Below are 48,612 nucleotides of genomic sequence, written 5' to 3' on the forward strand. Positions count from 1 at the left end.
TTCCACTTTTTAACGGTTTCGGAGATTTCTTCTGCCTTTTCTTTAGAAAAAGGAGTATCACGCGCCATGTATAATGTTTGTGACGGATAAGCTAAAGAAGTACCGCTTTTTTCTATAATATCCATCATTCGCAATAAAAGATCTTCCTGAACCTCTTGTGATGTCTCCACATTTATAGCTTCAATATAAGCCGTAATTTCAACCTTTAAAGCATCGGCTGTAATTCCGGTAAAACGAACTATTGGCGGCGTATTTAAAACCGCTGGATGTGCGTAAAGCAAAGATCTTAATTCAACCAGCAGATATCGCATCTGGTCTGGAGTAGTTTCCATCCTAAAGCCAAAAATCGGATTAAATATAAAACGGTCGCGATGTGCATAATTTTCGATTTTACTAGCCGATAGCTGCCCATTTGGGATTGTTACAATAGTACGAGCTGCAGTACGAAGTGTAGTAGAACGCATTCCGATTGCTTCTACAGTTCCTTTTATATCATCAACTCGGCAATAATCACCAACTCGCAATGGCTGATCGGCAATAAGACTCACGCTTCCCACAAAATTTTCTATTGTTTTTTGTGCTCCTAGCGCCAATGCAATCCCCCCAATACCCAGTGCAGCAAGTCCGGCTGTAACATCGACTCCAATAATTCCTAAGATTGCAATAATTCCGATTACCACAATTGCAGCTTTCATGGTACGGCTTAAAAACAATACCGCAGATACCGCAGAAGCTCTACCACTGCTGTTCATTCTGCTTCTGGTATACATACTCACAAAGTCGGTCATTCTCCAAAGCAGGATTAGAAAAGCTAAAATCCCGATTGTGATTATGATAATGCTAAACCGCTGGCGGACTATGATCGAAATTCCCATTCGTTGTGTTGATGCAATGAATAAAATCACCGTAAGATACATTTGAACTGGAAGCGTAAAGGCATCTATAATCGCAGTTCCTTTTTCAGTATCAGCCTTTTTCCATACTTTCTGAATCAGAAAAATAAGTATGTAAATAAGCAGTCTGGATAATAAATAAGTAATTACCGCCATCACGACTACTACTCCCCAATGACCAATCGGAACATTTCCTAATTTTCTATCTTTCAAGAATCTAGGTAAAACTCTATCTAAAAAAGATTTTTCACCACTTAAATTGGCTGCTTGAATTGCTTCTACCGTTTCTGCAGAAAAAAGCCATAAGGCAGGCTCGCTATCATCAGACTGATTTTCTAAGTAAAGCGGTATATTTATTTTATCTGTAGAAATATTTCCAACCAAATCTATGCCCGTTGTCAAATTATCGTCTAGACGTCCTAATTCTTTATTGCTTAGAATTGATGATGGCGAGAAATTACCTCCCTGATCCAGCAGCTGCTGAAAAGTTTTTGCTATTCGTACTCTTTCGGCTGTTTTACGATAAGAACGTTTACTTAACACAAGATACTGGCTCGCACGCAGATAATTCTGATCGCCGATTGCTTTTATGAATCCGTTGACAGTTCCTTGAGGAGTTCTTCTTCCTAAAGAATCGTCAGGAGTTTTTACAGGTTCTTCAGCCGTAGTTTTTGCTCCGCCTAAAAGCTGTGCTTTTAGTTTACAAGGAGTTATAGTTAATACTGAAACCAACAGTAAAAAATGAAATAAACGTTTAGCACCTAAAATCATACTTTTTTAGCTTTAGTAACTTAGACTATTAAAAGTAAGAAATATAGCAGAATAACAACTTGTTTATGTTGCTTTTTTTAAATTTCCACACAAAAACCTTCACTAGATTTCAAAAGGGCTATTCTAGAACTCATTACAAATTCAATTAATCCAAATCCTTTTAATTTTTCAGTCAATTGCTTCATTTCTTCATCTCTTCCCACAGTTTGAAGTATAACATACTCTCTTTCAATTTCAGAAACTTTGAGATCGTTTTCACGAAGCAAACTTTCCATATTCGCATTCGTCATCAATACTTCTGTTGCCATTTTAAACAATACCATCTGCTTAGAAACAATTTCATCATTTGAAGAATAATAACATTTAAAAACTTCTATAATCTTCTCTATCTGTGCCGCTAAATTTATAACTGTATCTAAACTTTCATTTACTACAAGGGTATGTCTGTACATATTCTCTATTTCGCAAATAGAGATATTAAGACTCAAAATAGCTATTTGCTTTCTTAAAAATAGGCTAGATAATTTAGTGATTAATCGTATCTGATCTTCAGAGTAGATCGTTAGAGTAAATTCGTTTTTCATTTTAAATTTTTATTTGTACTTCTTTTTTGAATGGGTTACTGAGAAATAAAAAAGCCTTTCACATTTGACTGAGAAAGGCTTTATGAATAGACAATAGAATCCTAACTCGTCATGGAATACGAATAATGATAATTGAAATAATAATGCTATTCTGAATTGAATTTTTCATAATTGCTGTAAACAAAAAAACCTCCCGTTGCGGGGAGGTTTTCTAAATTGTATCTTTTACTTATTTATATAACATCCCTGCACCACTATCTAATGATAATCGCGATAATTGCAGTAATGTTAATTGTGTTTTTCATTTGTTTGATTTGATGAGCAAATATATCGATATTTTTTAATCTGCAAACATTATTATCACAAACAAAAAAATCCGTCTCTATGTAACGGATTTTTTGCTTTGAATTTTAAGGTATTAAAACGGCTCTACCTTTTATTTTTCCTTGTCGCATTCTTTCGTATACCTCGTTTGCATCGTCTAGTTTATGCTTTTCAATTTCTATATGAATTTTCTTTTGCCTTGCCAAACCTACAACTTCCATCAGTTCTGTTCTTGATCCCCAGTACGGATTGGTCATACTCACACCAAATGGCAATCCGTTCATACTGTACTGATAATGTCCTCCACCAAGCCCCACAATGGTAAGATCTCCATCAAGACTCACTATTTTTGTTCCTAAATCTATTGTAGAAGTTGCTCCAACAAAATCAAGTACTACTTTTGCTTTCTTGATTCCTGTAATTTTCTGAATCTGCTCTGCGGCATCAGCATCTTTAGAATTAATTGTAAAAGCTGCACCTAATTCTTTTGCGAAAGCCAATTTATCTTCGGTAACATCGCAAGCAATAATTTCTGCTCCGCTTATTTCTCTTAATATCTGTAACGCAACGTGGCCTAGTCCCCCAACTCCGATTACCACAACATATTCGTCGGCCATTAATTTAGGAAGCGAACGTTTTATAGCAGAATAAGGTGTAAGTGCCGCATCTGTCAATGGAGCAGCAATAACAGGATCTAAGTCAAATATTGGTACTAAAAGTCTAGAAGAAGGCACCAGCATGTATTCTGACATTCCGCCGTCTAATCCCAATCCGCCGCCATATGCTTGCTCAGATTGATGATCACAATAATTTTCTTTTGATTGCTGACAAGGTTTGCAATGACCACAACCCCACGGACCATAAACTAAAACGGCATCACCTTTTTTATATCCTTCTACATTTTCGCCAATTTCTTCGATCCATCCAGCATTTTCGTGTCCTAGAGTAAAAACTGTTCCCACAACAGTTCCCTCGTCTATAATATGCAGGTCTGAGTGACAAACACCAGCACCGCCAATTTTTAATAAAACTTCATCACCTTTAGGAACCGGTTTTTCAAGATCATTAACAACGCGGACATCTTTGTGCCCAAAAAAACGTACTGCTTTCATAAAATAAACTTTTGATTACTATTCTACTAATTTACGACTTGTATTTCCTATCTACTTTACTAAACGAGTTAAGTTTATCCTAATTTATTGCTAATAATGGGGTTTGAGAGGAAATGTCCCAGTTTTGGAACAAGGGAAGAATTGATTAAATTTTAGATTAATGGCATAAAAAAAGAGAGCCAACGCTCTCTTTTTTATTTATATTATAATGTCTTTTATTTAGTAATAAACAGACAATAAGATTTTAGAATTTGTACTTTCTATATATTTTGAAAGTCTAGTTAAGAATTCTTGACTAACCATTGGACAACCGTGGCTATTGATGATATAGTATTCTTTTTCATCAGATGGAACTTCTTTGTAAGAATGCAATACAATAGCACGTTTCATGGCATTATTATTGGTTTCGTCTAATCCAGCAAGTCTGAAAGCTTTTCCGAATATTCCTTTATATGGTTTTTCTACTGAGTATCTTCCTAGCGAAGTGCAGTTAGATTCTGGAGAATTACTAAATTGTAAAATATCTCCTTTTATTCCAGTTTCAGAACCTTTTCCATGGGCTACTAAACCTTGATCCAAAATTTGATTGTTTTCTAGATCGTAAACAAAGAAACGATTTCTTCCTGATTTGATTTTCATATCAACAAGAAAAGCAATTTTATTGCTATACTTATGATTTGACGCTGCAAAAGATTTAATCTCATTTACATGCTCATTGAGCCTTGCAAATTCGACTTCGTTTAAAATTTCATCTTCGTCCCACATACTTAATGAGGTAAACGAGCTTAAGGAAAATAGCAGTGCCAATAAAAATACTCTCATATCCGGCAAATGTTAAGTTAATAGTTATGACTTGGGGTCAATTGTTAATTTTCAGTTGCAAAATTATACACAAATCTTATACAATTCCCATATCATAAGTTAAAGATATTATAAATATCTGAAAACAACAACATTAAATGTTAATTTTCGATTAAAATACCTGATTTAATGTTGAAACGCCACATCTAGTGTTAATATTATTTCTTTTCTGACTTTTATTTTTTTCTTTATTAATAATAGTCCAATAAAATAATTACTTCCAAGTAAAAAAACTCACTTGATAAAAATTATCAGAACCCTAAAAGCAATAATAACTTAAACTTATTTGCCCGCTTTATAATAGCTTTAGGATATAATTCAGTCAGCCTTTGTTACAAATTTGATGATGTTTCTTAAAGTTCAGGTAGCTGCAGCAAAATAATTCAAACAAAAAAAGAGAAACGCAGTAATAAAGGTTTTTGGATTCATTTTAATCTTGTTATTTTGAGTTTTTAAAAGTAAGTGTACGAAGTATAAACTGATACTATATTACCTCGAAAATATAATATTTTAACTAGTTTGCATCAACATAGGACTAAATCAAAATAATACTTTTAATTTTATTGAAAAAAATGAACTCTTCCAGAGTTTAACCCATTTAAATAATAACTAAAAAATAAAAAAAATGACAATTGGAGTTGGCGGATCAACTATAGATATCGAATTAGGGAAAATACAAAATATGACACTAGATGTCGTGCCAATCGCTTTATCGGAGTACCAACAGCGTGTAAAAAAAGCAGCTGTTTTAATGAAAGAGCATAATTGTAAAGCATTATATGTGAATGCTGGAACTAATCTGTATTATTTTACAGGAACAAAATGGAATGCTTCTGAACGTATGGTTGGCGCAATCATTTTTGAAGACGAAAGTATTGAATATATTGTTCCGAAATTTGAAGAAGGCACTTTCAAGACTTTTATGAAAGTTGAAGGAAACTTAAATTTCTGGGAAGAACACGAAAGTCCATATGAGTTATTTGGAAATATCCTGAAAAGTAAAAACATCATTGATGGTATTATTTCGCTAGACGAATCGGCTTCTTTTTTTCTTATTGATGGAGTTTCAAAAGCAAATTCGAACTTTAGTTTTGTAAATGCACAACCTATAACGGCAGGTTGCAGAATGCATAAATCGGCTAATGAAATTGCTATTATTCAAAAAGCAAAAAACATTACAATGACGGTTCAAAAAGCAGCAGCGAGTATTTTATATCCCGGAATTGAAGTAAGCACCGTTGTCGATTTTATACACAAAGCGCACATTAAAGCTGGTATTGCATCTGGCTCTTATTTTTGTATTGTTCTATTTGGAGAAGATTCGCAATATCCGCATGGTGTTACGGCTCCTCAGAATTTAGTGGACAATGATGTTGTGTTGATTGATACTGGATGCCGTTTAGAAGGTTATTTGTCTGACATTACTAGAACCTATGTTTACGGAACTCCAAATGAAGAACACAGAAAAATCTGGAACCTTGAAAAAGCAACTCAAAAAGCAGCCTTTGATGCCGCGCAAATTGGAGCTACATGTGGTTCAGTTGATGATGCCGCGCGAAAAGTTTTAGCGCAAGCGGGATTAAGCGGTGATTATGAAATTCCAGGCTTGCCACATCGCGTTGGACACGGCACAGGATTGGACATTCATGAATATCCTTATTTGGTTAGAGGCAATCAAACCGTTTTAAAAGAAGGAATGGTAGTGAGTAACGAACCTATGATTTGTGTGCCTGGACAATTTGGTATTCGTCATGAAGATCATTTTTATATGACTGCGGATGGCCCGAAATGGTTTACTGAACCAATGCAAAGTATTGATAATCCTTTTGGATTATAGGTTTAAAATATTATCATACTTTAACTAAAAAAAAATCAAATTTTAAGATTCCAAATTCCTATATTTTCTACTGCATAAAAAAGGAGAATTTCAAATGAATGAAATTCTCCTTTTTTTATATGCCTATTATTTTCTATTTTGCTCCTGGCGGACAATTTTTTTCTATGTATCGAATAAAAGTATCGGTTAAATGTTTCACTGTTCCTTCTCCTTCAGAAATATCATGAGAACGATTTGGATAAATCATTAAATCGAACATTTTATCATACTTAACCAATTCATTTATTAAAACCTCAGCATTTTTGTAATGCACATTATCATCGCCTGTTCCATGAATATACAATAAATTTCCTTTTAGATTTTTTGCATGAGTAACCGGCGAAGCTTTACTGTAAGTGGCTTCATTTCCTTCTGGCAATCCCATGTAACGTTCTGTATAGATGTTATCATAAAAATGCTGGTCTGTTACCGCTGCAATCGCGATTCCGGTTTTGTATATATCTGGATATTGAAACATTAAATTTAAAGTTACAGCACCACCGCCACTCCAGCCGTGAATGGCTACACGATTAGAATCAATAAAATTCCATTTTAAAACTTCTTTAGCAGCCATTGCCTGATCGCGAGTATTGATAATTCCAATATTTTTATAAATAGATTTTCTCCATTCTGTTCCTTTCATTGCAGGAGTTCCTCTATTATCCATCGCAATTCCGATGTATCCTTTTGGAATTAATTTCGCAATAAAATAATTAAAATAAGGCTCATCGTTTGCTACTGAAGCCATCGGCTCTCCATATACATAAAAGAACACAGGATATTTTTTTGAAGGATCAAAATCTAATGGTTTTGCCATAATTCCATCAATATCAATACCGTCGCTAGTTTTTACTTTAAATTTTTCTAACGAATAATTAAGTTTCGGATTAGCAAAAACATCTGCTTCTTTCGGCAATATTTTTTTATGCCCTGAAAGCGCCACTAATCTTGTGTTGAAGTCTCTCTTAATGTTTGAGTTTGTGTGTTTAGCATATGATGCATCTGTCGAAAAAACGTAAGCATTTGTACCTTCAAAAACATCTGGAGTTACTCTTTTTGTTTTCTTTGAACTTAAATTTGTTTCATACAAATAACGCTGCGTAGCATCTGTTGGACTTGCAATAAAATATATTGTTTTTGTCTTTTCATTGTAAGCTTTAAAATAAGCGTCAAAGTTAGTTTTGGTTATCAATTCTTTTGATTTTCCGTCAAGGCTTATTTTATAAATATGCATCCAACCGTCGGCATCAGAACTCCATAAAAAGGATTTTCCGTTATCTACAAACTGGCAAGGAAAAGTATCATATTCGCCCGCAGAAATATCAAAAACATCAATCCACGAATTCGATTCTTCTTTGTAAATAACTCTAGCAGATCCCGATTTTGCATTGCAATCATACATGGTAACTTGGTTCTGATTTCGGTTTAACTGAATCACCATAACAGACTCGTTGCTAAGCCATTTCATACGAACTAAATAATTATTATCAGGTTCTCCTGGAATGTTTAACCAATTGGTTTGCAACGAATCAATATTTACAATTCCGATTTTTACCGAAGACGGTTTTTCTCCTGCCTTTGGATATTCAACTGGAACAATAACTGGATAAAGCGAATCGGTATTATTGATCATGAAATGAAATTTGGTAGAAGTAGCATCTACTCTCCAAAAAGCAATACTTTTTCCGTCTGGGCTCCATCTGAATCCGTCACGCGCAGCCAATTCTTCTTCATAAACCCAATCAAAAGTTCCGTTGATAGTTTTATCTGTACCGTCTGTTGTTAAAGGAGTTATTTTCCCTGTATTTAGATTTTCCACATAAATATTATGTTTGGAAACATAGGCAACATTTTCATTATCGCTCGAAAATTTAGCAAACATTAAGGAAGATGCATCAAGGTTTTTACCTAATTGTTTTCCTTTTCCTGTAGTCAAATCAAAAAACCAATAATCGCCTTTGGTATTTTCTCTCCATACTTTTTTTGAATTGGTATAGACCAAAACTTTTGTTTTTGAGTCATTCCAAACCAACTTCTCGATCTCTCCCGTAAATCCTGCCGCAGCCAATTGCGATTTAGACAAAATTGTGATTTGCTTATCTAATTTATCAACATCATAAACCACCACGCTATTATCTTTGTTTACCCAAAACGAATGAGAATTTGGTAGCCAATTTAGATCGTTAATATCAATATCCTGCTGTGCAAAAACAGATGTACATACAAACAGAAAAAACAACAAACACTTTTTCATCTTACTTTTTATTTTTAATTAAATTTTCAATTTCTGCAATTTCAATCGGCATGGCTTCACTCAAATTAATGTTTCCGTTTTCTGTTATCAGATAATCATTTTCTAAACGACAGCCTATTCCTTCTTCTCTAATGTAAATTCCTGGTTCGCAAGTCAGCACCATTCCTTTTTCAAAAGCTCTAGAATACAATCCAACATCGTGAACATCCAAACCTAAATGATGTGCCGTTCCATGCATAAAATATTTCTTGTACGCAGGTTTTTCTGGATCTTGATTTTTTATTTCGTCTTCTGTAATCAAACCTAATTTAACCAATTCTGTTTCAATTAATTTTGCCATTTGAAGTTCGTAGTCTTTCGATAAAACTCCAGGTTTCAATAATTTTGAACCTTCTTTCAAGCAATGTAAAACCGATTCGTAAATCTCTTTTTGTCTCGCGCTAAAAGTTCCGTTAACCGGAATGCATCTTGTTGTATCTGAATTATAGTTGGCATAACAGCTTCCAAAATCAAGTAGTACCATGTGGTTTTCTTTACATACCTCATCATTGGAATTATAATGAAGTGAGCACGCATTTGCGCCAGATGCTATAATTGATTTGAATGCTTGTCTTGTTCCGCCATTTTTAATGGTAGCGTACAGCAATTCGGCTTCCAATTCGTATTCTTTTATATTGGGGCGGATCGCACCTAAAACTCTATGAAAACCTTCAACGCTAAGTGCTGTTGCTTTTTTGATTAAATCGATTTCTTCGTCTGATTTAACTGGACGTAATTCGCGAGTTATTTTTGCCACACGCTCGTATTGATGCAATGGATATTTTTCCTTGCACCATTTAATCATTCTGTCTTGTCTGGTTTCCATTTCAGCAGTGACCCTTTTGATATGCTCGTTATGCCCTAAATAAAAAGTATCGGCCTCAAAAGCAAAAAGCTGTAGAGTCTTTTCAAACTCATGAATCCATTTGATATTCTGTATTCCAGAAATTGCCGTAGCTTGTTCTTTGGTTAAAAAATTACCATCCCAAATCAGCGTATGTTCATTTGCTTCTTTTACAAAAAGTATGGCTTTGTTTTCTTCTTTAAAAGCATCTGGATAAAGTACTAGAATGGTTTCGTCTTGATCAATTCCAGACAGATAAAACAAATCATTGTTTTGTGAAAAGCCCATAACATCATCTGCGTTATTTGGCATTACGTCGTTTGAAGTTAAAATAGTCAAACTATTCGGCTTCATTTTTTCGGTAAATCTTTTTCGGTTTTCTACAAACAAAGAAACCGGAATCGCATTGTATCTCATATTTTATATTTGGAATCTGTAAATAGCTACAGAAGCAGGTTTACCAGAAATAATCTCTATCACGATTTTTCCTGTCGCCGGTGCCAGACTTAATCCCATCATGGCATGTCCTGTTGCTAAGGTCAAATTTACGATTTTTTTATCTCTGGCAATAATTGGCATACCTGTTGGCGTACACTTTTGCCCAGCCTTGTATACTTGGAACAAAAGTTTAAAGAACTAAAACAGATTTGTCCTTTGCAATACAGAAAGCTTAATCTGTAAAATTTATTCTCGTGGTTCGTACTGCTGTTATTAGACCTTTTTTAATAATATATCGACGATATATTTAGTTTTTTGGTAAAGAATTAAGCACCGCGATTCTAAATACGTTTAACTTGTTATTACAAACCGGACTACTCAAAATATAAAAAGTGGTACATTTTGATGATACAGTAAAACAATACTTTTGGCTAAAAATCATAAAGCATCAAAAGAAAAAATGAACGGACAAATAAGAAACGACTGGAGCAGAGAAGAAATTCAAGCTATATACGATAAACCTTTATTAGAATTAGTTTACGAGGCTGCAACTGTACACCGCAATTGGCATAAACCTTCAGAAATACAGGTTTGCACTTTACTTTCTGTAAAAACAGGCGGCTGTCCTGAAGATTGTTCTTACTGTGGACAAGCTGCACGTTACCATACCGATATTAAAGTTCAAGCTTTATTGCCAACCGAAAAAGTATTGGAGCACGCACAAAAAGCAAAAGATGGTGGTTCATCTCGTTTTTGTATGGCTGCCGCTTGGCGTGAAGTTCGTGATAACAAAGATTTTGATCGTGTTATTGAAATGGTAAAAGGCGTTAACGATCTCGGACTCGAAGTTTGCTGTACGCTAGGAATGCTTACCGAAGAACAAGCTATACGTCTGCAAGAAGCGGGTTTGTATGCTTATAATCATAATTTGGACACTTCTGAAAGTTATTATGACGAAATCATCAGTACACGTAAGTTTGATCAGCGTCTTGATACTATTAATAATGTCAGAAAAGCAGGAATCACAGTTTGTTCTGGTGGAATAATCGGTTTAGGAGAAACTCCTGCAGATCGCGTTTCTATGCTGGCAACTTTGGCTACTATGCCCGTTCATCCAGAATCTGTTCCTGTAAATGCTTTGGCAAGAGTAAAAGGAACACCTTTAGAAAACAACCCAAAAGTGCCTCTTTGGGATATGGTTCGAATGATCGCCACTGCTCGTATCATTATGCCTGCCGCTGTTGTACGCTTAAGTGCCGGACGCATCGAAATGACCGAAGAAGAACAAGCTTGGTGTTTTATGGCTGGCGCCAATTCTATTTTTACAGGAGAACGCGAAACGCTATTGGTAACACCAAACCCAGGACTTTCTGAAGACATGCAGATGTTTCAAAATCTTGGACTTAAACCTTTGGTGAAAGAGAATAAAAGTGCTTGTTCTGTAGTTTAAAAAGCTGATATATTTCTAATATAAAAAAATGCGCAAAAGTCTTAAAAGAGACATTTGCGTATCTTTTTCAATTCAGTTTTGGAACTCTTCGAGGGGCAAGAATATTTTCAAATCTCCTCTAGTTCTAGAAAATTTACTATTCAACTATATCTATTCGCATTATTTAATTCTTTCTGCGATAAATTCTTCTGCAATTATATAGGGCTGACAAAGATTAAAATCGTTTGGGCTAACATCTTCATTACCAAATATTAGAATTTTAACATTTGATTTATCTTTATAACCTTTCTTTTCACCAATAACTTCATTTTTTATTTGAAAATCCATATCATGCTTTTTACAAACTTGCATTATAGAGTTACCTAGAGACTTAGGTATCGCAATTTTTCGCTTTGAATATTTTTGGTAGAATTCTTCATTATTCCATAAGTATTCATTTACAGTAATCCAATTTCCAGTCTCTTTTTCCAGAATATTACTTATTTCACCTATAAATTCATTTACGTTCAAAGGTTTACCTTGGATTTCACATTCGATTATGTTTTCATGAAAAATTAGCAATAATGGATGATGCTCCAAGATTTTCATCTTTACATAAGGCAAAGTTAAACTCCAAAAGAATCCGTCGAATTTTTCTGTTTTTAAACAAGTAATTTTCCATTCTTCATATTCAATAGGAATGTCATAGCTGTTCTGATTAATTGAAAATATCATTTCTAAAGTGTGATCTGAAGTTTGAAACCTGTAAGATTCAAGTTTTAAATCGCAATCATTATAAAACTTTTTATCGTTGGTTTTTTTTAGAAGTTGTTCTATCATAAAATTATTTTTTTAGTAATTAATACTTTTCCATAAAGTATTCTTCATTAGTGCTACGCAATGCCGAAAGCATTTGGGACTCACTTTTCGCCACTTCTTTTTAAAAATGGATACATGACATCTAAGTATTTTGTACTCATCATCTCATGTGAAGCATTCGTATTTTTCTTTCACTAGTGGGACGTTTGTGCTAGCTTTCCATTGTCGCCATCCTTTTTTAATCTATCAATTTGATAATTAATATCTCCAATTATTGTGATTGATTTTTCATAAGATGAAAATTTTTGAAAAAATGCTCCTGCGATAGTTACTACCTCATTATTCGATTTGTAAGGCACATCTAAATTGTTTATATTATATAAATCAAAAATATAAGGAAGAAATTTTACTCCCTTATATTTTTCAACAATTGATTGATATACTTTCAGAAAAACTTCTTCATATTCTCCAACAGGTGAAACAACTATATTCTCAATAGCCCAAGTTTTTCGTTTGCCAAAAACAGGATGAGAAATTTCCTTAAGATGGATATTTTCTAAGACTTCAATAGTAAAATAATTCCCTATCAAGCTTTTATAAAAATGTAATTCTGTCCTACTCTCAAAAGTGTTGTTTAATCTTATAACTCCAGAGAAATTAGGAACTAATCCTGCGGTTGTCTCAGATATCTCATGAAAATCTAATTTTAACTTTTCCAAAAGCCCAATATTCCATTCTTTTTCATCGTTTTTCTTAATTATTTCATTCAATGCAACTATTCCTGAATACGAAAAATAATTTTCATCTTCTCTTGTTAGCCCTATTGGATAATATTTCTTAATACAATTACTTATCTCTGAAAAGCTATCAGAAAGATCATCAATGCTAATGTTTAAAAATTTGTCATTCATAAGAAAAAGATTTTATTTACAATAAATAGCTGTTGAAGAAGGAACACCCGAACATGTTCCAGTAATAATAGAAACGCCTGAATTCAAACCTACTGAATAATTTAAATTGGCAGTTAAAAACTCCAATGTTAGTTCTCGAAGCTTCCATGGAGTTGGATTTATAATTCCTGAAGTATTATTTAAATAAGTCATCAATTCATTCATCGTATTTGCCCAAGCAGTGTTGAATTGGACAGAAGATTGTGCTAATTTCATATTATAATTGGGAATTGTTACACAGACTGTTGGTAAATTTGTAAATACTTTATCTCCACTAGGACTAGATGCTGAAAACCCAAGTCCTGATATGTTTGCAACATAGGCGTTACCTACCGCTTTGAAATTGTATGTTCCACATAATCTGTTTTTATTTATAAGAATATAGTAATCGGCTAAAGCAGATTCTGGAATGGAACTCTCCCCAATATATTGTCCATTTTCGCTATAATGCGAATAATGTGCCATTCGCTGTAACTTTATAGCTTCTACATCTCCTGAACCATCACAAGGATAAGGCAAGATATTAGTACTTTTTGTAACCTTTTCGCCGACATAAATAACCTCTAAAATCTTCGGACCGTTACTAATTATTCGCCAAACGTCTTGAGTTAGCCATACAGTTTGTGTATATGTTGCGTCGCACAAAGGTATTTTGCTTGTAATATCCGATGGAACATAAAACAAATTTATTGCTTCTGTCAAAATATCCAACTCATTCTTTCCAGAAATGTTTTTCGCGTTACCGTTTATAACTCCAATTGAACCCAAATTTTCCCCTTCAAACGAATACACATTCAATCCTCCTTAAAAGTCTTTTAACTTTGTGATACTCTCCGGATAAGTGGCGCTTTTTTTAAACGTATAAACTTCTAAAAAATACGAATGTGCTTTGCCATCATTTTCAATTGTAACACCATGATATTTCAATTGATTTTGCAGAAGATCAGACTCAAAATAATTTACAACTTTTTCTTTGGCTGAAAATTCAGAAATTTTAAAATTATCTTTTTCAATTTCGTTGGCATTTTCAAAATCGGCTTCAACATTTTGGGCAATATTGGGATTTGAAAATTTTGCTAATTCTAATTTGTACTTAACATCTTTTACTGTTTCTTGATTTGTTTCTAATTCATCATTGCTACACGACAATAAAAAAAGTGCAACAAAAAAACAGACGGAATACTTACTAATTTTTCTCATAATCATTTACATTGGTTGGTTAATAATTCATTTAAATATGGTAAAAATCCTACAATTATGATTTACGAATATAAAAGAATTATTTATAATATTGCAATATAAATACTACAAAATATGTTAAATAAATATTTTACTACAAATAGAAAGTTTGAAAAAGCTCAGAAATAATTGAATTTTAAAGGATTTTTATCTTGTTTATACTTTATTAAATAATCGGTAATTTTGCAAAAAAAACAAACAAATGCTAAAAAAAGCCCTTCCTCCCTTAATTGACCATTCTACTGTTATTCTAATTATGGGAACTATGGCGGGTGAGCAATCTATTGCCAAGCAACAATATTATGCAAACCGAGGAAATCTTTTCTGGAAAATTTTGTTTGCTATTTTTGAGGAAGAATTTTGCGCCTCTTATGAAGATCGAAAAGCGCTAGTAAAAAAGTATAACATTGGCCTTTGGAATGTTTTACAAAGCTGCAAAAGAGAAGGAAGCAGTGATGCCTCTATTACCGAAGAAACAATTAATGATTTTGAAGGTTTGCATAAACAGTATCCTAATATAAAATATGTCTTTTTTGAAAGCAAAGCCGCTGCAAAGTATTTTTTAAAACATACAGCTCCGCAAGAAGGAATCACTTATATAACCCTGCCTTCAACTAGCGGATTAAATGCAGGTTTAACGAAAGAGGAAAAAATAGCACAATGGAAAACGGTATCCGAAATAGCACTTTCAAAATAGACTAAAAAATAGTTATCTGTTTCTCATAATATAGAACAGTATTTCTTCTTCCAATTCCCTAGAAAGATTTTCAAACTTCATCTTGCGACGATAGTTTTTCTCACTTCTATCCTTATAAAGCTCCGTTTTAGCGGTACTTGCACAGTAAGCATCACATATTACTTTAAATTTTTGATCGAGAATATACAATTCTTTCATGGAATCAAAATACGCTGCAAATTTAACATTGTACAATTCGTCAGGAATAGCGGCCATAGGTCTAGTTGTATTTAAATTAATACTTTATTTTACCTTATAAGTTCATTACATACTCAATTAAAATCAGCTCTATTTCTATCAGTTAGAAAATTGATTTGAAAGAATACTTAAAGTTAAAATGAAAAACTTTAATCTTTATGTTTGAACCTCTTGAAATGGTTTCAGATTATAATCTGAAACCAGAAACAGTAAAATGAACCTTGAACCGTTAAAATGCAACAATGGTAAAATCAGGTGTTTTTTTACATCATGCACCTCTATCCACACCTCATCATCAAGGTTAGAAATTCTGCGATTAGCGACGCATTGTTGCTAATATTAAAAAGATGCTTGTCGCCTTATCAGAAACTTCTATTATAATTGATCTGTATCAAGAATACTTCAGACACTTTTGAAAGGCCTTTTTGCAGATTTTTTGAAACTTAAAGTCATAAAATTGTTAATTAACACAAATAGATACAAAAACACGTAATAGTACTTATAGTAATATTCCTATATATTAAATAAATTTACATCCCTTTAATTTACAAGCCACAAATCATCAAAAGATCTATTCTATTTTATTAAATCAAGTTATTAAATGTTGGTGGGAGATTGGAGTTTATCCATTGATTAAACTCGATCTGATGGTTAGATCCGTTTATAACGACGAAAATGTTATTATCTATTTTTCATTCATATACAGTATTAGAAATTAGTACTGCATACAAAAAGCAATAAACTACCCCAAAAATGCTCGAAAAAAAATCTATAGTAATTGGATGTGACGATGTCACGATACTAACTATGATATTAAATGCTATATCAATAGTATCTGCTTATACGTTTTCTACCGTTTCTGTATCAACAGGATTAGATTTGAAAAATGCGATAAACTCTTTAAATCCTGATTTAGTGATTTTAGGATTCAAACAAAACCAGCTCGTTTTAAATGATACCAATTTCAATTCTGATAAAAGAAATATTCCCATTTTATACTTGACCCAAAATTATGAATGCGAATCATTATGCTGGACAAAACAAAACATTGTTTTTACTTATCCGTACAATCAGATTAAGAATACCGATTTTTTAATTTATCGAATTCAATCTATCTTTCTTCTTAAAAAAACAGAACCGCAAATTAAACCGGCAGCGACGTTTGCAGAAGCCGCTTTTCAGAAAAATAACTCCGATAAATTAAGCCATTATGTAATGGAATTGGATCAAAAGGTTGAAGTGCTTTTAAAAGTAAAAGAACGTATCTCTTATCTCTATCCAAACGTAGACGATGCCACCAGAATTGAACTAATGTCTATTGTAAATTCGATAAAGACAGTCGCGAACGACAATAAACTCTGGGACGATTTTAAAATCTATTTTGAACAATCAAATCCAAATTTTCTTCTGGCTCTTGCCAAAAAACATCCGTCTTTAAGTTCTCGAGATTTAAAATACTGCTGCTATATTAAAATGAATATGAGCAACAATGACATTACCAATCTTCTGGGCATTAATCAAGAAAGTGTTCGAACTCATAAATATCGTCTTAAAAAGAAACTAACGCTTAAAAAAGAAGATGATATTATTTCGTACTTAAGAACAGTTTCGTAAGTTATTTTTTCTCCTTATTTATATCTCTTACAATTGTAATGCTTATTCTATTCTAGCAGTACAAAAAATAGTTTTATGCTATCCATTTTATGATTTTCTTCTTTTGTATTACACTCTTTTAAATTTTCCATAAAACATTTTAATCCGTACTTTTTTTAAAGGTGCCTTTTCCATATTGCTAAAACTTTTCTCTACATTTCAGCCGTTTATACCTCTATTTGAGACAAAGCGTAGACAAAGTTTTTTCTGTCTATATTTTGTCTACAAAAATGCTAAACATCTTTTGTCCCTGTCTATGAAAAGTATATTGCAAAATTCTCGTAGGAATCTAATTGTCAGTTACTTTTACAAATACAAATAGCCAATCGATGCGCTATTGCACTGAATTAATTTAAGAGTTAAATACGATGATACATCAATCGCTTCAATTTACGAATAAATTATTGGGACAGTTTTTAAAAAATCGTTTTGCTTTAACCGAAGACAAAACCGTTGTGAACTATCTTATTGAACCAAGTGGAACTTTACCTAAAGCAAACCAGAACAAAGTCGTTTTATCGCTAATAAATATTGAAAAAGAAACCAATCAGCCTTTTTATATTAGAAACCAGAAATTAGAAAGCGGAAACTATTCTAATTTCAATCCCACAGAAAGATACAACATTGACTTACTGATTAGCAGCAATTTTGATGATTATACCGAATCTTTAAAGTTTTTAGACGCCATAATCGCCTTCTTTCAGATTAATAATTATATCGATGCGTCGTCCTCTTCTTCTATTCCAGATGGCTTAAGCCGATTAGAGTTTGAATACGAAAAAATCTCTTACCATCAAATGCACAGTTTGTGGACAGCAATGGCAGCAAAATATCAGCCTTCTATTATTTATAAAATGAAACTGATAAAAGTTCAGAGTCATGAAATTATGGAGATCATACCTTCTGTAAAAAACACAAACAACACCATTTCCAAATGATACAGAGCAATTACATAAAAACCTTTGTTATTGCGGCCTATCATACTTTTTTTGATAGCGGAAAATGTAATTGTCTTCACTTTGTTCCCAATCATAATACAGATAAGATATTTAAAAAATTTGGTTTTAAAATCAATCCTTTTTCAAACGGATTCGATTTATATTCAAATACAAAATCATCATTATCAGACTTATTCAATTATATAACACAAACCACACAGCAAAACTATTTTGAGTTTGACATAAAATGCTCTAATCCTAATTTTATTCTCTTTACTACATTACCCATTAATTGGATTGGAGCAGTTACTTACTCCAGTCAAGATCCTAAAAATCTCAACAATGAGGGTAAAATAGTCCTTAACCAAACTTTAGAAAATAAACCTGTATCGACTCATTTTGGTCATTTAAAAATTTATTTTGAAGATATATTAAAAGAACAGCCTTCTGGTAATGCTGCGCTTTTTGAAATCAATTTTACTGCACGAGCTACACAATGGCAATACTATTTTATCAATAGAAATGCGGTGCAGTTAAACAATCCTTCGATTACAGAAAAAGAAAACATACAATTTGACGGCCCCAAAAATGTAACCATCCAAACAGGAGAATCGGCATTACTGTTTACTTCAAACAAAACCTATATCACACTCAGCGAAAAGCCTAAATATAAATTTGATTTAATAAGCAATTCATCATCTGCAAATCAAAACAATGCCAAGCCCAAAGTAATTATAAAAGGACTGCCTAATCCAGATGTCTCTAGAATAGGAATAATCGAGAATAGCGACCCAAATCATGTCGCATCGCCAATGTATATCTATTTATAAAAAACTATTAAAAATGAACATTAAAAACTAAAATCAATGAATTTATCTACCATTCAAACTCCTGGTGTTTACATTCAAGAACTAAATGCTTTTCCCAATTCTGTTGTTGGAGTAGCTACAGCTATACCAGCATTTATAGGGTACACACCACAGGCCTCTTACGAAGGAAAATCGTATACGAATGTGCCAGTAAAAATCACATCTTTTGCTGATTTTCAGGCTTTTTTCTGTTTGCCAGATCCACCTGCTCCTGCAAGTCCGTCTAAACAGTACAAACCTGAATACTACTTAGTAGCAGAAAAAAGTCAACCTTTAAAAGGAGACTACATGCTAATTGCAGGAACGTATTACTCGATAGTTCCAGATCCGAACACGGTTTATTATTTATACAATAGCGTAAGGCTTTTTTATGAAAATGGCGGTGGAGATGCTTATATTGTTTCTGTTGGTTCTTATGGACCTGCGTCACAAAAACCATGGACTCCAGGAATTCCAGTTGTAAACCCGAATGTGCAATTGAATGATTTGACGAAGGGTCTTTCTCTATTGCTAAACGAGCAGGAACCAACCATGTATATTTGTCCAGAAGCCACTTTATTGAGCGTAGAAAATAACGGGACACTAATGCAGGCAATGCTTCTTCAGGCTACACAAATGCAAACTGCAATGTGCTTATTTGACATTATTGGTGGTGATGCTCCAGATCCTATTTTGTACACGGAAGACATTACGAACTTCAGAATGAACACCGGTTCTGTTGGATTAAACTACGGAATGGCGTATTATCCGTTTATAGGAACTACGATAATGCAAAATTCTGATATTGACTACACTAATTTATTTGGTGGAGATGTAAAACAACTAGAAGCCGTTCTTAATCCGCCTAGTGCTCCTAATCCAGCCGTCGCAACTATTATTGCCAATATCCAAAATCCATCGAGCACTTTGACTGTAACGCAAAATCACAATGCACTGCTTATTGCAAGTCAGACGTATTCTTTAATGATAAAACACATTGTGGCAGATACTAATATTCTTCCTCCAAGTGGTGCTATGGCAGGCGTTATTACAACGGTAGACAATGCTGTTGGTCCGTGGGAAGCTCCTGCTAATACTTCTATTGTAGGTGCGGCATCATTGCCAATTTCCATTTCTGAAAGTCAGCAAGCCAATTTAAACGTTGATGCCGTTTCGGGTAAATCGATCAATGCTATTAGAACATTTAATGGTTTAGGAATTTTAATCTGGGGATCCAGAACGTTGGACGGAAACAGTCAAGATTGGAGATATATTCCAGTGCGCAGAACTATGATATTCTTAGAGCAATCTTGTAAACTGGCCGCTCAAGCTTATGTTTTCCAGCCTAATGATAAAAATACTTGGGAAGCTGTAATTTCTATGATCAGCAGTTTTCTTAGTTCGATCTGGAAACAAGGAGGTTTACAAGGAGCCAGCGCCTCTGATGCCTTTTCTGTAGCCTGCGGATTGGGTTCTACAATGACAGCAGATGATCTTTTAAATGGTTTCATGAATGTAACGGTAAAAGTTGCAGTTGTTCATCCGGCTGAATTCATTGTCTTGACATTTCAACAGCAAATGGCAACTTCTAGTTAATCAAACAAAAACTCACTTAAGTAAATTTTTAATTTAAATATAAAATAATATGGCAACAGATGACGGAAGCGCACAAGGCGCAACATGGCCCATGCCAAAGTTTAGATTCGAAGTAGATCTTGGAACAGAATTAACCAAAGTAGCTTTTCAGGAAGTTACGGGAATGGATGTCGAAAATCAAATTATAGAATATCGCAAAAGTAACAGTCCGCTTTTTTCTGTGGAGAAAATGCCTGGTATTACCAAATATGGAAACGTAACGATGAAACGCGGCATTTTTGTGAATGATAATACTTTTTGGGATTGGCATCAGCAAGTCGTAATGAATACGATTAAAAGAAGAACCGTTCTCATCAAATTATTGGACGAAAAAGGTGGCGTAACCATGCAATGGACGCTAAACAATGCTTGGCCAACTAAAATTACGAGCACCGATTTGAAGTCTGACGGTAACGAAGTTGCAGTAGACACAATAGAAATTGCACACGAACAACTGATCATTAAAAATGGCGGTAAGTAGCGATTATCCCGTTAGCTTTTATTTTACACTTTCTTTTGCAGGTGTAGATGCGGCTTTCAAAGAGGTATCTGGAATTTCTAAAGAATTAAGCGTAGAAGAAATTGTTTGCGGAGGCGAAAATAGATTTAAATATCGCCTCCCAACCATTTCTAACAGTCAAAACTTAGTGCTTAAAAGAGCTATGGTGCCAGCAGGATCTCAGTTGGTCAATTGGTGTGCCAACTGTATCGATCAAGGATTATCAAACCCAATACAGCCCAAAAATGTGATTTTAAAACTGCTTAATGCTTCGGGCGTAGTCTGCATGCAATGGACGTTTAACAATGCCTATCCAGTAAAATATGCCGTTTCTGACTTAAACTCTCAGGAAAGCAATATTGCGATAGAATCTATTGAGCTGGCCTACACCTATTTTGATATTTCTAAGGATACCAAATTTGATAAACTTTTTACCTAAACCATTATGCCAATCGAAATAAGAGAACTTGTCATTAAAACAGAAATCGTAACAAACAACACTAAAAATTCGGCGCTAACCAAAGAACGAGAAATGTCTATTCTGAGAAAACAGCTGCTGGAAGAATGTAAAAGATTAATTGCAGAAAAAAATCAGGAGAATAGCTATAAGCGTTAAGCCACAGATTAAAGGATTAAAAAGATTAAAAACAAGAAATCTGCAAAATCTGCTTAAATCCATTTTAAAATCTGCGTGAAATAATTCAAACCGCAAATAAAAATGATTAAAAATAAGAGAACTGGTCATTAAAACAGAAATCGTAACCAACAACACTAAAAATTCGGAGCTAACCAAAGAAAGAGAAATATCCATTTTGAGAAAACAGCTGCTGGAAGAATGTAAAAGATTAATTGCAGAAAAAAATCAGGAGAATAGCTATAAACGTTAAGCCACAGATTAGAGGATTAAAAAGATTAAAAACAAGAAATCTGCAAAATCTGCTTAAATCCATTTTAAAATCTGCGTGAAATAATTCGAACCACAAATAAAAATGATTAAAAAAATCCGCACAATCTGCGAGAGAAAACATTTCACAAACAAACTCAACAGGATTTAAAAAAATTTAAACTTAAAGTAAGAAACAAATGGCAAGTTTAGAATTAATGAAAATTACGGGATACACAGACGAGGAATTTCAGAATAAATTCTCCGGAAATCCCTATGCGTTCATGATTAATCCTGACAATATCAAAATACAAAAAAACATCGAATACAACGAACAGCAAGCTCCGGCAACAAGTTCGGCTTCTCAAAAGTACAAAAGCACGCCAAGCGATAAACTGAGTTTTGAAATGGTAATAGACTGTACCGGAATCATAGATGCCAAGCGTACTGATATGTCTAAAGAAATAACCGCTTTAGAAACCATTATTTATACTTACAACGGTAAAATACATCGCCCTAATTTTGTAAAAGTACAATGGGGACAGAATATCACATTCAACGGAGTTCTTGATTCTATTGACATCTCTTACACTCTTTTTAAACCAGACGGAAGTCCGCTTAGAGCCAAGATATCATTATCGTTCAGTCGATATATTTCTCCGAAAACAGTAACCCGAACAGATGCTCCAGAATCTCCAGACCTTACTCATATTGTAAGCGTTTCTGAAGGAATGTCTTTACCGCAATTGTGCCAGAAAATCTGGAATGACGATTCCTTTTATATACAAGTTGCAGAACATAATAAACTCAACAAATTCAGAAACCTCAACGGTATCGACAAATTAATTTTTCCACCCATAATCCCTTCAAACTAATGAGTGCTTCAACAGAAATAAAAAGTGGCGGAATCGCAACATTCGCAGTTAAAGTCAATGGATCGGCAATAGCCGATGAACTTAGCGTACTTTCTATCCATATCGAAAAAAAAGTAAACCGAATTGCATCTGCAAAAATCATAATCCTAGACGGAGAACCTAATACGGGTAAATTTGACGCCAGCTCCTCTTCTACTTTTGTGCCTGGCGCAACAATTAGCATAGAAGCAGGATATGACAACAATAACGCTGTTATTTTCTCTGGTTTAATCATGAGCCAAACCATTCGCATTGATAATTTGGTAGGATCTGCTTTAGAAATTGAATGTCGCGATAATGCCATAAAAATGATTGTAGGCCGAAAAAGTCTCACCTTTTCTAAACAGAAAGACAGTGATATTATATCTTCTATAATTGGAAACTATTCCGGTTTAAGCTCAGATGTTACTGCCACAACTACCGTTTGGCCAGAACAAGTGCAATTTTATGCTACCGATTGGGATTATATTTTGGCTCTTGCCGAGGCAAATGGTTTAATCGTAACCACTTTAAACGGAAAAGTTTCTGTTTTTCCTCCTGATAAAAGCACCACATCTGTGCTTACGGTAACTTATGGCGATAATCTTCTTGAATTTAATGCCAAATTAAATGCTGTGACACAATTAGGAAACGTAGCTGCCAATAGCTGGGATTTTAAAACTCAAGGGGTTATAAACGGTAATGCAGCGCCAAACGTTAGCGGAGCTGGCAATTTGACCACAAAAAAATTATCGGAAGCTATCGGACTCTCGACGTATCAATTACAGACTTCTGCCCCGCTAGAAAGTGCTGATTTAACCAATTGGTCTAAAGCACAAATTATTAAAAGCGAATATGCTAAAATAATGGGCGAAGCCAAGTTTCAAGGAACCAATTTAATTGATCCTGGAAAGTACATGACTTTTGCCGGTATTGGAGATCGTTTTAATGGCGATTATCTCATTGGCGGAGTTGTACATGATTTGTCTCAAGGAAATTGGGTTTCAGAAGTTACACTCGGACTTTCTCCGTTTTGGTTTACCGAAGAACCAGATGTTATGGCACCACCCGCTTCTGGACTTGTTCCTGGTGCAAGGGGTCTTTATAACGCCACAGTAAAAAAGATGGATGAAGATCCCGATTCTCAATACCGAGTTTTAGTCGATGTTCCTTTATTAGACCCAAAAGGCGAAGGAATCTGGGCAAGGCTAACCAATTTCTATTCCACAAACGGAGCTGGAGCTTTCTTTATGCCCGAAGTTGGAGATGAAGTTATTTTGGGTTTTTTAAACGAAGATCCGCGATATCCCATAATACTTGGGAGCGTTTACAGCAGTGCAAACCTAAAGCCTTTTACAGGTTTAAATCCAAATCAGAAAAATTCGGTAAAAGCCATTGTTTCTAAATCGGGAATTTCGGTACAGTTTGATGATGAAAACAAAGTCTGGACTGTTGCAACACCCAACAAAAACACCATCATTATTAGCGATAAAGACAAGAAAATTACGATTCAGGACGAAAACAATAATAGCATCGTAATGTCAAGCAGCGGTATCGATTTATCAAGCCAAAAAAACATTAATATCTCAGCCAATCAAAATGTGACCATCAAAGGAAATGAAGGTGTGAACATACAGTCAAGCGGCGGAGATGTCTCAATAAAAGGTCTCAACATTAAAGAAAATGCAGATATGCAATATAGCGCCCAAGGCGGTCAAATGGCACAAGTCTCAGGAGGAATGCAATTGACGCTAAAAGGTGCAATGGTAATGATTAACTAATGATTAATTATAAATGGTTAATTGTTAATTGATAATTACTGCGATTTAAGCTTTGTCAAAGTTTAAAACTTTGACAAAGCTGTCTACAGCATCGATTAACCAACCAAACTATTGACAATTAAAATTTCACAACTAACAATTCACAACTAACAATTAAAAATTATGCCACCAGCAGCAAGACTTACAGATTTTCATCAATGCCCGATGGTTACTCCGGGAGTGCCACCAATTCCGCATGTGGGAGGACCAATAGTTGGGCCAGGCGCGCCAACAGTTTTAATAGCAGGATTACCAGCGGCCAGAGTTGGCGACATGCTGGTTTGTGTAGGACCTCCAGATTCTATTGTAAAAGGATCTGCAACGGTTATAATATGCGGTATGCCTGCCGCAAGAATGGGAGATTCAACCGCACATGGAGGATCGATTATGCTTGGAGCATTTAATGTCATGATCGGTGGATAATATAGCTCATAATGATACTGCTTTTTTAGGTTCAGGATGGGCATTTCCTGTTTCATTCTCTGCAGACAATCACCAGCTGAATTTGTCTGCAAATGAAACCAACATTAACGAGTCTATCAATGTCATTCTAAACACACGCAAAGGCGAGCGTACACTTGAAGCCGAATTTGGTTCTGGAATACAGCAATTTATGTTTAAAAAAATTGATAGTACGCTTAAAGGCGAAATTATAGAAACGATCAAGTTTGCTTTATTACGATATGAACCCAGAATATTGGTTCAAGACGTTAGAGTCGCATCAACAGATATCGTAAACGGAACAATCGAAATACTGATTACATATATCTATTCTAAAACTAATACAAGACACAATTATGTGTTCCCATTTTATTTAAAAGAAGGAACCAACTTAGATCGAAAAAAATGATTTTAATTGATCAAAATAGCGCTATAAATTCTCTCAACGAAGCACTCGTTCCAAATCCGTATTTAATAGACGGAAGAACCGAGCAGGATTGGCTATACTTTTTGACAGAATTTAGCAAATTGATCAATTTCTATAATGACAGTAATACTATTGAAGGAAACTGGAGTCCGTTTTTGCTGAAAGATCCCGTTTTTCTGATGGCGTACATTTCGAAAACAAATTACAAGAAATTGTTCGCAGATTATAAAAATGCCTGTTTAGAAATTCAACGATTACTTGAAAACAAAAACAGCATATATAATACAAGAGCTTTAAATAACTTATTTGATCGCATTACGGCTATTTATCAAATTATAGAACGCTGGACGCATCATATGCTAAACAACAGCGAAATATACGATCTCAAAACATATATGCTACAAGAAGTAAAAAACAGATTGAGCATAGATTTTTGGGCTATTCAATCTTATAGACAATATCTGCTAAGACTATCTATCGAGAATATAATTATCACTTCAGTCCCTTGGGACGAGTTTAAATCTTTTGATAAGAACATCTGGTATATCAATAAAGATAAAATTCCTTTTTGGCAGGTTTTTGGTTTTGAAAAAGAACATCCTCTTTTGGATGAAATAAGCTCTGTACTACCAACAAGTTTGGGTATTCTAACCAAAATTGGCGATAAATTATTTCAGTTTTTAGAAACTATCATTCATCACGCCGCAAAAGAATTCCAGAAATTAAACCTCAAAAAAGGACATTTTCCAGATACTGTTTTGTTGCGCTCGTTTGTAAATATTCTTAAAATTCAGCAAGATCAATTAAACGGACTTTCTGAGAAGCATCTTGATTTTTATTATAAAAATATCCTGAAACAAACCAAATTGCCAGCAGTTGCAGATCAGGCGTTTTTGTGTGCAACACTAACAAAACCAACATCTGTTTATACTTTGCCTGCGGGAACTTTATTTAATGCAGGATTAGATGCTCAGAAGAGTCCTATTTTATTTGCTTCTAAAAAAAATGTCAATCTAAATCCAGCCACAATTGCAAGTGTTCACAAGCTATCGTATCAGGATAAAAACAATGCGTCTTACAATTTGCAAACCATTGTAAAACCAACCGAGATTCAATTAGATCCAGAAAATAAAGCCATTAGTTGGGAGACTTTTGGCTCAGACGACACTTCTTTAAATCCGTCTTTAATTGGAGTTGCATTTGCTTCACCCATGCTACTTTTGCGTGAAGGAAAAAGAACCCTAACAGTAACATTAGAATTTGATTTTCAGATAGACATAAAAATCCTTCAAGAAGCGAGTTATTTTTTGAGCACACAAAATGATTGGCTACAATTAGATTTAGCTCCGTCCAATTTTACAAACGATGCTGCGAAACAAAACGCCATTATAATTACTATAGATCTTGATCCGAGTGTAGCTGCAATCGAACCATTTCCAGTTAATCCAGACGGACTAAAAAGCGATTGGCCTATGATGAAAATTTTGTTTCAAAATGTTGCTAATCCGCAGAATCCTCCTAAAGTTACTTCGATCACTATTGCCTTAAAAGTAGAAGGAGTTAAAACGTTTCAATTGTATAATGATTATGGAGAATTAAGCACCAAAAATCCCTTCCCTCCTTTTGGACCAATTCCGTTGGTAAATGCCAATTTTATCATCGGAAATAATGAAATCTTGAGCAAACCTTTGGACAGTTTCATGATACAAATAGATTGGGATAAAAGACCGGCTAATTTTGAAATTTATTACAAAGAATATAATGATTATCTGCATCCGCCAAAAAAAGGAGACAATTCGGTTGTAAAAGCGTATCGAATCGCTTTTCCTCGTAAACATCAAAATATTGCGTTCGTTAAAGAATTCTCCAATGCCAATTTTATGGTATGCTTCAACATTATGCAAGACAAATCATGGCAAGGCATGAAAATGACTAAAATTTTGAGAACCAAAAATGACCAAGTTTTCATTCCAACTGATGAAGTTCCGCAACCGGTTAATTTATTTGACACTTTGCCTGTAGTTCCTCCTAATAATGTTCTTAGTACCTCTAACAGTGATTATATATATTCTAAACCCGTTTCGACTAAAACGGATGTCAAAGTGTGGAAGCCCAATCCAAACATACAAAAAGAGCCTTTAAAATATTCTGAAGAAAGCACATCAGGGTTTATAAAAATGACTTTAAACAGTCCGCAATATGGTTTTGGTTCCGAACTGTATGCCAATGTTGTCGCTAGCATTGCCTTGCAAAACGGGTATAAGGTTGCTCACAAACAAGATGATTTTATTCCTGCAGCCAATGTTCCGTTTGTTCCAAAAATACAGACTTTTTCTGCTCAATATGATGCAACCGTAACCTACATTCTTGATGGCACAGCGGGAGATTATCCGTTTCAATATTTTATTTATGCTCCATTTTCAAACTATACCGTTTTTGATAGTGAAACAGCTGACAAAACCGAAACAAATGTATTCAATACCCAAATCATTGGCAGTTCTGAAAGCGATGCCGTAAAAGGTTTCCCACTTTATCCGTCTTTTGACCATAACGGAGCCTTATTTATAGAACTCGATAATTTGATTTGCAATAGCACTTTAAACCTCTATTTTGAATTGGCTAGAAATTCTACTGCGCTTACCGATCAAAATGAGATTATGTATTATTATTTAAGCGATTCGGGCTGGACAAATATAAAACCATTATCGGATCAAACCAGCCAATTTAGATGTTCTGGAATTGTAGAAATTCCGATTCCTGCAGATTGCAATAACAATAGCAGTATCATGCCTGGAAATAAAAACTGGATTTCTATTGCGGCTGTTGGCAACCTTAAATCATTTTCTAAAACCATCTTTATGCAGACCAACGGTTTTAGTGTGCAAAGAACCGGAACGACGTTTCTAACCGATACACAAAGTCCGCAAATTGACGCCAATGTAATTACAAAACCAGAAATTAAGATTCCAGAAATAGGCACTATAATACAGCCTTTTGCTTCTTTTGGAGGAAAAGCTGCCGAAGACAAAACCGATCGAAATAAAAGAGTAAGCAATAGTATAAAAACCAAAAATAGAGCCAGCACAGCATCCGATTATTATACGCTCATTGCCGAAAAGTTTGATTCCGTCTATTACTCAAAAGTAGTGATTGACGAAAGCAATAATAGCACGAATGTTTATTTGGTAAAAAAAATAGGATCAGATAGCGATTCAAATGCCTTTACACCTTTGGTAACAAATGCTCTCGAAATTGAGGTGCAAAAGTTTTTAAGCGCCAATTCATCGCCATTTACCCAACTGAAAGTTTCCAATTTTGATCTGGAATACGTTACCATTAACATCAATATTCAAGTCGATCCAAACTACCAGATCACCTTGGTAACAAAGAATGTAAATCTTGCTTTAAAAAAGTATTTATCGCCTTGGATTACGAACTGTACTTCTGAAATAGAAATTGGGAAACCGCTTATAGATGCCAAAGTGAAAACCTTTGTTCAAAATATAAAAGGAGTTCTTACGGTAGAGAAAGTAACTTTTTCGAGCTATAACATTGATCCGGTTACGGGCTTGCAAACTGTTTTAAAAAGCGAAGAGGAAAACTTAATGCCAAACGATTCAATGACACTTTTAGTTTCGGCACCCTATCATAATATTACATAACCAAATAGAAATGGATAACAATAATCAAATAACAAAAATTCAGCTTCCGCCGCATCAGGACTTTAACTTCCTGAAAGACGAAGCTATTGATTACATCCAAAATCATATTGGTAATGAATGGACCAACTTTAACCCGAGCGATCCCGGAATGACAATTCTAGATCAAGTTTGCTATGCCATGACCGAATTAGGCTATTGCACCGATTTTTCGATTCCAGATATTTTAACCGATCCTACAGGAAAAATGGAAATCGAAAATCAGTTTTATATGCCTTATAAAATTCTGACTACGGCACCATACACCATTAACGATTACAAAAAATACATTATAGATGGCATCGAAGAGGTTTACAATGTTGTAATCGCACCTTACAGTCAGAATCTTTTAGCGTTTAGCCGAGTGTATCAAATTTATCTTTATATCAATCCAAATATTACCGATGATACTAAATGCGATAACATTTGCAAATCGGTCTATTATTACCTCAATCAGAGTAGAAATATTGGAGAACTTTTTAATATGCCCATTGCATTGCAACTCCAAAGTTGCAAGATTGGCGGAAATATAGAACTTGAGAAAAGTGCAGATGAACATGCTGTTTTATTAGAACTTCAAAATAAAATTCGCAATTATATTTTTCCGAAAATAGATCAGGTGAATTATGACACTATGCAGGAAGAAGGATATGATTCGGCAAAAATATATGACGGCCCATATCTTAAGAACGGTTGGATTTCTGATGATTCTCTAGCAGATAAAAAAGATACCGTAAAAGCTATTGATTTAATTCCTGTAATGGAGTCTGTAAACGGTGTCATTTCGGTTTCGGGAATACAGCTTTATCAGGAAAAAGATAATGTTCAAACTTTACAAGTAACAGAAAATCAATTATTGTTTGTTGATATTTTAAATTCTTTTAAAGAGAAAAAACTAACATTAAATGCTAACGAAAAACAAATAGTCGCAGATGCCTTTGGTCCGTTGCAAATTAATATTGTCCAATATCAGGACAACGTTACGAGTTTAAACAATAAACCGACCATAAAGTTACCCAAAAGCAGTTTTAGAGATATCAATAGTTATTATTCCATTCAAAATACATTTCCGCAGCAATATGGCATTGGCGACGATAAAATCGAAGACGATTCTTTACCTGTTCAAGTCGCGCAATCGCGTCAGTTAAAAGGCTATTTGACTTTATTTGATCAGGTTTTAGCCAATCAGTTTTCGCAATTAGCCAATGTTCCAAAACTATTTTCTTTCACCAATTCGGTATGCGGAGCGCCGTCAGACAGCGAAACTTTTTATGCACTAAAAGATACCTACGAGAAAAAGCATTTAGAATATCCTGTTCCGTACAAAATGTTTTCTCCTAGCTATTTCTATCAATCTTTGTATACGATTCCTCACATCAAACCTTTACTGAAAAATAATACCATTTTTGAATACAGCAGTGGCGAAGAAACCAAAAAGGAACTGAAAGAAAAAAGCTGGCGAGAATATCAGCAAGATCCTTATAATGCCTACATCTTTGGAATGATGAAAATCATGGAAGAAGAAGATGTTAACTTTGAAAGACGAAACAAAATACTAGATCATTTGCTTGCCAGACACGGCGAATCGCCAAAAGTAATTGATGCCATCATTCATGATACCATCTATACCGGAAACAAGAAAAAAGATCAGATTATCTTAAAGAGTTTGTATTTGCAAAATCTCGATTTATTGTCGTACAACCGTTTTAAAGGTTATAATATTCTAACGGCTTCAAAAATTAATCAAACCGCAGATGCCAATTTGCTAAACATTAAAAAGGAGCATTTTGAGCATATTAGCGAAAACACGTCTGATTTTGTTTTTCAATCTAATAAAATTAATAAAAAAGAAAAACTAAGTAAAACAGATTTCAATAATTTTTCTGGTTTAGAATTAAAACTGAATTTACTTTTCGGATTAAAAAATATATACACCAATTTTATTACAACACAATTTGAAGCTTCGCAAAATTCTATCGAAGATCAATTGAATAGCAATAAAACCATACAAAAAATATATTGGCTTAAAGAAAATAGAAAAGGCAGTTTCTTTATTGAAACTTCTATTCTTTTAAGTCAATTAAAATATAATATTGAAATTGTAAAACAAAGTGACAATTCTTTTTATCAAATACAAAATACAGATTTTCAAAACATTGCTAACATAAATTATCTATTAAATACGGAAAGTCAAACCGTTTTGGATTCTCAGCTTTTAAAAGGTCAGTTGGAATTTTCTAATGAAAAATATACTTTTATTACTGATAATTCTCAAAACGCAATTGCTACAGAATATACAAAAAGTAAATTCTCCGATTATTCATTTCGTATCACCGTTTCTTCTGGAAACGTAACCATTACAATTAACGATGCACTTTTTAAGAAAAATGCGATTCTGTTATTTCCAGATTTTATTCCCGAATTCCAAACTCCACAATTCGAAAGACGTTTAGAACAGTTTCTTGCGGTCAGTCTTCCGACAAATATAAAATGTGAATATCTGTTTGCTCAGCTTCAGGAACTTGAAAGTTTTACATCGAATTACTATAGCTGGCATGAGAGTTTGCGCTTCAAAAATACGCTGGATTCAAATCATACCGAAACAGAAGCAAGTTCAGCCTCAGAGCAGTACGCTGTGAATTTAATCAATAGTCTAACCTCAATTTTAGAAACAAAAAATGGAAGAAATAAATAGCCATATTGTATCGAGTCTAAAATGGGACACGACTTTTGACCAAAAGAAAGAAGGTTATAGACTTCAGGAACGTTTAAGTGCTTGGAGCAAAATTTCGTTGCCTAGAGAAGTTACCTCTATTTTTGACGAATTATGCCCACAGGAACAAAGTTGGAGAATTGAATCGCTTGAACTTGATCTTGGCGCCTGCGATTATAGTGATCTTGAGTTTGATCTTAGCCGAAAAATACGAAATCTGTTAAGAGAAAAAATAGCCGAATTAATTCTGTATCAAAACAATCAGAAACAAAACGGAATTGCGGTTTACAATAAAGAAAAATCAATTCTAGAAAATCTTTCGGTCTTTTTGCTAGAAGGCTATTTACCATGGAATTATCAAAATAAAGAAGGTTCTGTCAACCAGATTATGGCAGAATTGCTTCAGAATAATCTCGCTGAGGTTATTGCGATTATTAAAGAAACAGGAATGTCTCACGAGGAAGTGAGAAAACGAATTGCATGGCAGTTTGACGAAAAAAACATCACTAAAATAATCGCCGCGCTCGAACCTAACAATAGTAGTTCTATTATTGAATTTAGCGCAACAATGGTTAACATCCAGGTTAAAGAAACGATTATCCAAACGAGCACGGCAAGTTTCAAAAAGAATCTATGGTTCTTTATTCTGAACTTTTTACTGCTCGAACGCGGAACGCTTTTTAATAAACTGGCTTTCATGAAAAGCAGTATTCTGCAAATGGCCAATCATTACAATATTGCTTACGCCGAACTTATTATTCTAATCGAAAATACGATTGTAAAACTCTCTGATAAAACATCGCAGAACAACGATTTTATCGCTTGTCTTAAAATACTAACGCAGGAATATGAAACGCAAAAAAGCGAGAATTATAAGCTTGAAACTGCTACAAATTATTGGAGTCTATTAGAGCAATTATTAAAAAATAAAAGCAATAGAAGATTTAAAGCCGACAAAGACAATTTAAACGAATTGATAATGGTATTGAATAGCGAGAATAAAACAAAATTTAATACGCTGCTTCAGCCCATTTTTAAAGATGAGAGTTGGCTTGTTTCGCTGCTTCCAGATTTAAATGAAATTTCGATAAAAATACTGTATTCAAAACTGGATACTACTCCATCGCAGCTTCATACAGAATCGATCGTTTATCTAAACCAATTAAGCCAGACTTTTAAACTAAAAACAAACCGTAAGGCTTTATGGCAAATTGGAATTCTATTTCTCATTCAAAATAAAAATACCGACAATACTGCTTTTCTGCTATTTTGCATTAAGGAATTAAGCAAAAAAAACAATCTGAGCCATGAGCATTTATTGGCCCTATTTACCAATGCTAAAATTCCTGCGGCGATAAAAAGCAATAATGCGGCGGTTATTTTTACGAATCTAAATGCTATTTATTGCAAAGAAATAAGCCGTAATAATTCTAATTATCCCGCTGTTCATTTCAAAAATCTTGTAGCGAAACTAGAACTCGAATTACAGAAAAACAATACCAAAAGTGTCTTTTTTATTGATTTACAAAGATCACTAACTAGAACTATTTTATTGCATCCCAAAATGGCTTTCGAAGCCATGCTTTCATACGGAAATAAAGAGATTCTTAAGAAAATACTCCCATTGGTTTTGAATCGAGAAATGCTTCAATTATTGGTCAAAACAGCCAATTACAAAAAAACAAAACTTGTACAAACGATACAGGTTGTGTATGAGATTCTAAATGAAAAAGATCAATATGATTTTCCTGAAGAATTAATTACTGATGATTTGTTGCTTCTCGGAATGCAGGAAATATTGTTTCATCCAGAACATAACTCCTCTTTGTTTCTGGAAACTATTATTGTGCAGTTATCCAAAAAAGTAACAGAGACGAGACGCGATGATTATTTTCAGTTTATCGCAAAACTGATTCAGTCCAAACGAATTAAATCTTTTGGAGTGGCTATTAAAAAGACCTTTTTAAACCAGTTAAAAAACACAAAATCTATTGATACCGTTGCGCTTGCCTTGCTCATTCAAAATACGTCAAAGCAAGATCAGCAGGAATTAGCGCAATTATTGAGTGCTAATTTTAATGATGCAGGATTTGTTTTACTCCGAAAACAAGACAAAAAAGAAAGCGAAAACATATTGCTTTATTTCTTGACAAATGCAGTTGCGCTGAAAAAGAACTGGATTCAGAAAACGGCTTCTGTCCTAATTCGAAATATAAAATCGGTTTCGGAAACTAAAATTAGTACAGCATTAAATGAACTTTTCTGGAACACGATTTTAAAATATTCTGCTTACAAAGGCAATGAAGTTTTATTTGACAAACTGCTTCAGAAAGAACTCAAATTGTATTTAAAAAAGAATGTGGCGAAGGAAAAAATACAGCTTCAAAACGAAACAAAATCTTTTGAATATGCCAATTCAGTACCCGATTTTATGCCTTTTTTAGAAAACAATGGAATTTCTGATTCTATAGTTTCTAATGAAAATGCAGAATCAATTAGCACAGATTTGCTATTTGAAATCGAGAGTTTATCTGAGAAAGAGAAATACAAATGGATTTCATCAATGTTGATAGAAAGGCAAATTCCACCCGCCTTCAGCATTTCTAAAACCATAGAGATTAAAGACATTCTGAATGCCATTTTGGTAAAAGAGCCAAAGATTTTCTTTAAAATAATAAAAAAAGAATTTATTCCCGAAGCCCAAATAGATTGGCTTTGCCGCAATATAAACTTTCATCATTTATGCAATGCGGTTAGTCAATTGGATAAAAACAAGGAATTGTCTTTACGGATTTTAGAAAAATTCAATCATGTATTGGGCAATGTCAGAATAAAAGGATTGGCTGCTAAAGAAATGCAGCATCTCTTATTGCGAAAGCTCTTAAAGGCTGTAACCAACGACAATTGGAGACTTATTGCAATTGACAAAATCTGGAATGAATTAATCTGGGAAGTTGTAACCAAAAAAGGAATCTCAAAAAAAAGCTTTTTGGTCGATATGGAAAAATATATCTATCAATTTCCTCCCGCTTTACAGCTCGGTTTCAAAGAAATTCTAAAAGCCGAAAAGCAAACCTCAACTGTCTTAAAACAAACTGAAATAATTTCGAAAATGGAACATAATAAAACTAAAGAAAACCCAAAAAACAGCCCTAAACAAGGAATTCCTGTTAGAAACGCCGGAATTGTTCTCTTAAACGATTATATCGCGATGCTGTTTGAACGATTGAGTCTAACTTCTGAAAGAAAATTTAGAAGCAACGAACATCAAGTTAGAGCTGTACAATACTTGCAATATCTAATTACAGGAATGCAAGAAACGGAAGAGGTTTATTTGCCGCTAAACAAAGTTTTGTGCGGTTTGCCTTTAACCGATACTGTGCCTGATTTTATTGATATCTCTGATCCAGAAAAACAATTAATAAACGGTTTGATACAAGCGGCGATTTCGCATTGGCCAGAAATTGGAGATTGCTCCATAAACGGTTTTCGCGGCAACTGGCTTGTACGCGACGGAATTCTAGTAGAACTGGAAGATAAATGGGAACTCACGGTAGAGAAAAGGGCTTATGATATATTGATTAACAGATCTCCTTTTGCTTTTTCGATTATGAAATACCATTGGATGAATAAGCCTTTGCATGTCATTTGGCCTTATTAAAAAAGTATTCTAAAAACCAATTATCCAAATAAGAACCTTGAATACAATATTGAAATATAAATTAATCAACTAAAAGAACTATTATGAACAGTTACAATGAAAATCTGCATTCTAGTGTATTGTCTTCATTAGAAAGTCAGGAAATGACCAAAAAACAATTGAGTTCACAATTGAGTACTTCAATGTTTACTCTTTATTATGCTGAAGGAGCTGAGATTGTTGCGCAGGAAAAACTCGACGCAACAGCAAAATTGTACAAAGAACAGCAACACATAAATAATGTTGTTGTTACGAATAAGAATATGGCAGACAACTTATTACTATCTGCCAATCAGCAAAAAACGTATGTAACACAAGCCGTTACCAATATGGCGGTTTGCGCATCGAATATACAAATTGCTTCAAATTCTATTGTGCGTTTGGCTAGCGATATTGGAAGTATTTACAGTATTGTAAATGCTGCCGATTATGGAACTCAAATTTATCAGCAAACCCTTGAGGCTTATAATCTGATTAATAAAACGGCTTATATTGCAGAGCTCACTTCGCAATATGCTATGGAAGCTACAGCATCGATTTCTGAAGTTTCAACTTCTGTTGTGGCAGACGGCGCTAAACTGACTAACTCTTCTGTCAATAATTTATTGCAGGTAACCACTTCAGATTTAACAGCAACTACCGCAGTGCTAACCGTAGATAACGATACGAGAGCGAAAGCAAGTATTGCAACAAGAGCTGCAGAAGGAGCTATAAAATGTTGTGAGGTAGAATATAACGCTTCAAAGAAAGCCTATACGTATAACAACGAACAATTTAATCAGGCCTTGATTGTTGAGGTTCCTACAACTTTTGATCCTTCAGCAGGCAGTTTTAGCGTCTCATTTGATGCTTACAAAAGTCCTTTTACTCCCGAAGATAGAGATCCTGCAACGCAAAATAAAGGATTAGCAAATCCAGTTTTAAGCTACAATATCATTTTGGTAAAAGACAGTAAGAAATCATTCTTTAATGCTTCTACAGCAGAAGATTTAGTGGGCAATCCCGAGCAATGCAAAAGTATTCCTGCGACGCAAAAACCAGATGATAAAGGAAAATACAGCACCTCTATCGCTTATAAATCTTTGAGAGATGCAGATAATGAGCCTCTAGTGCTTGGCGAAAATTATGTTGCTTTTCTTTTAATAATGTTTACTGAATCTTACAAGAAAGAAATCAATACGTTTGATGAATATCTATCTGCTCCTTCTGAAATATTTTCGTTAGTCTATACTTTAAAAAGTGCGAAAGATATTGGCACTTCTAGAAAACATTCTGAAGATTTATCTAAAATCACTTTTAATGTTGAGAAAGAAGAATTAAAAGCAAGTGAAATAGATTACAGATGCTTCTTCTTGCCTTACACCGATACTGATAATCTTTCTACAAATGAGGATTTACAGACTTTGGAATCCAAAATTGAAACCATGGAGCTAGATGAAGAAATTAAAACTGTCGATGCTGAGGTTAAAGCACTTACCGAAGAGATAGAAATCTTAAATAGTTCTGCTCAAGCAAATGCCGAAACCGCTAAAAACAGTAAAGATCCTGATCAAGACAAACAGAAAAACAATAGTCTGAAAAGCGCATTGGCTGAAGCTAAAGAGAAATTACGCATTGCAAAAGGGCAATTGGCAGATTTGAACGCTAAACTGAAAGAAGTTAAAGATAAATCTCCTAAACCAGTTAAAAACACCAATGCCTTCTTCTTCAATTTAAATTTAGCAGAAAACATTCCGGCAGGAAACTTTACAAGTGCCAAACAGAAAACAGGTTCTAGTCAAGAATTTGACGTGCATATAGATAGCACAACTACAGATAATTTTGGAAATCCGCTAATTGAAGACAAAAATTACATACCTGTTATTTTATCTTATTACAAAGGCAGTGAGATTTTAAAGACCAGATATAAAAATAGTCTTTCTGATTGGCAGAACACGCCGCCAATACCTTATTCTACAAAACCAAAATCTGAAATCATAAACTAATTAATACCGCAACTATATGGATACTATATCATTAACTCCGTTAAGACCAAGTTCACAGAAATACGGAATTACAGAAAAGAAAAAAGCCGAACTAGATTTGCTAAAAAATCAAGTAGTTGATGCAACAGCAATTGTACAGCAACAACAAACAATTGTAAATTCACTGAATGAAAAAGCAACCCGATATCAAGGTTATTTATTAGTTTCTGAAAGCAATCGTACACATGCATTAAGCAACAAAAACTTGATCGATCAAGTTATTCAAAATGCTTACGACTTGGCACTCAATTCAAGAGTTGCTTTTTCTAAAACAGCCTATGCAAAAGAAGATTCAACAACAGTTAGCAAAAGCATCAGTGACTTGATCAGCAAATTAATTTATTCTGTAGAAATAATTAACAAACTATCTATTTTAGTTATTCGCAAAAAAGCACTTAATCCGTTAATTTCTGATGATTTAATCTCTAGAATAAACAGCGCGGGTACAGACGCCAATAATGCGGTTGCTCTTACACTAGTTGCCTTAAAATCTACATTGGCAGCAGAAGCTTCTGTTCTGGAATCTGAAGCGTCAATTACTTTAGAAAGCAAACAAGCAACAAAACTGTATCTGACTTTAACAGATGAAAAATCTTTAGACGCGCCTTTATCAGTGCAGCCTACAGACAAGACTTCTATAAGAGCCTTAATATACAATGCGTATAAAAACGCTCAGATTTCTTATGATAAAGCCAATACTGCAAATGACGAAACGGGAAGACAATTGAGCATTGCAACTGCCAATTTAAACAAAGCGCAAATCAAACTGCAATCGCTTCAATCTAGTTTAGCTGCGGCAACTGCTGCGGCTTATGCATCTTAAGATCAATTAAAATGTCCGCTGTTTGCTTATGGCATTCAGTGGACTTTAATCAATAATTTTTAAGGTTATGGATCATACTAATAAGAATTTTTATAGGCATTTTTATCTCAAAACTGGAGGATTTCTGCCTACCAAACCGTTAAATAAAAGTCTTTTTCCTGGCGATTATTTTCAGATTAAAAACGGCGAAATTATTCTTCTTGGAAACATTTATCGCAATGGCATTATATCGCGTCACGATGCCGATATAAGCGGAGTAATTGCCTTAAATGATGCCAATTGGAATTTTAGTGATGGTATCTCAAAACCTTATTCAGGACGATCACACGCACATGGTTCTATTGAAGGCAATTTTGAATTTAGCAAACAAATATTGGCTTTTGCTAATAAAGGAAGCTTCATTTTTAAAGCCGAAGAACCTGAATCTTTAAAAATTAATAATTGGAATGAAATCCAACAGCAATTAATTATAAAGCTCACACAAACCTTATATTCATTTAGGGAACTTTATGTTATAACAGAAAGTGCAACTGCAAAAAACACAACTCTAGCCATAGCTGGCGAAGCAAATGCCGAACTAGAACTGGCTTGTGAGGCCGAAAATTTTGGATTGTCTGATATTTTTGGACATCCAAACACCAAAACAATTCAGTCGAAAGATATCGAATATTACCACCGAGAAACCAAAAGAAAACCTGCTTATTTCAAAGCTAAAAAATTGGTCGTGCAAGACGAAAAACTGGCTTATTTCATTACTGATTTTATCTCCAAAGAGAACAATACAAGCGAATGGGCAGATTCTTTTTTTGATTCTAATTTTCATAATGATGCAGATTACAATACGCAAATGATTATGCAAAATGCTCAAGGCTTTTATTTGGATATGATGCAATGCAATGAGTTAAATCCTAATACGGCTTTGCTTTATTTTAAATGGGCTGACGCAAATCTGGACGATGTAGAAAAATTATTTGGAGCTTATGGAAACTAATCCCAATATTGTCTCTTTGTATAATGAAATGGATTGGCTGCAAAAGGTAATCGATCAGGTTATTTGCAGTTATCTGCTTCAGGATGGACATGAAAACCGCTGGCAGGATATTCCGCTACCAGAAACTGATGAAGAAACTGAAAATAGCGCTTATTACAAAAAAATAGGCGAATGGGATTTGAATCTTTACGAACGACTTTGCCTTGCCCTAATTCTCGCACCTCAGATTAAACCCGAAGTACTGGATATTTTCTTTAGTAAAAATGCAATGTACGATCGTGGTTTTACAGAATTTGGCGGAATTATCAATAAAAATCATAGCGGTTTTTTGCCTACAGGCCAAACCCTATCTTTTTTAATTACCGCTGTAAATCCTGAATTAAGAATTGAAGTCCTTCAAATTCTGAATACTTCAAATATACTTTCAAAAGAACAGGTTTTGATTTTAGAAAATAACGAATCTAATGTGCCAATTTTGAATCACGTACTTTCGATTAATGAGCGTTGGCTGAACTTTTTTATTACAGGCACTTTACCTAAATTGGAACATAGCGTTTCGTTTCCTGCACAACAAATTTCGACCAAATTAAACTGGGACGATTTGGTTCTCGAAGAACATGTCATGAATCAAGTTATGGAGATTAACGCTTGGCTAAATCATGGTGAAACTCTTATGACAGAATGGGGTTTGGAGAATAAAATAAAACCTGGATATCGAACCCTTTTTTACGGACCTCCAGGCACTGGTAAAACGCTTACTGCAACTTTACTTGGAAAAAGTACCAACAGAGAAGTTTTCAGGGTTGATCTTTCTATGATTGTTTCTAAATATATTGGTGAAACAGAAAAAAATCTATCTAAAATATTTGATGTTGCACAACACAAGGACTGGATTTTATTTTTTGACGAAGCCGATGCCCTTTTCGGAAAAAGGACAAATGCTTCTTCTTCAAACGATCGGCACGCCAATCAGCAAACGGGATATTTGCTGCAAAGAATTGAAGATTTTCCAGGAGTGGTTATTCTAGCATCCAATTTAAAAGAAAATATGGATGAAGCTTTCTCCAGAAGATTTCAGTCCATGATTCATTTTACGATGCCAACCGCAGAAGAAAGGATTCTTTTATGGGAAAAAGCATTCTCAGGAAAATGCAAACTTAGTCCAGATATTGATATAGAAAGCATTGCCGAAGAGTATGAACTTGCTGGTGGAGCAATTATTAATGTGTTGCGATTTTGTGCTCTAGCTGCCATTCAGAGAAATGAAACAGTTGTCAATCAGCAAGATTTATTAGAAGGGATTAGACGTGAATTTAAAAAAGAGAACAAAACACTTGTGGTTACTCAAATGAATTGACGTGATGAAAAAGAATGAAAATATAAAAAAAGTTGCCATTGCCGCGCCTCAATTACACCGTCATAAAGTGAAACTTAAAATTGGGAACTGGAAAAAACATTTTGACTTGAATTATGTGAATACCATAATTGCATTGGCTTTGAATGATTTCGACGACAAAATTTTCTTTTATATAAACGGATATCTTATTACAAGTCAAAATCTTTATTTGATTGTACAAACGACCGAAAAAAGTGTAGAAGAAATGGTTACTAAAATTGAGAATCAGATTATTAACTTATTAAAAACGAATCCTCAAAAACTAAAAGAAAATCGTGGCGAGGTTTCTATTATAGCTGATGATGAAAATCTTTTCTACGCCGCCAGAAAACCTTTATTTAAAATTTATCCTTTAGAAAATGATCATCTGATAAAACTGATTACAGGACAAAAAGTAACACTACCCTACTTTGATCGAGATTTAGAAAATTTAAAAAATAGGATTCACAATCATCCTTTTTGTTCGGCAATAAACTATTTGGGTGGAATTGGTCCTGTAAAAGTCACATCATTCAAAGATCAAATAAATGCGGAAGAGTAAGCAGTTGTATAATTCTAAAAAGAGAAGAAAATGACGCAACAACACATAAAAATATCGCAAGATACATCAGCTCTAACTGCTGCAAATGCAAATCAGGGAAGCAATATTACTCGATTACAAGATAATCGACAACATACTATTGTCCAACAAAAACTCTCTGAAAACACTACTACAAGTGACTTACCTATTCAAAGAGCAGTAAAAGATGCCACAGTAACTTGGGGCGTAACTCATATTGTAAAACTTGAGGGAGATTCATTATTTGGAAATGTCAAAGGCGACGCGCTTTCTAATGAATTAAAACCATCTGAAGGAGGTCAACTAAAAAAAGGAGATATACTCGTAATTGATGATGCTCCTGTCTTTATTTCGCGAAGAGGATCTAATCAGGAAAACTCGCAAAAAAGAAAAGAGGACAGAAAAGGAGAAAAAATATATGAGTGGGTTCAGGTTTTGGAGATAATTCATAAACAGGGTCCTCCAACTATTTTTTCGCGCAATGAAATGTATGTACGAAAAGAAACAATCCAAATACAAGAAAAATTAGCTCAAAAAGAAACAATCAAAAATGAAATCGAATTGGCAAATATAGAAGACTGGGAAAAAGAAGATATGCCAAAAGAAATAGCTAAAATAGCGCTTCTATGGGGAAACAAAGGCCGACATGAAAGAAGACGAAGTCTTGGCGTAATAAGTATTAACAAGAAAGACCGCGAGAAACTAGATAAAGGATCGGGTAGACATTGGGAACAAGAAGATGATGGTTGGGATGTGGCAAAAGATATGGCATATGAGAAACATGAACCGGAGTCTGGTAAAAAGCAATGGAGAATTAAAGCAGTTGTAAAAGGAACTAATAAGCTAGTTGGCGTTCTAATCGTTGAAGAGCGCGATGAATCGCCTCTTTACCTGAGATGGATGATAGGAAATCCGAATATAAAAGGCGGAGGCACCGCACTTTTAGCTGCTGTAAAAATATTACTGCAAAGCCATGATACAGCAAAAAAAATAGACGTTATTTCGGCATATACCGCAAAAGAATCTTATACAAAAGCGGGGTTTGTTGTTGCTGAAGATGACGAAACAGAAGATCATGAGGAACATGCTAAAGAGGACGATAAAAAGAACGAACACAAAAAAGGAGAAGAATTTAACCTGACTTTATCCAAAGATGATTCCAGAAAAACAGCAATCCCTGAAGAATATCGCTCATTTAAGCCAAAACCATACAAAAAAGTACAGCCAAATGACGATCCTAGTTATCTAAAAGATAAAAAAGAACTAGATGAAGAAGACTCTCTAGAAGAAACAATGAAAAAATTAGGTTTACATAATGACTAATACAATAAAAAGTCTTAAAAAAAGCTTTGCGCTTCACTAACTTAATTTATCAAATTCAGGCAGATCATATAAAACACAATACAGTTTTAATTTCAAAGAGTAAAAATGGCTCAGGATTATCAAAAAATATCTGAAAATAAAATACAAGCTACTGCTGCAAATGCAAATTGTGGCAATACTGCCATTCAGTTAAAAGATAATCGAGAACATTCTGCTATACAGCTAAAACTTACTGAAAAAACTGCTAGTCAGGAAGCAACTTCGTCACCAATTCAAACAAAAAGAAATGTTACCGGTTTGCCAGACAATCTAAAGTCGGGAATAGAAAACCTTTCTGGTCATTCTATGGACGATGTAAAGGTTCATTATAATTCAGACAAACCTGCACAGCTTAATGCGCATGCCTACGCTCAAGGAACAGATATTCATGTAGCATCTGGACAAGAAAAACATTTGCCTCATGAAGCTTGGCATGTTGTACAGCAAAAGCAAGGACGTGTGAAACCTACCATTCAACTGAAAGGTAAAGCAAATATAAATGATGACAAAGGTTTGGAAAAAGAAGCTGATGTTATGGGAGCGAAAGCTATACAGAAGACTGGACCTACCTCTGAATTTAAAAATAGAAATCTTAACTCAAATGTCAATCAGGATAAAGTAATACAGGGATATTTCTCTGATATCCCTTATGGCCAAATGTTTAAGAATATATTTATTCAACATGTTACAAAATTTATTACAGAATTATATCCGGGAAATTTAATGATGCAGGAGGTATTACATCAATATATTTTAAAGGTAAATTCAGAAAATGACGAAGGAACTTCCGATGACTTTTTAGAAAGTTACGGCATCTCCACTTCGGATGTAAATAATTATGTAACTTTTGGAAAAAGACCTTTAAAAATTGCAAAAGCGGGTAATTCACATTTCGGTTTAAATGATGACGGCGGCTCTTCAAATTCAGATGACTCTACGAGTTCGTACGAATCCTCAGATAATCATGATGAGTTTTCAGGCTCAGAAGAATCTTCATACTCGAGTGAATTTTCAAATTCTGATGAAGAATCTTCTAGTTTTGAAAGTGAAAAAAGTGAGGATAATATTAGCATAATGCATGATTCATTAAATAATGATCATCTAAGATTAAGAAGAATTATAAAACAAGGCATATTTAATGCTATAGGAGAAGGTCTAAACCCTCGTTATATTAGAAGTAATAAAAACAAACTAATTCAGCTAATTGGTCAACAATTTGGTGCTAGAGAAAACAAACTAGGGCTCTTGCCTGATCTTTATAAAGGACTTAATACCGATGTTTTGGCAGGTGTTATTGCAGAAATTGAAAGTGAGTTATCGACAAGTATGCAAATTGATGACAAGAAACCTAAAAAAAATAAAAGCATTGATCAATATATTACAATGCAAAGAGAAATTTCTGGAGCAATCAAGCAACAATTTCAAAGCCCTACAGGGAATATTGAGTTAATTCATGACGGCAATTATCCTCCTCTTATTATTCACTTCCCCTTGTTGAGGGACTTTATAGTTTCAAATCAGGAAAGAAGAAGCTTAAGGCATAAAAAAATTAGATCCGGACAAGCCAAAGGAATGACAAAACTTCTTTCTGCTAGATTAATGAGCCTTTACAATCAGAACAGAGGAGGCAATTTACCGCGTCTGGTAGAGAAAAGTAGCTTTGGATTTCAAATAGCAACTTTGGCAGATTTAGGAGATAATTTAAGCATCAGGCTTAGTCCTGGAATAAATAAAGACATTTCGGCAATTATTGTAAAAGCCTTAACTGTAATAGACAATGAGTTGCATCAGTTAATGACAGACAAAACTGAAGTTGAATTTACAGAAAAAGTAGCTGCTAGCGACAAACTTTATGAATATTGGCAGACCGGAAAAGCAACAAAAGAAGTTTCTTCCGTTAATTTGATGAAAAGCTATAACAAAAAGAAAACTTTACTTAAACATTTAGTTTTTACTCAGGTCGAAACAGGATCAAAAGGTTTGAGTATGATTGGAAGAGTCCTCGAACGTAATCATGATAACATTATATTTTTTACTGCTAATGATTCTACCTTAAGCAAAATGGCTCAAATGATTTTTGAAAAAAGTACTAAAGCAGAACTTGAAAAAAACATTAGCAAAACAGGGTTATCTAGTCCAAATTTAGATTCTTCTTACGATAAACATATACAAGAGGTGGATGAAATGGGTGATGAATTAGAACAAGAAAGACTCGCTATTTTTGAACATATACTACAAACTCTTAAAAATGAAAAGAAAAAAATTGATTTTGATAATGATACTGTCAGCGATAGTGAATATGAAGATGAAGTAACAGATAATCAAGGCACAATGAATATCAAAACAGGAAAGGTTGTGGTTTCATCAGGAATGGCCGCCTTATCTATGTTGCTAACCGAAGATAATACTACCCATTTAAAAAAGGAAAGAACAAGACTCCTTGGACAGAAAAAAAGAAAAAAAGCAAACAGAAAAAGCTTAACAGAGGAAGATTTACTAAAGATAGCTGCCAGAATAGAAGAGCTTGAAAAGCTAATTCCTCCAAGAACAAAGGGTAAAGGCAAAAATAATAAAGCAGCAATTAAAGAAATGATTCCAAATGATAGTTCGGTCTATTACGAAGATCATGATGTTATTGATTTAATGGATAATACTGGAATTCCAGGTTATACCGCAAAAGACATTATTTTGCTTGATATTAATCCAAACATTACGCAATCTCCTAAAAATAAAATCAGTTTTAACGGTGAACTAACCAAACTGGTTAAAAGTGGAAAAAAAGTCTGGGTAGTAGATTTGACATCTTCTACATCAAAAGAACAAGAAAAAGTATACTTAACATGGAAAAGCTGTAAGAGTTCGACATTACTAATTACTAGAGTTTCTGGAATAAAGCAACAGGAAGAGGGACATAATATAAATCCGCATGGCTTGATTCATTGGGCACATAAAACTAATAAAGCGGATGGTCATGATATTATAAAGGGGTATTTTGGCGATCTTCAAAAAAAATTCCCAAGAAGTCGTATTTCTAATGAGATAAGAAGATATTTCAAAGAAAATCTCAAATCGTATTCATGGAAAAGGGTCGAAATTAGAAAAGGAAAAACAGGCGCTTTAACATCAAGCTCTTTAGCTAAAGATGATGACGACGGTTATTCTTCTGAAGATGAGAAAAAAGATCCTAGAGAGCGAAAAAGATAATATAAAGAGGACCGAAAAAACTCTAAAGACAACAAAGGAAAATCGGGAGATGGAGAAAAGGAATCTGGTCAAGGACATAAAAAAATGAAAATGATGTCACTCTGGTACTATGATCAAATAAATGATGTTGCTATCAATCCAGCCGCAATTCCGTTATTCAAAAAAGCATATTTAGAAGATGTAGCTTCAAGTAGCGCCTATTTAACAGAAGGTGAAGGGCATACGTTGGCAAGCAGGCTTGGAATTACTCTTATTATATTAGAAGGAAATATAAACCCAGATGAATATCACATCATCCAAAACTCAGGAAGAGGCGATTGTCTCATTCACACACTAGATACTGCACGTTCTATTTCAATTGGCCAATTAAGAAAAAATATTGAACATCATGATTCTGCAAGAACTAAAGAACTTAGGACACTCATTGCTCAAAATATAGACGATATCTCTTTAGAAACCCTTATTTCTGCAGCTGTTTTTGGAAATGAACCTGGACTAGGTCCCAAAATGACCAGCTTGGTTGAAATGGCTCGAATAACAAAAAAAAGCTTCCCTAAAAAAAAGCTGAAACCTCTAAAAAATATTCCTAGCAAGAGCATTGGCGGAGGCATGGGGCAAGTTGTCCAGTTACCCAAACTAGGAAATGGTCTGCCTAGTACAGAATTATTTGCAAATCATGTCGGTATACACTGGCAGCTTGTAGTAAAAAAAGAAAAATAACAGCTGACGTAACTTTTTTAAATTATTCTTAAAAAATTTCAGATTCGCTTAATGAGACACTGCTTTTATATACTGACCTATTACTCTCAATGGTTCTATAAATAATTTGTTTTTTAAATTTTAAATAAAATATTAACCAATAAAAACAACTACCATGAACAAAAATTTTAACGGAATGTGCTATGCACCCTATCCTATTGGATATGATCCATCAACTGCAAATTTTACATACATCTTTTATGGAAGTGACATTGCGTATGATTGTATGACTCCGATATGGGGAAAAGAATATACTTCTAAAGCTGGAAGCCATTGTGATCTCAACGGACCAAATAAAGCAAGGAACGATCTCCAAACATTAGCCAACATGGGGGTTAATCTTATTAGATTATACGATTGGGATCCGCGAAATAATCATTTAAATTTTTTGGATTATTGCGACTCATTAAATATTAAAGTCTTGGTTACTGTTTCTTGTTATTTTGTAAAACCTGATCAAGGCTTAAATCTAAGAAATGAAAAGATTCCTGAATTAATTAATTCCTTTTCCAATAAAGAAAAAACAGACTATCATGATGCTGTTTTAGGAATTGTTATAGGAAACGAACCGAGAAGAAATGGCTACAATGCTCAACATTGCATTGATTTTACAACATCTTGGGCAGATATTGAAGCATCACAATATCCAAACTACAGAGAAGTAATCATTGGTCATCCTGTTGATTTTGCTTTATATGGGGGTCAATATCCTTGTTTTGGATTCTGGGATTCCCTGTTTGCTGGATTAAATAAAAAAACAACCAAAAACTTAAATAAACGATTATTTCTAGCTCCTCAATCATACAATAATCGTTTGTATTTGTTTGAAAATGCAGAATCGTCTGGAAGAGGTTACGTAGATATTGCATACGAAAAATACCAAAAACCACTTTTATTCACAGAAATTGGATATAACAGACTGGAAGCAAATTATCAGGAATTCGCAGATGGACAATTGGCAGGAAGTATAGAATACGGAGCTAAAAATCCTGAGAAACTATTAGGGATTTGCTTTTTTCAATTTGCTGACAAAGTCTGGATGCCTGGCACTACAGAGGGTTCGCATGGAGCTCACAGTCAGGGTAACGACATAATGTGCACAATTAACTATGATAATGCTGATTTTACACATTGGGATAGCGATGAATGTAAAAATATCCCTTTAAGAGTCAACACACTAATTCCCACACCACTAAAGGATGTTGTCGTAAAAAATTACAAGAAGAACTAAAGGGGCAACATTTATAAGATGATTTTTAAAGAGTTAAAATATTTGAAATAAATATTTTGAATATTTTTCTTTTTTATCTTTCAAGTCGACTATTCTAACAAAAAATTGATTTATCTACATACACTTTGTACTTTTGCGGTATGAATGATAATTTTATAAATGAATACTTTGGTATCGGAATCCAAAATGGTAAAACACCCGAAAACTTAGGTGTTTTGTGGAGATCGGCTCAGAACTTAGGTGCCACCTTTATATTTACCATTGGTAATCGATATGCCAAACAAGCATGTGATACACACGATGCCGTAAAAGCGATTCCGTATTTTCATTACGATACTTTCGAAGCTTTTTTTGAAAACTTACCAAAAGGAGCAAGATTGGTTGGTGTTGAACTATCTGAAAAAGCGGCTGATTTAGAAACTTTTGAGCATCCAAGACGTTGCGTTTATATATTGGGTGCAGAAGATCATGGCTTATCTAAAAAAGTAATGGAAAAATGCCATCATTTAGTAAAATTCAAATCAGAAAAAAGTTTAAATGTAGCCGTAGCGGGAACTATTGTTATGTATGATCGAAATTTGTCTAAGCCACGTTCTTAAAAACATATAAAAAAAGACGCCGTAATGCACTGCCCCCAAAAAGTTAGACGCTATTTGGGGGCATTTTTATGGAAAGAAAAGTCAAGCACAGCTATGAATTCAAACTTGAGTGTGTAGAATTAGTAGTTGTTAAACATTATTCATTTGCA

General features: G+C 34.1%; 40 protein-coding genes (1 of these 40 running past the window's edge). 28 read left to right on the plus strand and 12 right to left on the minus strand.

The window, feature by feature from the left end:
* From ACFO3N_RS20535 to ACFO3N_RS20550, 4 genes are all read right to left on the minus strand, one after another.
* Positions 1–1,664, minus strand: the 5' portion of a protein-coding gene (locus tag ACFO3N_RS20535) for a mechanosensitive ion channel family protein (protein WP_379800782.1). It extends 121 nt beyond the left edge of the window; only the first 1,664 of its 1,785 coding nucleotides appear in the window; the start codon lies at positions 1,662–1,664; its stop codon lies beyond the left edge, outside the window.
* A 77-nt stretch (positions 1,665–1,741) separates the two neighbouring features.
* Complete coding sequence (locus tag ACFO3N_RS20540; RefSeq protein WP_379800783.1) at positions 1,742–2,248, minus strand: acetolactate synthase small subunit; 507 nt, start codon at positions 2,246–2,248, stop codon at positions 1,742–1,744.
* Positions 2,249–2,658: 410 nt separating this feature from the next.
* On the minus strand, positions 2,659–3,684 hold the full coding sequence (locus ACFO3N_RS20545; RefSeq protein WP_095930100.1) for an NAD(P)-dependent alcohol dehydrogenase: 1,026 nt from the start codon (positions 3,682–3,684) through the stop codon (positions 2,659–2,661).
* A gap of 219 nt (positions 3,685–3,903) precedes the next feature.
* Positions 3,904–4,506, minus strand: a complete 603-nt coding sequence (locus ACFO3N_RS20550) for a murein L,D-transpeptidase catalytic domain-containing protein (RefSeq protein ID WP_379800784.1) — start codon at positions 4,504–4,506, stop codon at positions 3,904–3,906.
* 664 nt (positions 4,507–5,170) lie between these two features.
* Between ACFO3N_RS20550 and ACFO3N_RS20555 the strand changes: the two genes are divergently transcribed.
* On the plus strand, positions 5,171–6,382 hold the full coding sequence (locus ACFO3N_RS20555) for a M24 family metallopeptidase (RefSeq protein ID WP_379800785.1): 1,212 nt from the start codon (positions 5,171–5,173) through the stop codon (positions 6,380–6,382).
* Positions 6,383–6,515: 133 nt separating this feature from the next.
* Here ACFO3N_RS20555 and ACFO3N_RS20560 read toward each other — a convergent pair whose 3' ends face one another.
* Genes ACFO3N_RS20560 through ACFO3N_RS20570 form a run of 3 tightly spaced genes read right to left on the minus strand, consistent with a single transcriptional unit; the run spans position 6,516 to position 10,182 of the window.
* Positions 6,516–8,675 (minus strand): S9 family peptidase, encoded by a 2,160-nt coding sequence (locus ACFO3N_RS20560; protein ID WP_379800786.1) that lies wholly within the window; start codon positions 8,673–8,675, stop codon positions 6,516–6,518.
* A 1-nt stretch (position 8,676) separates the two neighbouring features.
* On the minus strand, positions 8,677–9,975 hold the full coding sequence (locus tag ACFO3N_RS20565) for an aminopeptidase P N-terminal domain-containing protein (protein ID WP_379800787.1): 1,299 nt from the start codon (positions 9,973–9,975) through the stop codon (positions 8,677–8,679).
* Positions 9,976–9,978: 3 nt separating this feature from the next.
* The gene (locus tag ACFO3N_RS20570) at positions 9,979–10,182 is read right to left on the minus strand and encodes a hypothetical protein (RefSeq protein WP_379800788.1); all 204 of its coding nucleotides are present in this window, start codon (positions 10,180–10,182) and stop codon (positions 9,979–9,981) included.
* A gap of 274 nt (positions 10,183–10,456) precedes the next feature.
* Between ACFO3N_RS20570 and bioB the strand changes: the two genes are divergently transcribed.
* Complete coding sequence (gene bioB, locus ACFO3N_RS20575) at positions 10,457–11,446, plus strand: biotin synthase BioB (RefSeq protein ID WP_320495004.1); 990 nt, start codon at positions 10,457–10,459, stop codon at positions 11,444–11,446.
* A 159-nt stretch (positions 11,447–11,605) separates the two neighbouring features.
* Here bioB and ACFO3N_RS20580 read toward each other — a convergent pair whose 3' ends face one another.
* The 4 genes from ACFO3N_RS20580 to ACFO3N_RS20595 all read right to left on the minus strand — a co-directional run bounded on the left by ACFO3N_RS20580 (position 11,606) and on the right by ACFO3N_RS20595 (position 14,394).
* The gene (locus ACFO3N_RS20580) at positions 11,606–12,265 is read right to left on the minus strand and encodes a hypothetical protein (protein ID WP_379800789.1); all 660 of its coding nucleotides are present in this window, start codon (positions 12,263–12,265) and stop codon (positions 11,606–11,608) included.
* A gap of 173 nt (positions 12,266–12,438) precedes the next feature.
* On the minus strand, positions 12,439–13,155 hold the full coding sequence (locus tag ACFO3N_RS20585) for a hypothetical protein (protein ID WP_379800790.1): 717 nt from the start codon (positions 13,153–13,155) through the stop codon (positions 12,439–12,441).
* Between the two features lie 12 nt (positions 13,156–13,167).
* A complete protein-coding gene (locus tag ACFO3N_RS20590) occupies positions 13,168–13,962 on the minus strand; it encodes a hypothetical protein (RefSeq protein WP_379800791.1) in 795 nt (264 codons plus the stop codon).
* Positions 13,963–13,998: 36 nt separating this feature from the next.
* Entirely contained in the window at positions 13,999–14,394 is a 396-nt protein-coding gene (locus tag ACFO3N_RS20595) for a hypothetical protein (protein ID WP_379800792.1), read from the minus strand.
* A gap of 241 nt (positions 14,395–14,635) precedes the next feature.
* Between ACFO3N_RS20595 and ACFO3N_RS20600 the strand changes: the two genes are divergently transcribed.
* Positions 14,636–15,130, plus strand: a complete 495-nt coding sequence (locus tag ACFO3N_RS20600) for a DNA-deoxyinosine glycosylase (protein WP_379800793.1) — start codon at positions 14,636–14,638, stop codon at positions 15,128–15,130.
* A gap of 12 nt (positions 15,131–15,142) precedes the next feature.
* On the opposite strand, the gene ACFO3N_RS20605 is transcribed toward ACFO3N_RS20600, so the two are convergent.
* Positions 15,143–15,385, minus strand: a complete 243-nt coding sequence (locus ACFO3N_RS20605) for a hypothetical protein (RefSeq protein WP_095930117.1) — start codon at positions 15,383–15,385, stop codon at positions 15,143–15,145.
* Positions 15,386–16,120: 735 nt separating this feature from the next.
* Here ACFO3N_RS20605 and ACFO3N_RS20610 point away from each other — a divergent pair.
* The 25 genes from ACFO3N_RS20610 to ACFO3N_RS20730 all read left to right on the plus strand — a co-directional run bounded on the left by ACFO3N_RS20610 (position 16,121) and on the right by ACFO3N_RS20730 (position 48,463).
* On the plus strand, positions 16,121–16,981 hold the full coding sequence (locus tag ACFO3N_RS20610; RefSeq protein ID WP_250837614.1) for a helix-turn-helix transcriptional regulator: 861 nt from the start codon (positions 16,121–16,123) through the stop codon (positions 16,979–16,981).
* A 407-nt stretch (positions 16,982–17,388) separates the two neighbouring features.
* Positions 17,389–17,958, plus strand: a complete 570-nt coding sequence (locus ACFO3N_RS20615) for a Pvc16 family protein (RefSeq protein ID WP_379800794.1) — start codon at positions 17,389–17,391, stop codon at positions 17,956–17,958.
* Positions 17,955–18,788, plus strand: coding sequence for a hypothetical protein (locus tag ACFO3N_RS20620; RefSeq protein ID WP_379800795.1), 834 nt, complete (start codon positions 17,955–17,957; stop codon positions 18,786–18,788). The genes ACFO3N_RS20615 and ACFO3N_RS20620 overlap by 4 nt, the downstream gene beginning before the upstream one ends.
* 36 nt (positions 18,789–18,824) lie before the next feature.
* Complete coding sequence (locus ACFO3N_RS20625) at positions 18,825–20,402, plus strand: phage tail sheath family protein (protein WP_379800796.1); 1,578 nt, start codon at positions 18,825–18,827, stop codon at positions 20,400–20,402.
* Between the two features lie 49 nt (positions 20,403–20,451).
* A complete protein-coding gene (locus ACFO3N_RS20630) occupies positions 20,452–20,922 on the plus strand; it encodes a phage tail protein (RefSeq protein WP_095930122.1) in 471 nt (156 codons plus the stop codon).
* Entirely contained in the window at positions 20,909–21,379 is a 471-nt protein-coding gene (locus ACFO3N_RS20635) for a phage tail protein (protein WP_379800797.1), read from the plus strand. The genes ACFO3N_RS20630 and ACFO3N_RS20635 overlap by 14 nt, the downstream gene beginning before the upstream one ends.
* Before the next feature lie 6 nt (positions 21,380–21,385).
* The gene (locus ACFO3N_RS20640) at positions 21,386–21,556 is read left to right on the plus strand and encodes a DUF5908 family protein (protein WP_172426911.1); all 171 of its coding nucleotides are present in this window, start codon (positions 21,386–21,388) and stop codon (positions 21,554–21,556) included.
* A 112-nt stretch (positions 21,557–21,668) separates the two neighbouring features.
* On the plus strand, positions 21,669–21,827 hold the full coding sequence (locus ACFO3N_RS20645; protein ID WP_379800814.1) for a DUF5908 family protein: 159 nt from the start codon (positions 21,669–21,671) through the stop codon (positions 21,825–21,827).
* A gap of 196 nt (positions 21,828–22,023) precedes the next feature.
* Positions 22,024–22,698: a CIS tube protein gene (locus tag ACFO3N_RS20650; RefSeq protein WP_379800798.1), complete on the plus strand. Its 675-nt coding sequence runs from the start codon at positions 22,024–22,026 to the stop codon at positions 22,696–22,698.
* Positions 22,698–24,497 carry a type VI secretion system tip protein VgrG gene (vgrG, locus tag ACFO3N_RS20655; RefSeq protein ID WP_379800799.1) on the plus strand — a complete coding sequence of 600 codons (1,800 nt, stop codon included), beginning with the start codon at positions 22,698–22,700 and terminating at the stop codon, positions 24,495–24,497. The genes ACFO3N_RS20650 and vgrG overlap by 1 nt, the downstream gene beginning before the upstream one ends.
* 162 nt (positions 24,498–24,659) lie before the next feature.
* Positions 24,660–24,959: a PAAR domain-containing protein gene (locus ACFO3N_RS20660; RefSeq protein WP_379800800.1), complete on the plus strand. Its 300-nt coding sequence runs from the start codon at positions 24,660–24,662 to the stop codon at positions 24,957–24,959.
* Positions 24,952–25,386, plus strand: coding sequence for a GPW/gp25 family protein (locus ACFO3N_RS20665; protein ID WP_379800801.1), 435 nt, complete (start codon positions 24,952–24,954; stop codon positions 25,384–25,386). The genes ACFO3N_RS20660 and ACFO3N_RS20665 overlap by 8 nt, the downstream gene beginning before the upstream one ends.
* The gene (locus ACFO3N_RS20670) at positions 25,383–29,066 is read left to right on the plus strand and encodes a baseplate J/gp47 family protein (RefSeq protein WP_379800802.1); all 3,684 of its coding nucleotides are present in this window, start codon (positions 25,383–25,385) and stop codon (positions 29,064–29,066) included. Before ACFO3N_RS20665 ends, ACFO3N_RS20670 begins: the two co-directional genes overlap by 4 nt.
* A gap of 10 nt (positions 29,067–29,076) precedes the next feature.
* Entirely contained in the window at positions 29,077–31,797 is a 2,721-nt protein-coding gene (locus ACFO3N_RS20675; protein WP_379800803.1) for a hypothetical protein, read from the plus strand.
* On the plus strand, positions 31,781–35,476 hold the full coding sequence (locus tag ACFO3N_RS20680; RefSeq protein ID WP_379800804.1) for a contractile injection system tape measure protein: 3,696 nt from the start codon (positions 31,781–31,783) through the stop codon (positions 35,474–35,476). The genes ACFO3N_RS20675 and ACFO3N_RS20680 overlap by 17 nt, the downstream gene beginning before the upstream one ends.
* 83 nt (positions 35,477–35,559) lie before the next feature.
* Positions 35,560–37,500 carry a hypothetical protein gene (locus ACFO3N_RS20685; RefSeq protein WP_379800805.1) on the plus strand — a complete coding sequence of 647 codons (1,941 nt, stop codon included), beginning with the start codon at positions 35,560–35,562 and terminating at the stop codon, positions 37,498–37,500.
* Between the two features lie 16 nt (positions 37,501–37,516).
* Positions 37,517–38,362 (plus strand): hypothetical protein, encoded by an 846-nt coding sequence (locus tag ACFO3N_RS20690; RefSeq protein WP_379800806.1) that lies wholly within the window; start codon positions 37,517–37,519, stop codon positions 38,360–38,362.
* 67 nt (positions 38,363–38,429) lie between these two features.
* Entirely contained in the window at positions 38,430–39,353 is a 924-nt protein-coding gene (locus ACFO3N_RS20695) for a hypothetical protein (RefSeq protein ID WP_379800807.1), read from the plus strand.
* Entirely contained in the window at positions 39,343–40,710 is a 1,368-nt protein-coding gene (locus ACFO3N_RS20700) for an ATP-binding protein (protein ID WP_379800808.1), read from the plus strand. The genes ACFO3N_RS20695 and ACFO3N_RS20700 overlap by 11 nt, the downstream gene beginning before the upstream one ends.
* A 4-nt stretch (positions 40,711–40,714) precedes the next feature.
* Positions 40,715–41,290 carry a hypothetical protein gene (locus ACFO3N_RS20705; protein WP_379800809.1) on the plus strand — a complete coding sequence of 192 codons (576 nt, stop codon included), beginning with the start codon at positions 40,715–40,717 and terminating at the stop codon, positions 41,288–41,290.
* A 30-nt stretch (positions 41,291–41,320) separates the two neighbouring features.
* A complete protein-coding gene (locus ACFO3N_RS20710) occupies positions 41,321–42,631 on the plus strand; it encodes a hypothetical protein (RefSeq protein WP_379800810.1) in 1,311 nt (436 codons plus the stop codon).
* A gap of 105 nt (positions 42,632–42,736) precedes the next feature.
* A complete protein-coding gene (locus tag ACFO3N_RS20715) occupies positions 42,737–45,874 on the plus strand; it encodes an eCIS core domain-containing protein (protein ID WP_379800811.1) in 3,138 nt (1,045 codons plus the stop codon).
* An 84-nt stretch (positions 45,875–45,958) separates the two neighbouring features.
* Positions 45,959–46,594: a hypothetical protein gene (locus tag ACFO3N_RS20720; RefSeq protein WP_379800812.1), complete on the plus strand. Its 636-nt coding sequence runs from the start codon at positions 45,959–45,961 to the stop codon at positions 46,592–46,594.
* 154 nt (positions 46,595–46,748) lie between these two features.
* A complete protein-coding gene (locus ACFO3N_RS20725; RefSeq protein ID WP_379800813.1) occupies positions 46,749–47,864 on the plus strand; it encodes a hypothetical protein in 1,116 nt (371 codons plus the stop codon).
* A 140-nt stretch (positions 47,865–48,004) separates the two neighbouring features.
* On the plus strand, positions 48,005–48,463 hold the full coding sequence (locus ACFO3N_RS20730) for an RNA methyltransferase (protein ID WP_091134234.1): 459 nt from the start codon (positions 48,005–48,007) through the stop codon (positions 48,461–48,463).
* Positions 48,464–48,612: the final 149 nt, after the last annotated feature.

Source organism: Flavobacterium chungangensis (assembly GCF_042654045.1).
GTDB lineage: Bacteria > Bacteroidota > Bacteroidia > Flavobacteriales > Flavobacteriaceae > Flavobacterium > Flavobacterium chungangensis.

Bases quoted from the DNA above. Each gene is read 5' to 3' on its own strand.
- ACFO3N_RS20705 (WP_379800809.1), top strand. From the start codon at position 40,715: ATGAAAAAGAATGAAAATATAAAAAAAGTTGCCATTGCCGCGCCTCAA.
- ACFO3N_RS20540 (WP_379800783.1), bottom strand. From the start codon at position 2,248: ATGAAAAACGAATTTACTCTAACGATCTACTCTGAAGATCAGATACGA.
- ACFO3N_RS20630 (WP_095930122.1), top strand. From the start codon at position 20,452: ATGGCAACAGATGACGGAAGCGCACAAGGCGCAACATGGCCCATGCCA.
- ACFO3N_RS20700 (WP_379800808.1), top strand. From the start codon at position 39,343: ATGGAAACTAATCCCAATATTGTCTCTTTGTATAATGAAATGGATTGG.
- ACFO3N_RS20670 (WP_379800802.1), top strand. From the start codon at position 25,383: ATGATTTTAATTGATCAAAATAGCGCTATAAATTCTCTCAACGAAGCA.
- ACFO3N_RS20720 (WP_379800812.1), top strand. From the start codon at position 45,959: ATGAAAATGATGTCACTCTGGTACTATGATCAAATAAATGATGTTGCT.
- ACFO3N_RS20650 (WP_379800798.1), top strand. From the start codon at position 22,024: ATGGCAAGTTTAGAATTAATGAAAATTACGGGATACACAGACGAGGAA.
- ACFO3N_RS20725 (WP_379800813.1), top strand. From the start codon at position 46,749: ATGAACAAAAATTTTAACGGAATGTGCTATGCACCCTATCCTATTGGA.
- vgrG (WP_379800799.1), top strand. From the start codon at position 22,698: ATGAGTGCTTCAACAGAAATAAAAAGTGGCGGAATCGCAACATTCGCA.
- ACFO3N_RS20615 (WP_379800794.1), top strand. From the start codon at position 17,389: ATGATACATCAATCGCTTCAATTTACGAATAAATTATTGGGACAGTTT.
- ACFO3N_RS20660 (WP_379800800.1), top strand. From the start codon at position 24,660: ATGCCACCAGCAGCAAGACTTACAGATTTTCATCAATGCCCGATGGTT.
- ACFO3N_RS20635 (WP_379800797.1), top strand. From the start codon at position 20,909: ATGGCGGTAAGTAGCGATTATCCCGTTAGCTTTTATTTTACACTTTCT.
- ACFO3N_RS20555 (WP_379800785.1), top strand. From the start codon at position 5,171: ATGACAATTGGAGTTGGCGGATCAACTATAGATATCGAATTAGGGAAA.
- ACFO3N_RS20580 (WP_379800789.1), bottom strand. From the start codon at position 12,265: ATGATAGAACAACTTCTAAAAAAAACCAACGATAAAAAGTTTTATAAT.
- ACFO3N_RS20710 (WP_379800810.1), top strand. From the start codon at position 41,321: ATGACGCAACAACACATAAAAATATCGCAAGATACATCAGCTCTAACT.
- ACFO3N_RS20685 (WP_379800805.1), top strand. From the start codon at position 35,560: ATGAACAGTTACAATGAAAATCTGCATTCTAGTGTATTGTCTTCATTA.
- ACFO3N_RS20675 (WP_379800803.1), top strand. From the start codon at position 29,077: ATGGATAACAATAATCAAATAACAAAAATTCAGCTTCCGCCGCATCAG.
- bioB (WP_320495004.1), top strand. From the start codon at position 10,457: ATGAACGGACAAATAAGAAACGACTGGAGCAGAGAAGAAATTCAAGCT.
- ACFO3N_RS20680 (WP_379800804.1), top strand. From the start codon at position 31,781: ATGGAAGAAATAAATAGCCATATTGTATCGAGTCTAAAATGGGACACG.
- ACFO3N_RS20550 (WP_379800784.1), bottom strand. From the start codon at position 4,506: ATGAGAGTATTTTTATTGGCACTGCTATTTTCCTTAAGCTCGTTTACC.
- ACFO3N_RS20640 (WP_172426911.1), top strand. From the start codon at position 21,386: ATGCCAATCGAAATAAGAGAACTTGTCATTAAAACAGAAATCGTAACA.
- ACFO3N_RS20585 (WP_379800790.1), bottom strand. From the start codon at position 13,155: ATGAATGACAAATTTTTAAACATTAGCATTGATGATCTTTCTGATAGC.
- ACFO3N_RS20695 (WP_379800807.1), top strand. From the start codon at position 38,430: ATGGATCATACTAATAAGAATTTTTATAGGCATTTTTATCTCAAAACT.
- ACFO3N_RS20600 (WP_379800793.1), top strand. From the start codon at position 14,636: ATGCTAAAAAAAGCCCTTCCTCCCTTAATTGACCATTCTACTGTTATT.
- ACFO3N_RS20620 (WP_379800795.1), top strand. From the start codon at position 17,955: ATGATACAGAGCAATTACATAAAAACCTTTGTTATTGCGGCCTATCAT.
- ACFO3N_RS20595 (WP_379800792.1), bottom strand. From the start codon at position 14,394: ATGAGAAAAATTAGTAAGTATTCCGTCTGTTTTTTTGTTGCACTTTTT.
- ACFO3N_RS20545 (WP_095930100.1), bottom strand. From the start codon at position 3,684: ATGAAAGCAGTACGTTTTTTTGGGCACAAAGATGTCCGCGTTGTTAAT.
- ACFO3N_RS20625 (WP_379800796.1), top strand. From the start codon at position 18,825: ATGAATTTATCTACCATTCAAACTCCTGGTGTTTACATTCAAGAACTA.
- ACFO3N_RS20690 (WP_379800806.1), top strand. From the start codon at position 37,517: ATGGATACTATATCATTAACTCCGTTAAGACCAAGTTCACAGAAATAC.
- ACFO3N_RS20610 (WP_250837614.1), top strand. From the start codon at position 16,121: ATGCTCGAAAAAAAATCTATAGTAATTGGATGTGACGATGTCACGATA.
- ACFO3N_RS20715 (WP_379800811.1), top strand. From the start codon at position 42,737: ATGGCTCAGGATTATCAAAAAATATCTGAAAATAAAATACAAGCTACT.
- ACFO3N_RS20560 (WP_379800786.1), bottom strand. From the start codon at position 8,675: ATGAAAAAGTGTTTGTTGTTTTTTCTGTTTGTATGTACATCTGTTTTT.
- ACFO3N_RS20605 (WP_095930117.1), bottom strand. From the start codon at position 15,385: ATGGCCGCTATTCCTGACGAATTGTACAATGTTAAATTTGCAGCGTAT.
- ACFO3N_RS20730 (WP_091134234.1), top strand. From the start codon at position 48,005: ATGAATGATAATTTTATAAATGAATACTTTGGTATCGGAATCCAAAAT.
- ACFO3N_RS20565 (WP_379800787.1), bottom strand. From the start codon at position 9,975: ATGAGATACAATGCGATTCCGGTTTCTTTGTTTGTAGAAAACCGAAAA.